General features: G+C 62.3%; 60 protein-coding genes and 1 tRNA gene (2 of these 61 cut by a window edge). 20 read left to right on the top strand and 41 right to left on the bottom strand.

Annotated elements, in window-relative coordinates:
- Positions 1–199, top strand: partial view of a SulP family inorganic anion transporter gene (locus FHS49_RS11180; RefSeq protein WP_184018405.1) — the final stretch only. It extends 1,292 nt beyond the left edge of the window; only the last 199 of its 1,491 coding nucleotides appear in the window; its start codon lies off the left edge, out of view; its stop codon occupies positions 197–199.
- 45 nt (positions 200–244) lie between these two features.
- On the opposite strand, the gene trmB is transcribed toward FHS49_RS11180, so the two are convergent.
- From trmB to lnt, 6 genes are all read right to left on the bottom strand, one after another.
- Entirely contained in the window at positions 245–934 is a 690-nt protein-coding gene (trmB, locus tag FHS49_RS11175; protein WP_184018403.1) for a tRNA (guanine(46)-N(7))-methyltransferase TrmB, read from the bottom strand.
- Between the two features lie 41 nt (positions 935–975).
- Complete coding sequence (locus FHS49_RS19655; RefSeq protein ID WP_246350582.1) at positions 976–1,866, bottom strand: hypothetical protein; 891 nt, start codon at positions 1,864–1,866, stop codon at positions 976–978.
- 66 nt (positions 1,867–1,932) lie between these two features.
- The gene (locus tag FHS49_RS11165) at positions 1,933–2,319 is read right to left on the bottom strand and encodes a DUF5615 family PIN-like protein (protein WP_184018401.1); all 387 of its coding nucleotides are present in this window, start codon (positions 2,317–2,319) and stop codon (positions 1,933–1,935) included.
- The gene (locus FHS49_RS11160) at positions 2,300–2,539 is read right to left on the bottom strand and encodes a DUF433 domain-containing protein (protein WP_184018399.1); all 240 of its coding nucleotides are present in this window, start codon (positions 2,537–2,539) and stop codon (positions 2,300–2,302) included. Before FHS49_RS11160 ends, FHS49_RS11165 begins: the two co-directional genes overlap by 20 nt.
- A 46-nt stretch (positions 2,540–2,585) precedes the next feature.
- Positions 2,586–3,782: a methionine adenosyltransferase gene (gene metK / locus FHS49_RS11155; RefSeq protein ID WP_184018397.1), complete on the bottom strand. Its 1,197-nt coding sequence runs from the start codon at positions 3,780–3,782 to the stop codon at positions 2,586–2,588.
- 54 nt (positions 3,783–3,836) lie between these two features.
- Complete coding sequence (gene lnt, locus FHS49_RS11150) at positions 3,837–5,471, bottom strand: apolipoprotein N-acyltransferase (RefSeq protein ID WP_246350580.1); 1,635 nt, start codon at positions 5,469–5,471, stop codon at positions 3,837–3,839.
- A gap of 165 nt (positions 5,472–5,636) precedes the next feature.
- On the opposite strand from lnt, the gene FHS49_RS11145 reads away from it, so the two are divergent.
- The 3 genes from FHS49_RS11145 (at position 5,637) to FHS49_RS11135 (ending at position 7,087) form a co-directional block, all read left to right on the top strand.
- The gene (locus FHS49_RS11145) at positions 5,637–5,945 is read left to right on the top strand and encodes a hypothetical protein (RefSeq protein ID WP_184018392.1); all 309 of its coding nucleotides are present in this window, start codon (positions 5,637–5,639) and stop codon (positions 5,943–5,945) included.
- On the top strand, positions 5,938–6,597 hold the full coding sequence (locus FHS49_RS11140; protein WP_184018390.1) for a hypothetical protein: 660 nt from the start codon (positions 5,938–5,940) through the stop codon (positions 6,595–6,597). Before FHS49_RS11145 ends, FHS49_RS11140 begins: the two co-directional genes overlap by 8 nt.
- A 70-nt stretch (positions 6,598–6,667) precedes the next feature.
- On the top strand, positions 6,668–7,087 hold the full coding sequence (locus FHS49_RS11135) for a VOC family protein (RefSeq protein ID WP_184018388.1): 420 nt from the start codon (positions 6,668–6,670) through the stop codon (positions 7,085–7,087).
- Positions 7,088–7,217: 130 nt separating this feature from the next.
- Here the strand turns inward: FHS49_RS11135 and FHS49_RS11130 are convergent, their stop codons facing one another.
- From FHS49_RS11130 to FHS49_RS11115, 4 genes are all read right to left on the bottom strand, one after another.
- On the bottom strand, positions 7,218–8,546 hold the full coding sequence (locus FHS49_RS11130; RefSeq protein WP_184018386.1) for a PQQ-dependent sugar dehydrogenase: 1,329 nt from the start codon (positions 8,544–8,546) through the stop codon (positions 7,218–7,220).
- Between the two features lie 95 nt (positions 8,547–8,641).
- Positions 8,642–9,451 (bottom strand): glycosyltransferase, encoded by an 810-nt coding sequence (locus FHS49_RS11125; protein ID WP_184018384.1) that lies wholly within the window; start codon positions 9,449–9,451, stop codon positions 8,642–8,644.
- A complete protein-coding gene (locus tag FHS49_RS11120) occupies positions 9,448–10,245 on the bottom strand; it encodes a glycosyltransferase family 2 protein (protein WP_184018381.1) in 798 nt (265 codons plus the stop codon). Before FHS49_RS11120 ends, FHS49_RS11125 begins: the two co-directional genes overlap by 4 nt.
- Entirely contained in the window at positions 10,242–11,039 is a 798-nt protein-coding gene (locus FHS49_RS11115) for a glycosyltransferase family 2 protein (protein WP_184018379.1), read from the bottom strand. The genes FHS49_RS11120 and FHS49_RS11115 overlap by 4 nt, the downstream gene beginning before the upstream one ends.
- 232 nt (positions 11,040–11,271) lie before the next feature.
- Between FHS49_RS11115 and FHS49_RS11110 the strand changes: the two genes are divergently transcribed.
- Complete coding sequence (locus FHS49_RS11110; RefSeq protein ID WP_184018377.1) at positions 11,272–12,162, top strand: OmpA family protein; 891 nt, start codon at positions 11,272–11,274, stop codon at positions 12,160–12,162.
- A 137-nt stretch (positions 12,163–12,299) separates the two neighbouring features.
- Here FHS49_RS11110 and FHS49_RS11105 read toward each other — a convergent pair whose 3' ends face one another.
- From FHS49_RS11105 to FHS49_RS11040, 14 genes are all read right to left on the bottom strand, one after another.
- Positions 12,300–13,196, bottom strand: coding sequence for a hemolysin family protein (locus FHS49_RS11105; protein ID WP_184018375.1), 897 nt, complete (start codon positions 13,194–13,196; stop codon positions 12,300–12,302).
- 11 nt (positions 13,197–13,207) lie between these two features.
- Entirely contained in the window at positions 13,208–13,711 is a 504-nt protein-coding gene (gene ybeY, locus FHS49_RS11100; protein ID WP_184018373.1) for an rRNA maturation RNase YbeY, read from the bottom strand.
- A gap of 140 nt (positions 13,712–13,851) precedes the next feature.
- Positions 13,852–14,850, bottom strand: a complete 999-nt coding sequence (locus FHS49_RS11095) for a PhoH family protein (RefSeq protein WP_184018364.1) — start codon at positions 14,848–14,850, stop codon at positions 13,852–13,854.
- Entirely contained in the window at positions 14,850–16,190 is a 1,341-nt protein-coding gene (gene miaB, locus FHS49_RS11090) for a tRNA (N6-isopentenyl adenosine(37)-C2)-methylthiotransferase MiaB (protein WP_184018362.1), read from the bottom strand. Before miaB ends, FHS49_RS11095 begins: the two co-directional genes overlap by 1 nt.
- A 9-nt stretch (positions 16,191–16,199) precedes the next feature.
- Positions 16,200–16,979 (bottom strand): lysophospholipid acyltransferase family protein, encoded by a 780-nt coding sequence (locus tag FHS49_RS11085; protein ID WP_184018360.1) that lies wholly within the window; start codon positions 16,977–16,979, stop codon positions 16,200–16,202.
- The gene (locus FHS49_RS11080; RefSeq protein WP_184018358.1) at positions 16,951–17,373 is read right to left on the bottom strand and encodes a Fur family transcriptional regulator; all 423 of its coding nucleotides are present in this window, start codon (positions 17,371–17,373) and stop codon (positions 16,951–16,953) included. Before FHS49_RS11080 ends, FHS49_RS11085 begins: the two co-directional genes overlap by 29 nt.
- Before the next feature lie 111 nt (positions 17,374–17,484).
- Positions 17,485–17,898, bottom strand: coding sequence for a Ros/MucR family transcriptional regulator (locus FHS49_RS11075; protein ID WP_184018356.1), 414 nt, complete (start codon positions 17,896–17,898; stop codon positions 17,485–17,487).
- Between the two features lie 123 nt (positions 17,899–18,021).
- Entirely contained in the window at positions 18,022–18,498 is a 477-nt protein-coding gene (locus FHS49_RS11070) for a GNAT family N-acetyltransferase (RefSeq protein ID WP_343052966.1), read from the bottom strand.
- On the bottom strand, positions 18,495–19,121 hold the full coding sequence (gene tsaB / locus FHS49_RS11065) for a tRNA (adenosine(37)-N6)-threonylcarbamoyltransferase complex dimerization subunit type 1 TsaB (RefSeq protein ID WP_184018354.1): 627 nt from the start codon (positions 19,119–19,121) through the stop codon (positions 18,495–18,497). Before tsaB ends, FHS49_RS11070 begins: the two co-directional genes overlap by 4 nt.
- 3 nt (positions 19,122–19,124) lie before the next feature.
- Positions 19,125–19,715: a malonic semialdehyde reductase gene (locus FHS49_RS11060; RefSeq protein ID WP_184018352.1), complete on the bottom strand. Its 591-nt coding sequence runs from the start codon at positions 19,713–19,715 to the stop codon at positions 19,125–19,127.
- Positions 19,716–19,747: 32 nt separating this feature from the next.
- Complete coding sequence (locus FHS49_RS11055) at positions 19,748–20,320, bottom strand: NifU family protein (RefSeq protein ID WP_184018350.1); 573 nt, start codon at positions 20,318–20,320, stop codon at positions 19,748–19,750.
- 180 nt (positions 20,321–20,500) lie between these two features.
- Positions 20,501–21,808 (bottom strand): M20/M25/M40 family metallo-hydrolase, encoded by a 1,308-nt coding sequence (locus tag FHS49_RS11050; protein WP_184018348.1) that lies wholly within the window; start codon positions 21,806–21,808, stop codon positions 20,501–20,503.
- Between the two features lie 47 nt (positions 21,809–21,855).
- On the bottom strand, positions 21,856–22,293 hold the full coding sequence (locus FHS49_RS11045) for a hypothetical protein (RefSeq protein WP_246350578.1): 438 nt from the start codon (positions 22,291–22,293) through the stop codon (positions 21,856–21,858).
- Between the two features lie 103 nt (positions 22,294–22,396).
- Positions 22,397–23,098 (bottom strand): glutamine amidotransferase, encoded by a 702-nt coding sequence (locus FHS49_RS11040; RefSeq protein ID WP_184018344.1) that lies wholly within the window; start codon positions 23,096–23,098, stop codon positions 22,397–22,399.
- A 309-nt stretch (positions 23,099–23,407) separates the two neighbouring features.
- Here FHS49_RS11040 and FHS49_RS11035 point away from each other — a divergent pair, with 309 nt between their 5' ends.
- Complete coding sequence (locus FHS49_RS11035; protein WP_184018343.1) at positions 23,408–24,754, top strand: DEAD/DEAH box helicase; 1,347 nt, start codon at positions 23,408–23,410, stop codon at positions 24,752–24,754.
- A 292-nt stretch (positions 24,755–25,046) separates the two neighbouring features.
- Positions 25,047–27,974: a M16 family metallopeptidase gene (locus FHS49_RS11030; RefSeq protein WP_184018341.1), complete on the top strand. Its 2,928-nt coding sequence runs from the start codon at positions 25,047–25,049 to the stop codon at positions 27,972–27,974.
- Positions 27,975–28,076: 102 nt separating this feature from the next.
- On the opposite strand, the gene FHS49_RS11025 is transcribed toward FHS49_RS11030, so the two are convergent.
- From FHS49_RS11025 to hslV, 4 genes are all read right to left on the bottom strand, one after another.
- Complete coding sequence (locus FHS49_RS11025) at positions 28,077–28,484, bottom strand: GFA family protein (protein ID WP_184018339.1); 408 nt, start codon at positions 28,482–28,484, stop codon at positions 28,077–28,079.
- A 16-nt stretch (positions 28,485–28,500) separates the two neighbouring features.
- Positions 28,501–28,896 (bottom strand): nuclear transport factor 2 family protein, encoded by a 396-nt coding sequence (locus FHS49_RS11020; protein WP_184018337.1) that lies wholly within the window; start codon positions 28,894–28,896, stop codon positions 28,501–28,503.
- A gap of 156 nt (positions 28,897–29,052) precedes the next feature.
- Positions 29,053–30,354 carry an ATP-dependent protease ATPase subunit HslU gene (gene hslU, locus FHS49_RS11015; protein ID WP_184018335.1) on the bottom strand — a complete coding sequence of 434 codons (1,302 nt, stop codon included), beginning with the start codon at positions 30,352–30,354 and terminating at the stop codon, positions 29,053–29,055.
- A gap of 109 nt (positions 30,355–30,463) precedes the next feature.
- Positions 30,464–31,015: an ATP-dependent protease subunit HslV gene (gene hslV, locus FHS49_RS11010; protein WP_184018333.1), complete on the bottom strand. Its 552-nt coding sequence runs from the start codon at positions 31,013–31,015 to the stop codon at positions 30,464–30,466.
- A gap of 189 nt (positions 31,016–31,204) precedes the next feature.
- Between hslV and FHS49_RS11005 the strand changes: the two genes are divergently transcribed.
- The gene (locus FHS49_RS11005; RefSeq protein ID WP_184018331.1) at positions 31,205–31,627 is read left to right on the top strand and encodes a response regulator; all 423 of its coding nucleotides are present in this window, start codon (positions 31,205–31,207) and stop codon (positions 31,625–31,627) included.
- A gap of 111 nt (positions 31,628–31,738) precedes the next feature.
- Here the strand turns inward: FHS49_RS11005 and FHS49_RS11000 are convergent, their stop codons facing one another.
- The 4 genes from FHS49_RS11000 to FHS49_RS10985 form a co-directional block, all read right to left on the bottom strand.
- Positions 31,739–33,613 (bottom strand): ABC-F family ATP-binding cassette domain-containing protein, encoded by a 1,875-nt coding sequence (locus FHS49_RS11000; RefSeq protein WP_184018329.1) that lies wholly within the window; start codon positions 33,611–33,613, stop codon positions 31,739–31,741.
- 99 nt (positions 33,614–33,712) lie between these two features.
- Positions 33,713–34,126, bottom strand: a complete 414-nt coding sequence (locus FHS49_RS10995; RefSeq protein WP_184018327.1) for a holin family protein — start codon at positions 34,124–34,126, stop codon at positions 33,713–33,715.
- Between the two features lie 26 nt (positions 34,127–34,152).
- Positions 34,153–34,692, bottom strand: a complete 540-nt coding sequence (locus FHS49_RS10990) for a glycoside hydrolase family 108 protein (RefSeq protein WP_184018324.1) — start codon at positions 34,690–34,692, stop codon at positions 34,153–34,155.
- Positions 34,693–34,863: 171 nt separating this feature from the next.
- Positions 34,864–34,940 (bottom strand) — tRNA-Pro (locus tag FHS49_RS10985).
- 198 nt (positions 34,941–35,138) lie between these two features.
- On the opposite strand from FHS49_RS10985, the gene yajC reads away from it, so the two are divergent.
- The 4 genes from yajC (at position 35,139) to FHS49_RS10965 (ending at position 38,592) form a co-directional block, all read left to right on the top strand.
- On the top strand, positions 35,139–35,477 hold the full coding sequence (gene yajC / locus FHS49_RS10980) for a preprotein translocase subunit YajC (RefSeq protein WP_184018322.1): 339 nt from the start codon (positions 35,139–35,141) through the stop codon (positions 35,475–35,477).
- A 10-nt stretch (positions 35,478–35,487) separates the two neighbouring features.
- Positions 35,488–37,080 carry a protein translocase subunit SecD gene (gene secD, locus FHS49_RS10975; protein WP_184018321.1) on the top strand — a complete coding sequence of 531 codons (1,593 nt, stop codon included), beginning with the start codon at positions 35,488–35,490 and terminating at the stop codon, positions 37,078–37,080.
- Between the two features lie 139 nt (positions 37,081–37,219).
- Entirely contained in the window at positions 37,220–38,212 is a 993-nt protein-coding gene (gene secF / locus FHS49_RS10970; RefSeq protein WP_184018319.1) for a protein translocase subunit SecF, read from the top strand.
- Positions 38,213–38,310: 98 nt separating this feature from the next.
- The gene (locus tag FHS49_RS10965) at positions 38,311–38,592 is read left to right on the top strand and encodes an MTH938/NDUFAF3 family protein (protein WP_343052965.1); all 282 of its coding nucleotides are present in this window, start codon (positions 38,311–38,313) and stop codon (positions 38,590–38,592) included.
- Here the strand turns inward: FHS49_RS10965 and FHS49_RS10960 are convergent.
- The gene (locus FHS49_RS10960) at positions 38,572–39,738 is read right to left on the bottom strand and encodes a glycosyltransferase (protein WP_184018317.1); all 1,167 of its coding nucleotides are present in this window, start codon (positions 39,736–39,738) and stop codon (positions 38,572–38,574) included. The genes FHS49_RS10965 and FHS49_RS10960 overlap by 21 nt on opposite strands.
- Before the next feature lie 50 nt (positions 39,739–39,788).
- On the bottom strand, positions 39,789–40,628 hold the full coding sequence (locus FHS49_RS10955) for a class I mannose-6-phosphate isomerase (protein WP_184018315.1): 840 nt from the start codon (positions 40,626–40,628) through the stop codon (positions 39,789–39,791).
- A gap of 137 nt (positions 40,629–40,765) precedes the next feature.
- Between FHS49_RS10955 and FHS49_RS10950 the strand changes: the two genes are divergently transcribed.
- From FHS49_RS10950 to FHS49_RS10930, 5 genes are all read left to right on the top strand, one after another.
- Positions 40,766–41,545: an outer membrane protein assembly factor BamD gene (locus tag FHS49_RS10950; protein ID WP_184018313.1), complete on the top strand. Its 780-nt coding sequence runs from the start codon at positions 40,766–40,768 to the stop codon at positions 41,543–41,545.
- Between the two features lie 67 nt (positions 41,546–41,612).
- Positions 41,613–43,274: a DNA repair protein RecN gene (gene recN / locus FHS49_RS10945; protein WP_184018311.1), complete on the top strand. Its 1,662-nt coding sequence runs from the start codon at positions 41,613–41,615 to the stop codon at positions 43,272–43,274.
- 231 nt (positions 43,275–43,505) lie between these two features.
- Complete coding sequence (locus tag FHS49_RS10940) at positions 43,506–44,069, top strand: PEPxxWA-CTERM sorting domain-containing protein (protein ID WP_184018309.1); 564 nt, start codon at positions 43,506–43,508, stop codon at positions 44,067–44,069.
- 31 nt (positions 44,070–44,100) lie between these two features.
- A complete protein-coding gene (ligA, locus tag FHS49_RS10935) occupies positions 44,101–46,320 on the top strand; it encodes an NAD-dependent DNA ligase LigA (protein WP_184018308.1) in 2,220 nt (739 codons plus the stop codon).
- Between the two features lie 73 nt (positions 46,321–46,393).
- The gene (locus FHS49_RS10930) at positions 46,394–47,095 is read left to right on the top strand and encodes a PilZ domain-containing protein (RefSeq protein ID WP_343052964.1); all 702 of its coding nucleotides are present in this window, start codon (positions 46,394–46,396) and stop codon (positions 47,093–47,095) included.
- A gap of 148 nt (positions 47,096–47,243) precedes the next feature.
- Here the strand turns inward: FHS49_RS10930 and FHS49_RS10925 are convergent, their stop codons facing one another.
- From FHS49_RS10925 to FHS49_RS10915, 3 genes are all read right to left on the bottom strand, one after another.
- Entirely contained in the window at positions 47,244–48,173 is a 930-nt protein-coding gene (locus FHS49_RS10925) for a 50S ribosomal protein L11 methyltransferase (protein ID WP_184018306.1), read from the bottom strand.
- Positions 48,163–48,852 carry an SDR family NAD(P)-dependent oxidoreductase gene (locus FHS49_RS10920; RefSeq protein ID WP_184018305.1) on the bottom strand — a complete coding sequence of 230 codons (690 nt, stop codon included), beginning with the start codon at positions 48,850–48,852 and terminating at the stop codon, positions 48,163–48,165. The genes FHS49_RS10925 and FHS49_RS10920 overlap by 11 nt, the downstream gene beginning before the upstream one ends.
- A 74-nt stretch (positions 48,853–48,926) precedes the next feature.
- On the bottom strand, positions 48,927–50,273 hold the full coding sequence (locus FHS49_RS10915; protein WP_184018304.1) for a methyl-accepting chemotaxis protein: 1,347 nt from the start codon (positions 50,271–50,273) through the stop codon (positions 48,927–48,929).
- A 147-nt stretch (positions 50,274–50,420) separates the two neighbouring features.
- Between FHS49_RS10915 and sdhC the strand changes: the two genes are divergently transcribed.
- The 3 genes from sdhC to sdhA are packed head-to-tail and all read left to right on the top strand — an operon-like array spanning position 50,421 to position 53,007.
- Positions 50,421–50,816: a succinate dehydrogenase, cytochrome b556 subunit gene (gene sdhC, locus FHS49_RS10910; protein WP_184018303.1), complete on the top strand. Its 396-nt coding sequence runs from the start codon at positions 50,421–50,423 to the stop codon at positions 50,814–50,816.
- Positions 50,816–51,205 carry a succinate dehydrogenase, hydrophobic membrane anchor protein gene (sdhD, locus tag FHS49_RS10905; RefSeq protein ID WP_184018302.1) on the top strand — a complete coding sequence of 130 codons (390 nt, stop codon included), beginning with the start codon at positions 50,816–50,818 and terminating at the stop codon, positions 51,203–51,205. The genes sdhC and sdhD overlap by 1 nt, the downstream gene beginning before the upstream one ends.
- On the top strand, positions 51,205–53,007 hold the full coding sequence (gene sdhA / locus FHS49_RS10900; RefSeq protein ID WP_184018301.1) for a succinate dehydrogenase flavoprotein subunit: 1,803 nt from the start codon (positions 51,205–51,207) through the stop codon (positions 53,005–53,007). The genes sdhD and sdhA overlap by 1 nt, the downstream gene beginning before the upstream one ends.
- Positions 53,008–53,054: 47 nt before the next feature.
- Here sdhA and brnA read toward each other — a convergent pair whose 3' ends face one another.
- The 4 genes from brnA to FHS49_RS10880 all read right to left on the bottom strand — a co-directional run.
- Positions 53,055–53,309: a type II toxin-antitoxin system BrnA family antitoxin gene (gene brnA / locus FHS49_RS10895; protein WP_221240468.1), complete on the bottom strand. Its 255-nt coding sequence runs from the start codon at positions 53,307–53,309 to the stop codon at positions 53,055–53,057.
- Positions 53,287–53,559 carry a BrnT family toxin gene (locus FHS49_RS10890; RefSeq protein WP_184018300.1) on the bottom strand — a complete coding sequence of 91 codons (273 nt, stop codon included), beginning with the start codon at positions 53,557–53,559 and terminating at the stop codon, positions 53,287–53,289. The genes brnA and FHS49_RS10890 overlap by 23 nt, the downstream gene beginning before the upstream one ends.
- Before the next feature lie 45 nt (positions 53,560–53,604).
- Entirely contained in the window at positions 53,605–54,168 is a 564-nt protein-coding gene (locus FHS49_RS10885; RefSeq protein WP_184018299.1) for a hypothetical protein, read from the bottom strand.
- A gap of 140 nt (positions 54,169–54,308) precedes the next feature.
- Positions 54,309–55,690 carry the 3' portion of a lipopolysaccharide biosynthesis protein gene (locus FHS49_RS10880; RefSeq protein WP_184018298.1) on the bottom strand. 163 nt of this gene lie beyond the right edge of the window, so the window shows 1,382 of its 1,545 coding nt (coding positions 164–1,545); its start codon lies off the right edge, out of view — the gene reads right to left on this strand; the stop codon is at positions 54,309–54,311.

Raw genomic sequence — 55,690 nt, 5'->3', positions numbered from 1 at the left:
TACGGCACGCACCGTCCGGATCGATCTGACCGCGGGCCATTTGTGGGATATTACCGCGGTCGGCGCGCTGGAGGGCGCCGTCACCAAGATGCGGCATCATGGCATCACCGTTGAAATCATCGGCCTGAATGAGGCCAGCGTCATATTGGTCGATCGCCATGCCCCGATGATGGGAGACGCTCGCAATGGACAGACCTGAATTCATCGCGCTCCAAACCCGTCTCGCGCGCGTGAGATTTTCAGCTCATTCTGTCTCCGCGCGGCGATAGCGGAAGTACCAGACTTCATGTCCCTTGCGCCGCGCCTTGGCTTCATAGCGCGTCTCCGGCCAGCCGCCGGGGCGGACCAGGAAATCCTTGGGGCTTTCCGCCAGCCACTCGAAATCGCCGCGCTGGTTCATGATCATCATCGCCCAGCGGCAATAAGTGGGATCGTCCGTGCCCAGACGGAATTCGCCGCCGGGCCTGAGCTTGGCGGCAATGAGATCCATCGGACCGTGATTGACCATGCGGCGCTTGGCATGGCGCGCCTTCGGCCAGGGATCGGGATGGAGCAGATAGACGAAGCTGAGCGATCCATCGGGCAGGCGTTCGAGCACGTCGAGCGCATCGCCCATGTGCAGCCGGATATTGGGCAGACGCTGGTCGCGGATATGCTGGAGCGCGCCGACCACGCCGTTCAGAAAAGGCTCGCAGCCGATGAAGCCGTGGTTGGGCAGCAGGTCCGCGCGAAAGGCCAGATGCTCGCCCGCGCCGAAGCCGATCTCGAAATGCAGCGTGCGATCATCGCCGAATAGGGATGTGGCGTTGAGGTCGCCGCTTTCGGGCACGCTGATCGCCGGCAGCAGTTCCTCGACCAGCGCTGCCTGCCCCGTGCGGAGTTTGTGGTTCTGGCTGCGGCCATAGAGGCGCCGGATCGTGGCGGGATCGTTCATGATGGCAGCGGCTAGAGCAAGATGGGGGCGGTTGGAAGACCCTAACGGCAGGGCTTGCCCTGATATTCCTTGCGATTGGGAACATATTCCCGCCCGTTCCAGCGCACGACGGGGAAGCAGAAGCCCGGGCCGCCGATCAGGATATCCGGCCATCCGCCGACGCCCCTGGTCTTCAGGAATTCAGCCAGGCCAGTATATTGGGTCATCAGCTTCCAGCTCGCGTCGGCCTGTTTGCTGAGAAGCCAGAAGCCGCTTCCGGTATTGCCATAGCAATAGGTGCCGCTTTCGATCACCACGGCTTCGGGCCGTCCATCGCCGTTCAGATCCTTGACCGTTTCGATCTGGCCGGGACCATAGCTGAGCGTGCCTGGATCATCACAATCGCTGCGCCATTGCTTGCCGCGCTTGATGAAGCCAGCAGCCTTGAATAGTGCCACCTGATCGATGGCGCTGAGCGCAGGAGCAGAGGGCGCGGGCACTGCAACCGGATCCGGGCAGGCTTTGCCGATCAGGTAAGTCGTTCCGTCGAACTTCCAGACCGGGCAGCCGATGCCGGCCACGGTATAATCCAGCCAGCCGCGTGTTTTGCTCGCCAACGCCTGGAAGGAGCCGAGACCGCCGCCGATCTGCCGCCAGATGCCCGTCTTGCCGCGCACCATCACATGGAATTGTCCATCCGGACCATAGCAGGCGGGATCGCGATCGAAGGAAATCGCCTCCGGCTTCCCATCGGCATTGAGATCGAGGTAGGTGAATTTGGGCGTCGTCACCGTGCCGCAGGAATTGAACGCCTTGCTCCCCTTCAGCGTATAGCCTGCCGCGTTGAAAAGCTGCAGTCCCTCCGCGACGGTCATCGGGGGGCGTGGGCTCGGCGTCTGTGCCGTGACGGTGGATGTGGTCAGAAAGGCGAAGGCAGCAAGGATGAGGCGCAAGGCGATCTCCACGAAAAAGGCAGGAACGCGACTCGTTACGCTCCTGCCTTAACATGATTTATCCGCTCATGGCATATTGGCCTGATGAGGCGGCAAATCAGTGATCCGGATTGCACCGTCCAAATCAATTTCGAGGAGCTTGTTGATCAGATCAACCTTGCCGGCCAGATTTCTCAGGATCATGCTGAATAGCCGCAACTGATCTTTTTTTCTGACGCTGGGCAGTATGACGATCAGTCCGGGATGAACATCAAGCGTGCGATAGATAGGCCGGAAATCCGCGCCGTTATTGGTGACCATGATATAATCATCGGCCACCGCATAGACTGCGACAATCTGATCGCGCTGGCCATCAAGGCGGACCCAATTGACGTGCATGGCATGATGCCCCGCCGCACGAGCCAATGCGGCAAGATCGGGCGACAGGCATTCGTCAATCAGGAATTTGAACATTCATGCCGCTGTCTTGCGCCCATCGCACTACGGCCTCGATCGCGCCGACTGGAAGGGACGGGTAGTCCGCGAAGATTTCGAACCGGCTCGCCCCCTCCCTTAAATAGAGCAAGATGATCTCGGCCGGAATGCGAGTGCCTGAGATGCAGGGCTGGCCACCCATAATTCCAGGCGTCGAGGTCACCTCGATCTTGCCAGCAATACGATCCTGATAGCCCATCCGCTGCTTTCCAATCCGCCCCCCTATAACAGGGGAGCGGGCAGAATTACAGCGCAGCCTTCAGCTTGTCGACCAGATCGGTCTTTTCCCAGGTGAAGAAATCGCCTTCCGCCTTGCGGCCGAAATGCCCGTAGGCGGCGCTCTTCTGGTAGATCGGCTTGTTGAGAGACAGATGCGTGCGGATGCCCTTGGGGGTGAGGCGCACGAGCGTGGGGAGGATTTCCTCGATCCGCGCTTCGTCCACCGTGCCGGTGCCGTGCGTATCGACATAAAGCGACAGCGGTTCGGCGACGCCGATGGCGTAGCTGAGCTGGATCGTGACGCGGCGGGCAAGGCCGGCGGCGACGATGTTCTTCGCCATATAGCGTGTGATATAGGCCGCCGAGCGATCGACCTTGGTGGGATCCTTGCCGCTGAACGCGCCGCCGCCGTGAGGCGCTGCACCGCCATAGGTGTCCACGATGATCTTGCGGCCAGTGAGCCCCGCATCGCCATCCGGACCGCCGATTTCGAAGCAGCCGGTGGGATTGACGTAGACATGCTTGTCTTCGGGCATCCAGCCGGCGGGCAGGATCTCTTCGATCACGCCTTTGACATAGGCGCGCAGCTTGGCGCGGCCCTCGTCATTGTCCATGCCCATGGCGTGCTGCGTGGAGACCACCACTGCAGTCGCGCGGACGGGGACTTCGTTTTCATAAGCGAGCGTCACCTGGCTCTTGGCATCGGGCTCAAGGAAATCGACGACCTTATTGTGACGATCATCGGCCAGCTTTTCGAGGATTTTGTGCGAATAATAGAGTGTGGCGGGCATGAGATCGGGGGTTTCGTCGGTCGCGTAGCCGAACATGATGCCCTGATCGCCAGCACCTTCATCCTTATTGCCGCTCTCGTCCACGCCCTGCGCGATATGCGCGGACTGGCCGTGGAGATTATTCTCGAAGCGGAAGGTCTTCCAGTGAAAGCCATCCTGCTCATAACCGATGCGCTTTACGGTCTCGCGGACGGTCTTCTCGATCTCGTCCAGCGCGCCCGGTGCCCATTCGCCATTCTCATACACGCCCTTGCAGCGGATTTCGCCGGCCAGCACGACGAGCTGTGTGGTGGTCAGCGTTTCGCACGCGACGCGGGCTTCGGGATCCTTGGACAAGAACAGATCGACGATCGAATCCGAAATCTGATCGGACACCTTATCGGGATGGCCTTCGGAAACGGACTCGGACGTGAAAAGGAAATTGCTGCGCATTTGCGGGTCACCTGCCAGATATAAGGAAAGCTTTATGTGTGAATGTCGCCCGCTTTAGCGGGCGCGGCGGCGCATGGCAACGCCGAGCCCAGCAAGAAATATTGCAAAGGCCAAAGGCAGGATATTGCCGAAGCGCGCGAACAGCGTGGGCGAATGCGGTGCGGGCAGGCGCGCGTCGATGAAACCGGCGGTTTCGAACGGCAGGCTTTCGATGATTCGACCGTCGGCATCGACCACGGCGGAGATGCCCGTGGGCGTGGAGCGGATGACGGGAATGCCTTCCTCGATTGCACGCAGGCGCGCCTGCGCCAGATGCTGTGGCGGACCCCAGCTTCCGAACCAGGCGTCATTCGATGGATTGAAGAGGAAGTCGGGCCGATTGGCGCGGTCCACCACCTGACCGGAGAAGATGATCTCGTAACAGATTTGCACACCCACTTTTCCGAAGCCGGGCAGCGCATAGCTTTGCGGCCCCGGACCAGGCCAGAAATCGATATCGCCGGGGACGAGGCGGGAAAGGCCGATCGCGGACAGGAAGGGGCGCATCGGCAGATATTCGCCATAGGGCACCAGATGCGCCTTGTCATAACGATGGAGCAGCGTGCCGCGCGCATCCATGGCGAACAGACTGTTGCGCCCACCAATCGTATATTCCTCGATATACGCACCGCGCACCTCGCGCTTGCGATAACGCTTGGTGCCGCCCGTCAGCAGGATGTCGTTGGGGCCGAGCAGATCCGCCATGCGCCAGCGCGCTGGGCGATCCTCGTCAAGATATTCCGGCACGGCGGCTTCGGGCCAGAGCAGGAGGCGCGGCTCTTTCCCCGGCAGACCGGACAGGTGCGCGAGCTTGCGGAAGTTCGCCGCGTCCTGCGCAGGATCATATTTGGTTTCCTGCCCGATATTGGGCTGGACCACGCGGAGGGCGGGCCGATGCGCATTCTGCCCGTATGAATCCGGATCGCGCGCGGTTCCGAAATCGACCAATTGAGAACTATATACAGCGATGCAGGCTGTTGCGATCAGCACGGGACCAATAGCATAAGTTAACCATGTTCCGTCCGCCCAATGCTCCCGGATTCCCCTTATCCAAGGAGCAAACCCGAACATTAAAAGGCCGCTCGCGCCAATGACCCAGGCCGAAAGGCCATAGGTGCCGACGGTCCTCGCCATAAAACCAAAGTCAACGAATACGACGCCGAGCGGATTCCACGCAAAGCCGGTGAACAGGGTGGCGCGGAGCCATTCGGTGACGATCCAGGCGGCGGCGAAGAAGAGGGTGTAAATTACTCCGTCATTCCCGCGAAAGCGGGAATCCCGCTTTTCCGCGAAATTTCCAGAGGAAGAAGAAGCGGGATCCCCGCTTTCGCGAGGATGATGGGAGAAGGAGCCCGCATCCGTCCCCCAGCGCCAGGCCAGCCCCGCCGTAACGGCCGGAAACACCGCCAGATACAGCGACAACAGCGCCACTGCGCCATAGCCGAACCCGTGCGGCATCGCATCCTGGAAGGTAAAGGCATGGGCGATCCAGTTCAGCCCGAGTGTGAAATGCCCCACGCCGAACAGCCAGCCGCTGAGCAGCGCGCGCTTCATATTGGGTGCATGTTTCACACAATACAGGAGCCATGCGAAGCAGATCAGCGTCACCGGCCAGGCACCGAGCGGGGCAAAACCCGTGGCGGAGGCCAAGCCCGCGGCAAGACAGAGAATCAAGGGAGATCGCAGCACGGATCAAGCCTATCGACGCGAATAACATTGTTTTCAACCGTGCGCGCAAATGGCATGATATAGTGCGATTTTTGCACCGATTTACCGGAGCTTAGCTTGTCCATATTGTTAACCATCGCGTTATTGATGCAAAGTGGCAGTCCACCCCCCGCGCCGCTGCCGAGCGCGGCCTATTGCGCGGCGGCGTTCGCGCTGACCTATGATATCCTCAAGCAGAAGAGCGGTGACCCGGTGATGACGCAGGGTTTCGCCGATGATGTGGCGGCGCTGCGCCTGATCGCCATCGAAAAGGAAGGGTCTGAACCGGCGGCCGATGCGGCGATCGCGGTGGAGCGCACCCGGCTCAACGCGGACATGGCCAAGCGCGCGCCCGAGGACGTGATCGATCTGAAGCCCTGCTACCGCGTGAAAGCGCTGGGACGCGGCGGTGAATAGGCCGTTTCTCGTCATCGCGGCGCTGCTGGCAGGGGGCGCGACGGCGCACGCCTATACGCCTGAACAGGCCGGGCTGATCCAGTGCGTGGCCCAGCTTTCCATCGTCGCTTCGCAGCAGCAGGCCGGGGTCTCATCCGCGCTGGTCTATCCGCCGCTTGAAACGAGTGGCGCGCGCTTTGCACAAGTGGTCGGTGAGCGGCTGATGGCGGATGCCCGGCAAAGCCGGGAGCAGGTGCGCGACGCGTTTGTCGCCGGTGTGGCGGCGGAGCAGAAGCGTGCGACCGCAGGTGGCGGCGCGCGGGACATCCCGCGGGATGAGATCATCGCCTGCGTCGCATTGATGGAGAAGACCGCGCCGGCCCCGCCGCCGCCCACTTTGCCGCAATGCGCAGGGATGGTGAAACTCGCCTATGATGAGGTGCATGGCCGCGAAGGCCTCTCCAAATCCGCCAAGGATATGGCGACGATCGCTGCAGTGCTTGAAGCGCGCGCGAGAGACGGCCTGCTGGCCGATGGCAACAGCCAGGGGGATGCAGACCGCATCCTGACCCAAACGCGCGAGACGATTGCGAAGGATGTGGCGCGGCGGGAAGCGGATGGCGTCTCCGCCGGGCTGGATATCCAGCCCTGTTTCGATATGGCGATGGAATGATATTGAACAACCGTTTGTCCCGAGCGAAGTCGCTCGGGACAAACGGGCTTAGAGTGCGGTAGACAAGGTTATGACGATCCGCCCTTTCCACCTCGCCTTTCCAGTGCACGATCTGGATGCGGCACGCGCCTTTTACGGCGGCGTGATGGGATGCGCTGAAGGCCGCAGTTCGGATCACTGGATCGATTTCGATCTCTATGGCCATCAGATCGTGGCGCATCTCGATCCGGGGGCGCGGCCCGCGGGGGTGACCAATCCGGTGGACGGTCATGACGTGCCCGTGCCGCATTTCGGTGTGGTGCTTGCAATGCCGGATTGGGAAGCGCTGGCGGCGCGGCTTCAGGAAGCGGGCGTGACATTCGGCATTGCGCCGCATGTGCGCTTCAAGGGTCAGGTGGGCGAACAGGCGACGATGTTCTTCACCGATCCCAGCGGCAATGCGCTCGAATTCAAGGCGTTTTCGGATGACGCGATGATTTTTGCGACCTAAAACCGCTGGGCGCTAGAATTCCGTTTGTGTCGAGCGCAGTCGAGACACGTGGGTGCAAGTGACCACGTCCCTCGACTGCGCTCGGGACAAACGGATCGGATCCGGCCCATGCTGGGCGGGACGGTCGACTTTACTTCGCCCCGCTCACCCGCCAGATCGCATTGCCGACATCATCGGAAACCAGCAGCGCGCCCGTGCGATCCTTGATCACGCTGACCGGGCGGCCCTTCGCTTTACCGTCCACCAGAAAGCCGGTGAGCAGATCCTGCGGCTTGGCGCTGGGTAGCGGATAGCCATTGGCACCGAACGGAACAAAGACCACCTTATAACCCGATGCCGGTTCGCGATTCCACGAACCGTGCAGCCCCACGAACGCGCCATTGGCATAGGCCGGGCCGAGATTGGTGGCGTCGGCGAAGGTCAGGCCGAGCGCCGCGACATGCGGGCCGAGCGCAAAATCCGGCCGCTTCACATATTCGAGGCGATCGGGACGACGCGGTTCGACACGGATATCCTCATAACCGCCCCAATAGCTTTGCGGCCAGCCATAGTCCGCGCCGAATTCGACGCATGTCATGTAATCAGGCACCAGATCGCCGCCCAGCATGTCGCGCTCGTTGACCGTGGTCCACAGGCAACCCGTGGCGGGTTCATAGGCCAGTCCATTGGGATTGCGCAGGCCGGTGGCGAAGATGCGCATGGCGTTCTTGGCGGGGTCCACCTCCAATATGGCGGCGCGATCGGCTTCGCGATCGAGCCCCTTTTCGCCGATATTGCTGGCCGAACCGACGCTCACGAACAGCCGCTTGCCATCCGGGCTGGCGATCACATTGCGCGCCCAATGATTGCCCCCGCCGGGATAGCCGACGATCTTGCGGCCCTTGTCCGTGATCTTCGTCGCGCCTTCCGCATAGGGGAAGGCCATCAGCGCATCGGTATTGGCCACATAGAGCGTATTGCCCACCAGCGCCATGCCGCTGGGTGAGTTCAGCCCTTCGATAAACGCCGTCTTCTGATCCGCCTTGCCGTCACCATTGGTATCGCGCAGCAACGAGATGCGATTGGCCGAGGGCGCGCCCGCACCCGCCCGGCCCATCAATTTGCCCATGATCCAGTCGACCGGGCCAGCCACTTCACGCGGCGGCGAATTGCTTTCGGCCACCAGCACATCGCCATTGGGCAACAGATACAGCCAGCGCGGATGATCCAGGCCATCGGCAAAGGCGTTAACCGCAAGCCCCTTGGCGGGCGTCGGCATCTCGCCCTTGGCCCAGCCCACCGGTTCCGCGATGTTGATCATCGGGATGCGTTCTTTGTTGGGCGCGCCTATCTGAGGCTTCACGCCGCTGACCGCCTCGACCGAAAGCGTCGCGGGATCGCCCTTGGACACGAAATAGAAGACCCCGCCCGCTGCGAGCAGGACCAGCAGGACGATGATGGCAATGGTACGTTTTTTCATGGTCGGAACATATGCCCGCGGTGTCAGGGGTCAAGGGGCGAGAGGGCGGCGGCCTTGTTCGGCGGTCTCGTCGGGCCATCTTTCGGGCTTCGTCCTCAGCCCGAGCGGGTTGGAGCGGATATATCCAATCCAGCCGCATACGCGCCGATCGGCATGAAACCTCCGATCTGCGCCATCGCCGCCTCATAGTCCAAAGCGCCTTCGATCGCCGTCGCTTCACCGAAGAGATAGGCGAAATGCGGCGCCTGATTGGTGTTGCCGCCATGCACCGCGTAGCAATAGCCTTCCGCCCAATCGAGCGCTGTGACCGGATGCAGCCGCGCGATCGCGTCCGCCACGAACAGATCCTCCTCGCGGGGGCGGGCGGGATAGACGGGCACGATGGCGCGATGCGCGATCATCGAGCCTTCCCACATGCGGGCATGGCCGGTCTTCAACAGGCGGCGGGCGGGCCACCAGAGCAGAATGCGTTCGAGGAAGCAGGCCTTGGCACCCGTCTGGGTAAGCGCAGCGATCTGGTGCGTCAGCCGCTCGGGATGGTGCAGATCATCATCATCCCAATGCGCGATCAGGCTGCCGCGTGCATGGGCGACGCTGGCGTTGCGCAATTCACCAAGCGTGGGGGCGGTCACCTCGATATAGCGGATGGAGGGATCGGCGATCTCCGTCACCAGCGCGCTCACCGCACTGTTCTTCGCGGTGGTGACGATCACCAGTTCACGGTTCGTATAGCTTTGCTGACGATAGCAGCGGATCGCATGTTCTGCCGGAAAGCGGTCCCCGCGCGACACCATCAGGCAGGAGACGAGCGGGCCTTGCGTTGACGCGCTTGGTCGTGAAGCCAGCGTGCCATAGCGCACCATGCCATCGGGATGGACGATCCGCATCGGCCATCCCGATATCATGGGATGCGGCGGGTGAGGTCTGCGGCATAAGCCGCCAGCGGCATGGTCGCGCCCAGCGCCGCGATCTCGGCGTCATAATCGGCGTCCGCCACGGTCAAGCGTGCATTGTCGAACAATTCACCGAAATGGCCCGCGTCCCAGGCGTTCGCGCCGTGATAGATATAGGCATAACTTTCCGGCGCTGCGAGCAATGTGATCCGGTGGTGCGCGCGGATCATCGCGCCCACGCCCGTATCTTCGCGCAGATCAAGGGCCGCATAGATCGGGAGCGCTTCCCGCCGCACGAGCATGGTATTTTCCCAGATGCGCGCCCCCGACGACGCCAGCCGACGCCGATCCGGCCACCACAAGGTGAGCGTGCCAAGGAAGCAGGCCATTGCCTGGCTTCCGCCCAATGCAGCCGCCATCAGCGCGATCCGGTCCGGCGCGGACAGATCATCATCATCCCATTGGCAGATCAGATCGCCCGTCGCATGGGCCACGCTGATATTGCGCAACTCGCCGAGCGTGGCGGGCGCAGCCCGGATCAGGCGGATGCTGGGATCGCCAATCTCCGCCACCAGCGCCGCCAGTTCATCGTCGAGCGCTGCGGAGACGATTACCAGTTCGCGCTCCGGATAGGTCTGGCGACGATAGCAGGCGATCGCATGTTCGGCAGGAAGGCGTCGGCCGCGCGATATCATCAGGCACGAGACCTTAGCCCCCGAAACGCTGAGGCCGGGCGTCACATTCAGTGTTGCGGCCTGGCGGCGCCCATCGGGATCGTGCAGCAGCATCTCGAGCGCACGGGTCATGCCGCACTGTCTCTGGCTGCGCGCGCATCCTCGTAATCTGCAAAGGGAAAGTCCGATGAGAGCGCCTTGAGATCGGCGTCATAACGATCCAGTGCAGCGATATTGGAGGCCCAGCCCATCATCGTCTCGAAATGCGCCTCGTCATAGCTGTTGCGGCCGTGGACGACATAGCAATAGACGTGGGGCCGGTCGATGAGCAGCACGGGGCGGATAGCGCAGAGCCGTTCGACGGTCACCTGATCTTCGGCCAGCGCCTGTGCTGGATAGGCGGGCACGGCCTCGCGGCGCGCGAGCATACTGCCCTCCCATGTCCGTCGCCCCGATGCGGCCAAGGCGCGCCGTTCCGGCCACCAGATCAGCCAGCGTTCGAGGAAGACCGCGACCACATCATGCGCCTTCAGGGCAGCGGCCTGCACGGCCAGCCGGTCTGGCGCGTAGAGATCGTCATCGTCCCACTGGCAGAGCAGCGCACCGCGCGCATGGGCAACCGAGACATTGCGGAGTTCCCCAAGAGATGCCGGCGCGGTTTCGATCAGGCGGATGGAGGGATCATCGAGCCGGGCGACGAGCATGGCAACGGCGCTATCGGGCCGATCGCAGACGATGACGAGTTCGCGGTCCCGGTAGCTCTGGCGCTGATAGCATCGGATCGCGAAGCTCGCGGGAAAGACGTGCCCGCGTGTGACCATCAGACACGAGATGAGCGGGCCATCGGTCGGGAGATCGGGCGAAAATGTGCCGGTCTGCGGCGGCTGGCCGGGGGCGAGGCGGATGGTGGCTATTGGGTCGCCCATAAGGATGTTTAGCGTGGTGATGCGAGGCGGCAAGGTCGTGTGGGATTCGCGCATCGTCGGATGGGGCAGCACGCGCCCGGATACCGGTCCGCAAACATGGTTAATTTCGGTTCGTCGCACAGGGTGCTCGATTGTTCGCTCGGCGGATGGCCATGGGACTTTCGTTCATCTGCCAGCAAGGTTCAACTGAACAGGCAGTCTCGTCGGGGGACAGAATTAGAGGAGTCGCGATATGCGTGTCATTTCCAAAAGGCCCACAATTGCCTTAATGCTTGCCGTGCTGGCCATGCCTGCAGCCAATCTGTCTGCGCAGGAGCAGCAGCAGGATCCGTCCGAAACCGGTATCACCGTCAACGCGCCCGCGATGATCGCGGGGCCAGAAATCAAAGGCGTCATTGCCGCGCGCAATGAGGACCGTCTGAAAATCAGGAGCGCCGACGGCACCAGCACGATTATCGCCATCAACGATGATACGAAGATCCGGGCCGGCGGTGGCCTGTTCAGCGGGCGCAGCAAGCTTGCCGAGGATTCGCTGCTCAACGGGATCCCGGTGACCATCAAGACCTTGCAGCCGGGCGATGCGCAACCGGGTGGTGAATTGCTGGCAAAGCAAATCGATTTCAAGAAGACCGACCTCAAGACCGCGTCCATGATCCGCAACGCGACCGACCAGCGGTTTGAGGAACAGACCGCGGCCACCGAAGCGCTGCGCGGCCGCATGGCCGATATCGACAAATATAACATCAAGAGCACGACGAACGTGCATTTCGATACGGGCAAGGCAGTGCTGTCCGCCGAGGACAAGGCCAACCTCTGCCAGACCGCGTCGTCGGCCGAGGGCCAGGAAAACGCTTTGATGCTGGTGGTCGGTTACACCGATTCTGTGGGAAGCGAGGAGCTCAATCAGGAACTGAGCGAGAAGCGTGCCAGCCGGGTGATCAATTACCTTCAACAGGCGTGCGGCTGGAAACCCTATCGTATGCTGACCCCGACCGGTATGGCCGAAGCGGACCCGCTCGCGGACAATGAGACGGCCGAAGGCAAGGCCCAGAATCGCCGCGTTGCCGTCAATATCCTGGTGAGCAAGAGCGTCGACGACGTTGAATTGAGCGCTTTGAATTGAGCCAATAGGCTTCGCACATTACTAATGCCGCCGGACCGGGAAGTGACCGGTCCGGCGGCCATGGTGCGCCAGCCTATTGGGCCAGCGCGGGGTCCGTTCACCTTTGGGGGTTGAACGGATCGCTTTACCGATTGAAATTAATCATCCGCGATCACGAGCGGCGGCGGGGGATGGAGCCTGACGCGGGTCGTGCGGCGCTCGTCACCCGCCGTGATCTCGATCTTCCAGCCGCTGGCATGAACCAGCACTTCGCCGGGCTGCGGCACATGCCCCGCCAGCACGACAGCAAGGCCGCCGATCGTGTCCACATCCTCTTCCACCTCGCCGAGGTGCGGATCGATGGTTTCGGCCACATCCTCCAGCTCGGCGCGCGCATCGGCTTCCCAGATGCCGCCTTCCAGCGGAACGAGCATGGCTTCGGGTTCGTCATCATGCTCGTCTTCGATATCGCCGACGATTTCCTCGACCAGATCCTCGATCGTCACCAGCCCCTCGGTGCCGTCATATTCATCGAACACGATGGCCAGATGGGTGCGCGTGGTGCGCATTTCGGCGAGCAGATCGAGCACGCCCATGGTTTCGGGCACGAAGCGCGGCTGGCGGATCAAGCAGGAAATGTCGTCGGGCTCTTCCTTGCCCTCGGCCAGGATCACGAACACATCCTTGATGTGGATCATGCCGACGATCGTATCGAGGCTTTCCTGATAAACGGGCAGGCGGCTGTGGCCCGCCTCGGCGAACAAGGCCACGAGTTCGCGAAAGCTGGCCGTTTCCGGAATGGCCACGATATCGGCGCGCGGCACGGAGACGTCGCCGGCGTTGCGTTCGCCGAAATGCAGCAGATTCTTCAGCATCTGCCGCTCGATCGGCGTCAGGTCTCCCTTGGCCGTCTCCGCATCGTCATCCTCATGCTCTTCGATCGCTTCTTCGATCTGGTCGCGCAGCGAGGTTTCGCCGTCATTGCCGAAAAGGAGCCCGCGGAGCCCCTTCCACAATCGGCCGCTACTGTCGCCGTTCCCGGATTCGTCTGGCATAAGGCTGTGTGTCAGTCCCTGTTGTAGGGGTCGGCGAGCCCGATCGATGCCAGCGCCTGGGTCTCCAGTGCTTCCATCGCTTCGGCTTCCGCCTCTCCCTGATGATCATAGCCTAGCAAATGGAAGGTGCCGTGCACAATCAGATGCGTGGCATGATCGGTGACGCTGATGCCTTTTTCTTCGGCCTCGCGCACGCAGACGCGATGCGCGAGCACGATATCGCCCAGCAACGCCTCGCCATCATCGGTATTCGCAAGCGAATCGAGCAGGTCCGGCTGGACCATCGGAAAGCTCAACACATTGGTGGGCGCATCCTTGCCGCGATATTGGGCGTTGAGGCTGCGCACCTCCTCATCGTCGGTCAGGCGGATCGCGACCTCGATGCAGAGCGCGCGGGTGAGCCAATCGGCATGGAGACTGTGTTCGAGCGCCAGGGTCACCGCCTTGGTGCCGATCGCCTCCCAATCCTCGTCTGCGCTCCAGTCGGGGCCGGCCTGCACAGCGATATCAAGCATGGAAAATCCAACCTAATGTTCGATGGTCAAAAGCCGTTAGGGCTGAGCTTGTCGAAGCCCTTTCCTTCTTGGCGATGAGAAAGGAGAAAGGAAGAGACTTCGACAGGCTCAGCCCGAACGGCTTGTAAGAGCGGCTGACGCTATTTCGCATCCGGCCCCTCATAGGCTTCGACGATCCGGCCGACGATCGGGTGGCGCACGACATCGGCGATGTTGAATGTGATCGTCGAAATGCCCTCGACTCCGGCCAGACGCGACACCGCGTCTGCCAGTCCCGAAGAACCCGGCTGCGGCAGATCGACCTGCTTGGGATCGCCGCAAATGACCATACGGCTGTTTTCGCCAAAGCGGGTGAGGAACATCTTCATCTGCGCGATCGTGGTATTCTGTGCTTCGTCCAGCACGATAAACGCATTCGCCAGCGTGCGGCCGCGCATGAAGGCCAGAGGCGCGATCTCGATCTCGCCACTCGCGATGCGCCGTTCGACCTGCTCCACGGGAAGCGTATCGTGCAGCGCATCGTAGATCGGGCGGAGATAGGGATCGACCTTCTCCTTCATATCCCCCGGCAAAAAGCCCAGCCGCTCGCCCGCTTCCACTGCGGGGCGGGAAAGGATGAGCTTGTCCACCGAACCGTGGATGAGCTGACTCACGGCCTGCGCCACGGCAAGATAGGTCTTGCCTGTGCCCGCGGGGCCGAGCGCGAAGATCACATCGTCCCGATCGAGCGCGCGCATGTAATTGATCTGGGTGTTGGAGCGCGGAACGATCGTCTTCTTGCGCGTGCGGATCATCACTTCGGGTGGCTGGGAGATATCCGCGCGGATGATGCCGGTCAGCGTCGGCTCGGCGGACATGGCGATGACGGCTTCGACCGCACCGGTATCGATATCCTGTCCATGGACGATCTTGTTATAGAGGCCGCTCAGAACATCGCGGGCGCGGGCGGCGGCTTCGGCCTCGCCCTCGATCTGGAGCTTGTTGCCGCGCGCGGCGATGTAGACGCCAAGCCGGTTTTCGATGGCGACCAGATTCTGGTCATATTCGCCGAACAGGCGCCCGAGCAATTGGGGCCTATCGAACACGATCTCCAGCCGGGCTTTTTGGCCGGGCTGGGCCTGTTCCGCTTTTTTCGCCATTATGCGACCGCCATTTCAAGCATTGCGCCTCCAAGACTATTTGGCCCCGCCGAGATGATCTCGACCTCTATCATGTCGCCTATTGCTGCGCCTTCGGCAATAACATGAATCGATTGCAGCCATGGCGATTTGCCGATGAGCTGGCCGGGCAATTTGCCCGCGCGTTCCAGAAGCAAGGTCGTGCGCATTCCAAGGCTGCGCATGTTGAAGGCGTGCTGCTGCTCATTGAGCAAAGCCTGAAGCGCCTGAAGCCTTTCGTCCATAACCGGGAGCGGAATCTGATCCGCCATGCCCGCCGCCGGCGTGCCGGGGCGCGGCGAATATTTGAACGAGAAGGCAAGCGCATAATCCACGTCGCGGATGATCTGGAGCGTGGCCTCGAAATCCGCATCGCTTTCGCCGGGGAAGCCGACGATGAAATCGCCCGACACCGCGATATCGGGGCGAACGGCGCGAACGCGATCGATGATCTTGAGATAGCTTTCGACCGTGTGACTGCGGTTCATCGCCTTCAGGATCGGATCGCTGCCCGATTGCACCGGCAGATGCAGGAACGGCATCAGCGTCTCGACCTCACCATGCGCCTGAATCAGCGCTTCGGTCATGTCATTGGGATGGCTGGTGGTGTAGCGGATGCGCTCCAACCCGGTCATGCGATCGAGCGCGCGGATCAGGCCGTCGAGACCCTGCTGCGTGCCCTTGGCATCCTCACCCGTCCAGGCATTGACGTTCTGGCCGAGCAGCGTGATTTCTTTCGCGCCCGCATCGACCAGCGCCTTGGCTTCATCGACGATCGCGCTCCACGGGCGGCTGATTTCCGCGCCGCGGGTATAGGGCACGACGCAATAGGTGCAGAATTTATCGCAGCCTTCCTGCACGGTGAGGAAGGCGCTTGGCCCCTGCTTGCGCGCGCGGCGGGGCAGCGCATCGAATTTCGAGAGCAGCGGCATGTTGGTATCAAGCGCATGGCCGCCGCCGGCCACCTGGGCGACCATATCGGGCAGATTGTGATAAGCCTGCGGGCCGACAACGATATCGACCTCCTTCACACGGCGCTGGATCTCGCTGCCTTCGGCCTGCGCGACGCAGCCGGCCACCGCGATCATCGGGCGGTTTTCCCCGCCACGCTTGAGCAGGCGACCGATATCAGAATAGATCCGATCGACCGCTTTTTCGCGGATATGGCAGGTGTTGAGAACGACCAGATCGGGATCGCTGCCTTCTGCGGCAGGAGTCATCCCCTCGGCACCGAGCATCTCGCTCATGCGCTCGCCATCATAGACGTTCATCTGGCAGCCAAAGGATTTGACGAGGAAAGTCTTGGGGGAAGAACGAGTCATGCAGGCTCGCTATACAATGGCCCGGCCCCCCAAGGAAGCGGAGAGCGCGGCGGCAACTCTTTTTCGCGCTTCGGCGGCGATCGCCTTGCGATCGAGATAATGCACGGGATCGAACGGCTCGAGAAAGCGGACCTTGACCGCAAAGCTGCGTCGCCGTTTGAGCATACGCACCGCATTCGCGTCGCCCGGCTCATCGCCCGTCCACGCGATCTGCTCGGCGGCCGCGCCATAATCGAGCAGCACGGGCTGGATCATCATCGGGCGCGGCGGGGGACACATGACGGCGAAGAGCGACGCCTTGAAGGGCAACAGCCCCTGGCCATTGCTCGTGGTGCCTTCGGGAAACACGGTGATCGGCTGATGCTCCTCCACCGCGGCGCGCACCGAATCGATCTGCGCGCCGACAGCCAGCCGGTCCGCGCGGGCGATGAACACGGTATTGTTGAGCTTGGCCAGCCACCCCACCAGCGGCGCATTCGCCAGACTGTCCTTGGAGACGAACGCCGTGCCGGTGGCGCCGGCCATCACCAAGATATCCAGCCAGCTCAGATGATTGGCAACGAAGAACACGTCATGCATGATCGGGTTGCCGACGTGCGTCACCCGCGCACCGCAAATACTGGCAACCGTGCCCAGAAAAAGGCGCGGCCAGGGCGAATGCCGGCGAAAGACTTTCCAGATGAAATGCGGCGGCAGGCAGAAGAGCAGAAGCGCGATCAGCGCCGCCAGCCGGCCGATCAGCAGCAGCGATCCGAGCGGATCAGCTCTTGCGATCGAGCGCGACGCCATAAAGCTCCATGCGATGATCGACCAGGCGGAAGCCCAGTTTCTCGGCGATCTGCTTCTGCAGCGCTTCGAGTTCGGGATCGACGAATTCGATCACATTGCCCGTTTCCACATCGATCAGATGATCGTGATGCGCTTCGGGCGCGGCTTCATAACGCGCACGGCCATCGCCGAAATCATGGCGTTCCAGGATGCCGGCCTCTTCGAAAAGGCGCACGGTGCGGTAAACGGTGGCGATCGAAATGCCCGGATCGATCGCGGCGGCGCGCTCGTGCAGTTTTTCGACATCGGGATGGTCTTCGGCCTCGGAAAGAACGCGCGCAATCACACGGCGCTGATCCGTAATCCGCAGGCCATTTTCATGGCAAAGGGCTTCGACGTCTATCTTGCGGCTCATGATTCTGGTGCTTTCAGCGATTGGTCCCAGGCATATGGGGAGAGCCTAACTCTATTTCGAGACCAGCGAAAGCCATGGCGGCAGGCGAGGGGCCTGCCGCCAGATTTTAGCTCAGCGCTTGCGACGCTTGGTGCCAAGACCGATCTTCTTGGCGAGCGTGCGGCGCTGCTCGGCATAGTTCGGCGCGACCATCGGATAGTCTGCGGGAAGGTTCCACTTCGCGCGATACTGTTCGGGGGTCATCTGATAATGCGTCATCAGATGCCGCTTGAGCATCTTCAGCTTTTTGCCGTCTTCAAGACAGACCACATAATCGGGCTTCACGGAAGAGCGGACGGAGACCGCTGGTTCCTGCTTCACTTCGACCACAGGCGGCGTGCCGCCAAGACCAGCAAGCGCGCCATGCACGTTCTGGATCAGCACTGGCAGGTCGGAGACTGCCACGCTGTTGTTGCTGACGTGCGCAGCGACGATATCGGCCGTGAGCGTGATCAGTGTTTCTGACAATTCATTCTGGTCGTCCATCTTAAGTCCTCTAACCCAAGGGGGTGGGGGAGCGGGGAGGAACCCCGCTTATTTGCGGAAGCAACTCCTTATGGAGCTAATTGCCGGTAACCGCAATCAATCGGACTGTCAAAAGAGGATGTTTCACAGAATCAAACTATAGCTATGGGCATCGTAAACGAGTCCATTCTTGCCCCGATAATAATCGCGCCGTTCACCGATCTTGATAAATCCTGTTTTTCTGTAAACTGTGATCGCCGGGTTGCACGAACGGACTTCCAGAAACATTCTGTCAATATTTCTGCGACGGGCTTCTTCGATAACGGCTCGCAATAACTTGTTGCCGATCCCGCGACTCTGATGCGACTTGTGTACCCCGATCAGCAGCAATTCGGCATCGCCGCCGCCCGACCGAGTTAGTGCGAAACCTAAGGGATTCCCGCGTTCTTCGGCCAGGAAGAGCCATGTGCCGGGCATACCCATGATCGCGTTGCACTGGCTGATCGTCCACGCTTCGCCATAAGCGGGATCGAAGGCGGATTGCATGATTTCGCCGACCGCGCCCAGAAATACGACATCGCCCTTCACGATCTCGATCTGGTCTTCGGTGTCGATGGTCACGGCGCGATCCTGATGCTGGGTGGCTTCGCATCGGGCGCGCGGCCATAAAGCGGTGTTGCGCGTTCAGAGCGCATATTTTCAGGAATCTTCATTGCATTTTTTGCGTCCGGATCGGAAGCGATGACCTCACCATGCCCCCGCGCGGCCACCAGGGCTTCCGCACCGGACCCCAATATAATGTGCTCGGCCACCGAATCACCTGCCGCTTCGGGCGTGAGAGACTTGAGATCTGACAAGGGGCGCATCGGGCCAGCCGCAAAGGATTGAACGAAGATCTGACCATGCCCCCCGTTGATCGCCACGGCAAGCGCGGGCGCGCCATCCGGCCAATCGCCCGCGGCGATCAACGCCAATGATGAAAATCCCTGCACCGGCGCTTTCCATCCCAGGCCCAGCCCGCGCGCCGCTGCCACCCCGACGCGCACGCCGGTGAAGCTGCCCGGCCCGCAATCGACCAGGATCAGATCGGCGCGGCCCTGATCCGGCAGCGCACCGATCATCGGAATCAAATGCTCGGCATGGCCACGGCCCACCACATCATGGTTATGCGCCAGCAATGTGCCATTTTGAAACAGCGCCACCGAGCAGGCCGCCGTGGCCGTTTCGATGACCAGAATCCGCAATGATCAAACCACGCTGTTGAAGCGATCGAAGCCCGGGCGGGGCAGGCGGCCGAAGATCGTGGACGGATCCCCATAGCCGAGCGTGCAGATGAAATTGGATTTTATCGCGGTGCCAGCAAAGAACGCTTCATCAACCGCTGCATTGTCGAAACCCGACATCGGTCCGGTATCGAGGCCGAGTGCGCGCGCCGCGATGATGAAATAGCCGCCTTGAAGCGAACTGTTGCGAAGAGCCGGAAGTTCGCGCGCGGCGGCATCGCCGAACCAATCCTTGGCTTCGGGGGCATGGGGGAAAAGATCGGGGATATGATCGTTGAAATTGATATCCGATCCGATGATGACCGTGACCGGCGCTGCCTGGATCTTGGGGCCGTTGGCACCGCTGGAGAGCGCCGCGAGCTTGTCCTTGGACTCCTGGCTGACGCACCACACAAACCGGGCCGGAAGCATGTTGGCCGATGTCGGCCCCATCTTGGTCAGTTCCCAGATCTGGTGAAGCTGGTCTTCGGAAACCGGTTTGTCGAGATAGCCGTTATACGTGCGGGCGCTGTTGAAGATCGTATCAAGCGCTTCAGTCGAAAGCGGCTGTCCCATGGTCGATTGTTCCTGTTTTGAGGCGTGACGGATCAGACGGCCTGAACGGCGGTCACTTCGGGCACATAATGTTTCAGCAGCGATTCGATGCCGTGTTTCAATGTGGCCGTTGATGACGGGCACCCTGCGCAGGCACCCTGCATCTTCAGATAGACCGTGCCCTTGTCGAACCCGCGATAGATGATGTCGCCGCCATCATTGGCCACGGCGGGGCGCACGCGGGTTTCGATCAATTCCTTGATCTGGACGATGACGTCCTCATCTTCGGGATCGTCCTGAAAATCACTTTCGGCGGCAACGCTGATGCCAGCGGCACTGCCGGCGCGGAACAGCGGCATATCGGCTGAAAAATGATCGAGCAGGATGGACAGCACATCGGGTTTCAGATCGAACCAGTTCGTGCCCGGCCCTGCGGTAACCGACACGAAATCGCTGCCGAAGAACACGCCTTCAACATCGCCCAGCGTAAAAAGGGCTTCGGCCAGGGGAGAGATTTCGGCGTCCTCGGGCGTGGCGAAATCGCGCGTGCCGCTGTCCATCACCTTGCGGCCGGGTATGAACTTGAGCGTCGCCGGATTGGGCGTGGTTTCGGTTTCGATCAGCATGGGACGCATGTGGGGCGAAACCCGCGCGGGATCAAGTGTGGGGCTGTGAAATGCAAGGTTTCAAAAAATGACACTGTCATTCCCGCGCAGGCGGGAATTGAGCTTATTCTTCTTTTGGATGCTTCAAGGAAAAGCGGGATTCCCGCGTTCGCGGGAATGACAGATATTCGTCTTCCCGAATTACTTCCGCACTTCACGGCTCAGCCGCGTCATCAGGATTGCGGCGCGCTTGGCCTGGCGGGCGAAGCTATCCAGATCGACAGTTTCGCCCGGCGCATGATCGCCCGTGCTGGAAGGCCCGAGGCCGACCAGCCCGTCCACATCGCTGGCCACGAAGGCGATATCGCCCGCGCCGCGCTTTAAGGGATCGAGCGCCGCCATTGCGGGCAGGCCGAGATCGCGGTTGACGTGGTTCAATTGGCCCAGCAGCGCGCGATTGCCATCCGTTGGCGCCATGGCGGGATAGCCATCCTGGCCAAAGGCGATCTCCGCTGTGGCACCGGGCGCGGGGCGCGCCACGATCGCGGCCATTTTCGTGCGGACGCGCGCGGTCTGCTCATCGCTCAACGTGCGCAGGTCGCCCCGCGCGATCGCGATTTCCGGCATAATGTTGGTCTTGCCCGATGCCGTCGCCTCGATCCCATTGGCGTCCAGCGTGGCGCGCGCGCCGCCGGTGATCAAGCCGACATTGTAGGTCAGATTGGGTTCAGGCAATTCCTTGCGGAAATCACTGACGAACCGGGCGAGTGCATAGATGGCACCATCGCCTGCGGCGTCGCTGAAAATCCGGCTCGAATGCCCGCCCGCGGCTTTCACGGTGATCGTCCAGGATGAACTGGATCGACGGGCGATGGAACCCATATCCTGGCCGCCCTCGATCGACAGCCCTTCGAAATCGAGCGCGACATCGGCGCGCTTGCCCGCCGCGATCAGGTCCGCGCGCGCCAAGGCCATGGGATCGCCCACATCTTCCTCGTCGCCGGTCAGCACGATCTCGATATCGGCATCCTTCAATGTGCCCGCCGCCTTCATAGCCTTCAACGCCATCAGCATCACGACCATGCCGCCCTTATCGTCCCCCGCGCCGGGGCCGACGCCCTTCGATCCCTTGCGTTCGAAGGTCTGAAACGGGGAGTTCGGCTCGAACACCGTATCGAGATGCCCGATCAGCAGCATCTTCTTGCCGCGGCCATTGCCCTTGTGCGTGGCCACGATATGCCCGGCGCGCTCGGCGGCCTCCATCGGGATCCATTGCACGGCAAATCCCAGCGGCTCCAGTTCGGCGCGCATCATTTCGCCGACCTTGGCGACGCCGGGCGCGTTCAGCGATCCGGAATTCTGGTTCACCAGCTTTTCGAGCAGGGCGATGGCGGGTTCCTGTTGCGCATCCACGGCCGCGGTCATCCTGCGCTCGACGGGCGACAATTGGGCGTAGGCGGGCAGGGTGGCGAGGGTGGCGATCAGGGCCAGTGCGATGCGGCGTTTCATGGCGGCCATAGTGCGGGACCGGGCCGACGGGGGCAAGGGGCGGGCGATCAGATGTCGCTGATCACCCGCTTCAGTCCGCGCAGACGCACGACGCGGCCGCCATCAAAGATCGGTGCTGCCATGAGGCGCACCCATCGGCGCTGTCCTGCAGGCGGACGAATGTTCACGTCCAGCGTGAAGCCGCGCCGGTGCTTGATCGCATAGGCGCGCAGCCGCTCCATCGCGGCGCGCGAATGCTCCAGATATAAGGCCACCGTTTCCGCGCGGGATATCGCCGCGCCGCGCGGCAATCCGAACACGTCATACACTTCGGCCGACCATGTGAGCGCATTATTGCTCAGGTCGCATTCCCATAGGCCGATACCGCGCGCGGCGAGCGTCGGTTCATCGATGTCATGCCCCGAAGGATCGCCATCATAGAGGCAGCCGAGATCGAAGCGCTGATCGGCAGCGAGAAGGAGCGGCCAGCTATGATTGAGTTCCAAAGGTTCGATGGGCTGCAAAGCGTAGGCTCTCCGGGGGGCTGAACAGGATTAGGACGGATATCCTAACAGCGCATAAACCAGCGATCGGGAAGAGCAAAAATAGCTAATGCAATCCTTCAAGCCACGCGCCGATCATCGCTTGCCCGGCGCTGACCACGGCCGGGCCGCGCTCATCATATTCGCGGCGCAGCGCTCTCGGGCACAGGCCCAGCGCATCCAGGCTTTCGTGCGAGGATTCGATCCAAGCGTCGATACGGGGATCGATCCCCATTTCGGCGTGGAATTGCAGCGCGAGCAAAGAGGATCCGCGGCGGAAGGCCTGGTGCGGATATCGGGCGGAGCGCGCGAGCCATTCGGTGTGCGCGGGCAGATCGAAAGTATCCCCATGCCAATGAAGCACGGGCATATCCTCCAGATGCGCCAGCGGCGTTCCGGCACCATGATCCGTCAATGCAATCGGGTGAAAACCGATTTCCTTGGCCGGGCCGGGATAGACGTCCGCGCCCAAAGCCGCCGCCACCATCTGCGCGCCGAGGCACACGCCAAGGGTGGGACGGTCCGCCTCCAGCCTTTCGGCCAGTCGTTCAATCTCATGCGCGATCCACGGATTTTTGGCGCGTTCGTAAACGCCCATTGGGCCACCCATCAGGATGACGAGATCGGGGGAAACCAGATCAGCATCGGAAAAGGCGGGATCGCATACATCGATCCGGCTGATCTCATATCCCGCTTGTTCGACGGGATCACGAAAACCCGCGATCCCCTCATAGGGCACATGCCGGACGATGAGGGCTGTCTTGCTCACGCGCCTTTTATTGCAGGGGGATGACGCAATATCAAAATGCTTATTCTATCCCGCCAGTAGAAAAAGGTTTCCGCAACCACCGGCCTTGCTTTCGCCACGTTTCTGCGTCATAGGCCGCTGCAGCGCACAAGGCCGGTGATCCGGCCACGACATAATGGCAGCGTGAACGCCCGGATTAAACCGGGACCGGCCATATCCGTTGCGCTTTTCCCCAGGCTTCCCTTTTCACGCGGGTCGTCACTGAACCCCCGCGGTTCGTGCGCTCCCGTTTACGTGTGCGTGCGCCTCGCAAATTTGTGAGTATACACATTGACTAAATTTACAGACCTTGGCCTTGCCGAGCCCCTTATCAAGGCACTCGCTTCCAAGGGTTATGAAAACCCCACGCCGATTCAGGTGCAATCGATCCCGCCGCTGCTGGAAGGCCGCGATCTTTGCGGCATCGCGCAGACCGGTACGGGCAAGACCGCCGCGTTCGCGCTGCCGTCGCTGGATTATTTCCACAAGAACCCCAAGCCCAGCCCGCTCGGTTCATGCCGTATGCTGGTGCTGTCCCCCACCCGCGAGCTGGCCAGCCAGATCGCCGCATCGTTCCGCGAATATGGTCGCTTCATGCGCCTGTCCGTTGAAACCGTGTTCGGCGGCGTGCCGATCGGCAAGCAGATCAACCGGATGAAGGCGGGCGTCGATATTCTCGTCGCAACGCCCGGGCGCCTGCTCGATCTGATCGAACAGCGCGCGCTGCATCTGCGCGATGTGGAAATCTTCGTGCTCGACGAAGCCGATCAGATGATGGATCTGGGCTTTATCGTGCCGCTGAAGCGCATAGACAAGATGCTGCCTACCAAGCGCCAGAGCCTGTTCTTCTCGGCAACGATGCCCAAGGCGATTTCCGAACTGGGTGATCGCTTCCTGCGTGATCCCGTGAAGGTTTCCGTCGCCCCGGTGTCGTCGACGGCTGAGCGCGTGCGTCAATATGTCACCATGGTCAATGGCAAGGAAAAGCAGGCCTTGCTCACCTTGACGCTGCAGAATGACAATATCGAACGCGCGCTGATCTTCACGCGTACCAAGCATGGCGCTGACCGCGTCGTGAAGAATCTCCAGGCCGCCAACATTGCCTCGGCGGCGATCCACGGCAACAAGAGCCAGCCGCAGCGCACCGCGGCACTCGGCGCATTTCGCAAGGGCGAGATCAAATATCTCGTCGCCACTGATATCGCGGCGCGCGGCATCGACGTTCCCGGCGTGAGCCATGTGTTCAACTTCGAAATGCCCAATGTGCCCGAGCAATATGTTCACCGTATTGGCCGCACCGCGCGCGCCGGTGCCGAGGGCGTGTCGATCAGCTATGTCGATGGCGAGGAAAAGAACTGGCTGCGCCAGATCGAACGCCTCACCGGCGTGAAGCTGGAGCAGATTCCTCTGCCCGAGAATTTCCTGGCCGAAGCGGCGAAGCTGCCCAAGGCTGCGCCCTCCACCCGCAGCGAAAATCCGCCGCGGCGCAATGCGCAGCCCCGTCAGGGCGAGCGTCGCCAGGATGGCGGACGCGGTGCTCCCGGCGGTGGTGCGGATGGCAAGCCCAAGCGCTCCTTCCGCCCCCGCGGGCCGGTCGGCGCGCATAAGGGTGCCGTGAAGAAGTTCGGCAGCCGGTAACACCTGACTCCCCTCCACGTCTTCGTGGAGGGGCTGGGGGTGTCTCTTCTTTCAATAGGGAAGGGGCCACCCCCGGCCCCTCCAGCAAAGGCTGGAAGGGGCGTTAAATAAATCCGTTCGGGCTGAGCCTGTCGAAGCCTTTTCCTTCTTACGATCTAGAAGAAGGACAAGGCTTCGACAGGCTCAGCCCGAATGGCGTTTGAGGCCAGGCCGCAGATCAGCCCAGACGGCATCGGACGCCCCGGCCTTTTCCTTATGGCCTCGTTCATGTTCGGCCTGTAGAACCGGCTGTATGAAGTTCCTTTATTGGCGTTTCGCGCCGCTCGCCCTCATTTCCCTGATCGCAGCGCCCGCACTGGCCACGGTCGTTTTGTCCACGACCCCCGTGGCGAAGGAAGCGCCCGCCAGCGCGGCGCCCGCCAAGCAGCAGTCGGCGGAAACCCCCTGGCTCTACCTCAACAGCGATGTGCCGCAGCAGAAGGAGTGGCTGTTCGGCACGCTTCCCAATGGCGTGCGTTATGCGATCCGCAAAAACGGCGTGCCGCCCGGTCAGGTGTCGGTGCGCGTGCGGATCGATGCGGGATCGCTGATGGAAGATGATGGCGAGCAGGGCTTCGCGCATTTTCTGGAGCATCTGTCGTTTCGCGGATCGAAGGAAGTGCCCGAGGGTGAGTCCAAACGCGCGTGGCAGCGGCTGGGCGTGACTTTCGGCAGCGACAGCAATGCCTCCACCACTGCGACCGAGACAGTCTACAAGCTCGATTTGCCCAACGCCAAGGAAGCCGGGCTGGACGAGAGCCTGAACATATTGGCGAGCATGATGGAATCGCCCAATATCATCGACAGCACCGTCAGCGCCGAGCGCGCGGTGGTGATGGCGGAGCAGCGCGAAGCCTTTGGCGCGGCGGTGAAGATCGGTGACGCATCGCGCGAGACTTTTTTCTCCGGCCAGAAACTCGCCAAGCGATCGACCATCGGCACGGTGGAAACGCTCACCGGCGCGACGGCTGCTGGATTGCAGGCCTTTCACGATCGCTGGTATCGCCCCGAACGGGCCGTGGTGGTGATTTCGGGCGATATGGATCCGGCGCTGATGGAAGGCATGGTGAAAAAGCATTTCGCCTCATGGAAAGGCACCGGCCCCAATCCCGCCGATCCCGATTTCGGCCAGCCCGATCCGAACGCGCCCGTGTCCGCCGCGATCGTCGAGCCGAGCTTTCCGGGCATCGTCCAGATCGGCATCCTGCGCCCCTGGGCACCCGTCGCCGATACCATCGTGTATAATGAAGGGCTGATGATCGAGGCGATTGCGCTGCGCATCATCAATCGCCGCCTGGAAACGCGCGCCCGCGTGGGCGGCAGCTATCTTCAGGCCGCGGTGGAACAGGAGGACAGCTCACGCTCGGCGGACACCACCACGGTATCCATTTTTCCGATCGGCGATGACTGGCAGGCCGCGGTGCGCGATGTGCGCGCCGTGATCGACGACGCCACCACCAATGCGCCGGCGCAGGCGGATATCGACCGGGAAGTGAATGAATTCGATCTGGCATTGCTCAATACGCTGGAGAATGAGGCGGCCGAGCCCGGATCGAAGCAGGCCGACGATCTGGTGCGTGCCGTCGACATCTGTGAGACCGTGACGACCTCCCAAGGCGCGCTGGATATTTTCCGCGGGGCCAAGCGGCTGTTCACGCCCGAGCAGATGCTGACCGCTACCAAGCGGCTGATGCAGGGCAGTGTGCCGCCACGCATCCTGCTGACAACGCCCAAGCCGGTGGAGAATGCCGCCGCGCTCGCCGCAACCGCGCTGACCGAGAATGTGAGCAGCCTCGCCGCGAACACCAAGGCGCGCGATGTGACCTTCGCCGATCTGCCCCGGCTCGGCACGCCCGCCAAGGTGGTCAAGCGCTCGATGCTGGATTCGATCGCGATCGAAACCGTGGAACTGTCCAACGGCGTGAAATTGATCCTGTTTCCCAATGCCGGCGAGCCGGGCAAGATCTATGTCTCGGCGCGTTTCGGCAATGGCTATCAGGCGCTGCCGCGCGACAAGCCCTCGCTCGCCTGGACCGGCGGCATGGCGATGGTGCCCAGCGGGATCGGCAAGCTGGGCATCGAAGAACTCGACGCGCTCTCCAACGGCCGCAAGATCAATCTGGGTTTCGATATCACCGAGGATGCGTTCGTATTGGGCGGGGAAACCCGCGCGGTCGATCTGGCCGACCAATTGAAGCTGATGGCGGCCAAGCTCAAGAAGCCGGGCTGGGATCCAGCGCCGGTGATCCGGGCGCGTGCGCAGATGCTGGCGGGCTACGAGATCATGAACGGCGCGCCGGGCTCCGTGCTCCAGCGCGATCTGGACGCGCTGGTGCGGGGCGGCGATCCGCGCTGGGCCACGCCGAGCAGGGACGAGATTGCTGCGCTGACGCCCAAGGCATTTCGCAAATTCTGGAAACCGATCCTGAAAACAGGGCCGATCGAGGTCCAGATTTTCGGCGATTTCAAGGCCGAGGACGCGATCGAGGCCGCGCGCCAGAGTTTTGGCGCGCTCCGGCTGCGCAAGCCCGCCAAGATCATCGGTGAGAATGCGTTGACGGGGATCCCGGTGCACAATGATGCGCCCGTGATGCGCACGCATAAAGGCCCGCCCGATCAGGCGGCGGCCGTGCTGGCCTGGCCCACGGGTGGGGGCGTGGAGAATATCGCCGAAGCGCGGCGGCTCGAAGTGCTGGCGGCGATCTTCAACGATCGCCTGTTTGATAAGCTGCGGTCCGAAGCGGGTGCGAGCTACAGCCCCAGCGTCTCCAGCCAATGGCCGACGGGCATGGCCAATGGTGGCTATCTGATGGTGCTGGGCCAGTTGAAGCCCGGCGGCACGGATCAGTTCTTCAAGCTCAGCCGGGAGATTGCCGCCGATCTCGCCACGACGCTGGTGGAGCCCGACGAGCTTGCCCGCGCTCTCGGGCCGATCAAGCAATATTACATGCGCGCGAGCACGGGCAATCAATTCTGGTTGCGCGAAACGGCGGGATCGACGCGCAATCCGCAAAAGATCGACGCGATGGAAAGTCTGGCCTCGGATTTGCTCAGGATTACTCCCCAAGACGTGCAGGCGATGGCGCAACGCTATCTGGGAGCGGACAAGAGCTGGTCGATGGTGGTGCTGCCGGAAACGAAGGCGGCTGATGTAGGGGCGGTGCTAACGCCGGCGCGTTAATCCAGATGCCAGTAACCGTTAGTCCCGAGCGAAGTCGAGGGACGTGGTGTCAGGCTCCATGTCCCTCGACTCCGCGCGGGACAAACGGATTTCGGGGGTGTCTCATTCCATCGGTGGATATCGCTCGAACGCGGGCAGCGCATGGGCATTTTCCATCCAGCCGATCCGGTCGGCCGTCTGGATATGCACTTGTGCGGCGACCGCATCGGGATTGTCGTAAGTGGCGCTCTGAATGTCCACGATGCCCGGCAGCATGACGGTATTGATATAGAAAAGGCCCGTGCCGCAATGGCCGCAGAATTGGCGGCGGCCGTTTTCGGACGAGGTGTAAGTGACGGGATCGCCTTGCGTCACCGTCAGCGCGGCTTCGGGATACATGGTCCAGCCTACCATCGGCGCGCCGGCGCAGCGCTGACAATCGCGGCAATGGCACAGCGCGTGGTTGAGGGCGTCGCCGCTCACCTCATAGCGGATCGCGCCGCAGTGACAGCCGCCAGTATTCTTTTCCATCTCCATGCCCTCCGTTTCAGGCTGAAATCTGATCGATCCAGTCCTGCAGATTATAGTGATTGGTGATGCGCGTGATCCGGTTGCCGCCGATCTCGAAAAACGCGCCGACGCGCAGCCGGTAGCGCTGGCCGCGCGCGGCGGGCAGATCGCCATCGGTTTTCAGATATTTGCCATCCAGAAAGAATTCCGCCGACGCATGATTTTCCGCCGGAGAATAGAGGATGAGCGGATCGGCGACATGTTCCTTGTAGCAGCGGTTCATGTGATCCAGAAATTCGCGGAACGGGCCGATCCCCGCGCGCGGCTTGCCCTGACAGGGCTCGTGGATCACGCGCTCGTCCAGCAAGGCAAGCATCCCCTCCACATCGCCATGATTGAACGCATGATAATAGGATTCGATGATTCCGGTCATGAGCAGCACTCCTTGACGCGATGATATCGGCAAGCGCGGGCGATGTCATAGGGAAAGGCGGCACCGCCGCATGATATCGGGACAGCCCGCTGCGGATTCGGGGTGTCGTCAGCCGTTTCCCAGCCAGCCGATGAAGGGCTGGCCGGGAGGATGGGATCACAGCACGTATTTGCTCAGATCGGTATCACGCGCGATGGCGGAGAGTTGTTTCTCGACATAAGCGGCGTCCACAACCAGCGTTTCGCCCTGACGGTCTTCGGCTTCGAAGCTGACTTCCTCCAGCAGCTTTTCCATCACCGTCTGAAGCCGGCGCGCGCCGATATTCTCGATCTGGCCATTCACTTCCGCGGCGATCCGCGCCACCGCCTTGATGCCGTCTTCAGTGAAGCTCACCGTGACGCCCTCGGTCGCGATCAGCGCCTTATATTGCTCGGGCAGCGAGGCTTTCGTGTCAGACAGTATGCGGACGAAATCGCTTTCGTCCAGCGCCTTCAATTCAACGCGGATCGGCAGGCGGCCCTGCAATTCCGGGAGAAGATCACTCGGCTTGGCCACATGGAATGCACCCGATGCGATGAAGAGGATATGATCGGTCTTCATCGGGCCGTATTTGGTGGAGACCGTGGTGCCTTCGATCAGCGGCAGCAGATCGCGCTGCACGCCTTCACGGCTGACGGAGCCGCCGCGGCCGTCCGAAATCGCGATCTTGTCGATCTCGTCAAGGAAGACGATGCCATTGGCTTCGGCGTCCGCCAGAGCCGAACGGCTGACCTCATCCTGATCGAGACGCTTGTCGGCTTCTTCCTCGACCAATTTCGCCCAAGCGGCGCGGACATTCATCTTGCGGCGTTTGAGCGGTGCGCCACCACCCAATTTTCCCATGATCTCTGACAGGTTGATCATGCCGACCTGACCGCCTTGGCCCGGAATTTCAAAGGGTGTGGCGGGCGCTGCCTCCAGTTCGATCTCGATCTCTGTCTGTTCGAGATGGCCATCGGTGAAGCGCTGGCGAAAGGCGGAACGTGTCGCTTCGCTGGCGTCCTTGCCGGTCAGCGCATCGAGCAGGCGGCCCATGGCGGCGTCTTCGGCTTTGTCCTTCACGGCCAGGCGACGGCGTTCACGTTCGAGGCGGATCGCCTCCTCCACCAGATCGCGCGCGATCTGCTCCACATCGCGGCCGACATAGCCGACCTCGGTGAATTTGGTGGCTTCCACCTTTACGAACGGCGCATCGGCGAGCTTGGCCAGACGGCGGCTGATCTCGGTCTTGCCGCAGCCGGTCGGCCCGATCATCAGAATGTTCTTGGGCGTCACCTCGTCGCGCAGATCATCGCCGAGTTGCTGGCGCCGCCAGCGGTTGCGCATGGCCACGGCGACGGCGCGCTTGGCGTCCTTCTGGCCGATGATATGCGCGTCGAGGGCGGCGACGATGGCTTTGGGGGTCAGGGTTTCGTTCATTCTGTGCATTTCTCTCTCTGTGTCATCCCCGCGAAGGCGGGGATCCAGCGACTGGGTGCGCGACTCTGGATTCCCGCCTTCGCGGGAATGACACTTTGTTTTTTGAAGATCAGTTGACGCTGTCCATCGTCTCGATCGTGAGCTGGTCATTGGTGAACACGCAGACGTCAGCGGCGATCGCCATCGCCTTGCGGCAGATCACTTCGGGATCGGCTTCGTACTCGACCAACGCGCGCGCCGCGGCCAGCGCGAAATTGCCGCCCGATCCGATGGAGGCCACGCCGCCCACGGGTTCGAGCACATCGCCATTGCCGGTCAGGATCAGCGTCACCTCCTTGTCCGCCACGATCATCATCGCTTCCAGATTGCGGAGAAATTTGTCCGTCCGCCAGTCTTTCGCCAGCTCGACCGCGGCGCGCAGCAGCACGCCATGATGCTGCTCCAGCTTGCGTTCCAGCCGTTCGAACAGGGTGAAGGCGTCGGCCGTGGCGCCGGCAAAACCGCCGATCACCGATCCGTCGCCCAGGCGGCGGACCTTGCGGGCATTCGGCTTCATCACCGTATTGCCCATCGAAACCTGGCCGTCACCGGCGATCACCACCTTGCCGCCCTTGCGGACGGACAGGATCGTCGTGCCATGCCATTTGGGTAAATCGCTCAATTCAAATCCCCGCTATGCCGTGTGGAGCGCGATATGGGATGGCGGCCGGCGGACCGCAAGCAGGGGCGAATGATGCACGCCCTGCCGAAATGTGCGGCGCTGCCACCAAAACTGATATATGATCGTTCCCGTCGGGCCTTTGGAGAGGTTTCCCCCCGCGCTGCTGAAACCCGAATTGGGAGGTTGCGAATGGCGTTTTTCCAAGATGAGACGGGCTTTCCGCCCGGTTACACGATCCTGCTGGTGGAGGATGATCCACTGGTGGCGAGGGTCGCTTCGGATCAGCTCGAGTCGATCGGCTGCACCGTGGCGCACATTGCCGCCAGTGCCGAGGCGGCGATCCGCTGGATCGATGCCGACGGCGACGTGGATATGGTGTTTTCCGATATCGTAATGCCGGGCATGAACGGCGTGGCGCTGGCCACCTATCTGGCCGAACGCCGCCCCGAAATCAGCGTGCTGCTCACCACGGGCTATGGATCGTCCTTGTTGCAGGAGCAGGCGCGGCAATTCCAGGTGATCGGCAAACCGTGGCAAAGCGCGGATGTGGCGCTGGCGATCGGCGGGATGGCGGGTAAGCCCGTGATGCAGCAGCCGGTTTTGCGGGCGTAATTCGTCAATAAAACCGTTTGTCCCGAGCGCAGTCGAGGGACGCGGGAGCTGTCACCACGTCCCTCGACTGCGCTCGGGACAAACGGGGGAGGGAACATCACGCAATTGGCGTTACGCCGCCTCCAATTGCTCCAGCTTTTCGCTCGCGTTCATCCAGGCCGCCTCGGCGGTTTCAAGCGCCTGCTCGATCCGGCCGCGTTCCTGCATCAAGGCACTCATCGAGAGCTTCGAATCCGCGGGCGTGGCGGTGGACGGATCGAACATCGCGCGCTCGATTTCCGAGCGGCGATCGGTGAGGCGCTTCACTTCGGCCTCGGCGGTCTTCACCGCGTCGCGGACGGCCTTATTCTGTTCACGCGCGGCCGCGGCGGCCTTGCGCGCGTCCTTGGAAGAGACCTTGGGGCCGGATTTGCCGCCGGACGGGCCTTTGCCCAGGATCATGTCGGTATAATCATCGAGCGAACCCGAATATTCCTGCGCGGTGCCGTTATCGACCAGCACCAGTCGGTCCGCGGTCAGTTCAAGCATGTGGCGGTCATGGCTGACCAGCACCACGGCCCCCGAATATTCGTTGAGCGCCTGCACCAGGGCTTCGCGCGAATCCACATCCAGATGGTTCGTCGGTTCATCGAGGATCAGCATGTGCGGAGCTTCGCGGGTGATCAGCGCCAGCGCCAGCCGCGCGCGCTCCCCGCCGGAGAGTTTGCCGACCAGGGTGGTGGCCTTGTCGCCGGAGAAACCGAACCGGCCGAGCTGACCGCGCACCGCGCCCGGCGTGGCGCCCTTCATCAACCGGCTCATATGCTCGATCGGCGTATCGGTGCCGTCCAGCTCTTCCACCTGATATTGGGTGAAATAGCCGACCTTCATCTTGCCGGACGCGTTCATCTCGCCCGCCATCGGGGAAAGCTGGGCCGCGATCAGGCGCGCCAGCGTGGTCTTGCCATTGCCGTTGCGGCCGAGCAGCGCAACCCGGTCGGTCGGGTCGATGCGGATGTTCACCCGCTCCAGTATCGGATTGCCCTCGGTATAGCCGACGCTGGCCATATCCATGGTCACCAGCGGCGGGCGCAGTTCGTCGGGATTGGGGAAATCGAAGCTGAGCGAAGGGTCTTCGGCCATCGCCGCGATGGGAGACATTTTGGCCAGCGCCTTCTGGCGGGATTGCGCCTGTTTCGCGGTGGAGGCGCGGGCGCTGTTCTTCGCGATATATTCTTGCAGCTTGGCGCGCTGGTTCGCTTGCGCCGCGCGGGCGGATTCGAGCTGCGCCATGCGCTCGGCGCGCTGCTTTTCGAACGCGTCATAGCCGCCGACGTAGAGCGTGCACTTGCCGCCTTCCAGATGGAGGATGTGATCGACCACATTGTTGAGCAGATCGCGCTCATGGCTGATGACGACCATCGTCGAGCGATAGGATTTGAGGAAATTCTCCAGCCACAGAGTCGCTTCGAGATCGAGATGGTTCGAAGGCTCATCGAGCAGCAAAAGGTCGGGCTCGGAAAAGAGCAGAGCGGCCAGAGCGACGCGCATCTTCCAGCCGCCCGAATAGCTGTCCAGCGGACGATGCTGCATTTCCTCGTCGAAACCGAGGCCGACCAGGATACGCGCGGCGCGGGCCGGGGCTGCATGGGCGTCGATCGCGATCAGCCGCTCGTGGATTTCCCCGATGCGGTGATGATCCTCCACCGTCTCGGATTCGGCCATCAGCGCCGCGCGCTCGACGTCGGCCGCCAGCACGGTCTCGAACGGGGTGGACGTGCCTGAGGGCGCTTCCTGCGCGATATAGCCGATGCGACTGCCGCGCGGCATCTCGATCGAGCCATTGTCCGGCTCGCCCGTGCCCGCGATGATCTTCATCAGCGTGGACTTGCCAGCCCCATTGCGACCGATCAGGCCGACACGGCTGCGCGGCGGCAGCGACGCCGTGGCACTGTCCAAGATGAGGCGCCCGCCCAGGCGCACGGTGATTCCCGAGATTGAAAGCATGGCGGGCCGATAGCAGGAGAAGCGGGGTTCGTCACGTCTATGATTGTGCAGGTGCGAAGGGCGCTTGATCCTCACCGTTTGGAGTCAGGGTGAGAACCCCTATTTCTCCAGTCCCTTCATCTTTCCCCATTGCCGCGCTGCGGTGTAGCCCAGATAGCCGGTGCCGAAGAGCGCGTAGAGCGGTTCGGGAATGCCGGCGAGATAGGCGTTCATGCCATGGGCGATGTCCTGCGCCATTTCGGGGCGGGCGGCGGCGATCAGGCCCATGGGGATCGCCCAGAGCAAAAGGACATACATGACATAGAGGAAGCTCGGTCGCGCCCGGCTGGTCCAGGGATCGGCCGATTGCGCCTCCGCGATGATCGCCGCCATCTGCGTGCGCAGCGCCTCCATCTCCTGGCTGCCTTCCAGCTTGAGCAGTTCGAGCTTGGCGCGGTCCCGCGCTTCGGGGTCCGGGATGATCTTGTCGATCAATTTGGCGATGGGGCCGATGATACCGTCGATGATGGACATATTGGGTCTCCTGGATGAGGAAAGGTTCAGCCGATCCGGTTGGCGAGCCAGCCATAGAGAAACGCTTCATTGGCCGGCCGCTGCTCCGCCAGGCGCAGATAGCGTTCGCCTTGCAACGCCTCGATCGCCTTCATCAGCACGCTTTCGCCCGAAGGCCCGCGCCGGGCCATGAAAGCGACGAGCGCCTTTTCGGTGGCGGCGTCGATCGCCGTGCCTGCCGCGACGTCGGCGAAATCGGATGCGCCGCGGTTGAGCGCGTTCAGCGCGCGCTGGAGAAAGCTGACCGCGATCGCCGGCCCCATGTTGACGCCGGTGTCGAACAGTTCGGCGGCGACCCGGGGCGCATGACTCGCCACGCGCTCGAAACCGGGGCGGAGCCAATAGATGCGGCGATAGATGGCCACGGCCTCGGCGCGTGGGAAATGACGCATGTCGCCGCCAAACCCATGCGCGCGCGCCGTGTTTTGCGTGATCCCCCAGCGGGTGGGGCCGCCTTTGTCCGCCGGATGATTGGAATAACCGCCCTCGCGGCCGATCACCTCTTCGATCAGGGAATCAACGTCCATGCGAATCTCCATTGTTCATGTTTTGTTCTTTGTCGAAGATGTAACTGATTTGGTTAGCTGTAGGACAGCGGAAATTTTCCGAGACGCAGCTCATCGCGTGGCTCAGCGGCACACTTATACAAACGGGCAGCTTCTGCTGCCCGTGTAACGATCCAAGATGCCTGGTATCTCTGGTCGGGACGACAGGATTCGAACCTGCGACCCCCACACCCCCAGTGTGGTGCGCTACCAGGCTGCGCTACGTCCCGACCGAGGCGCGCGCTTTACGGGCATGTGCGGCGCGTTGCAAGCGGCCTTCTCCGATTCTCTGCAAAGGCGCGTTCAATTGATGCCGGACCAAGCAAAAGTTGATTACGACCCCTTGAACATGATAGTCGCCCGCCTCTCATAAGGGGCTGCTCGTCGCGGCTCCTTTCATCCTCTCTTTTTGCGGGTAACGGCACATCATGTTTATCACTCCAGCCTATGCACAGACCGCGGGCGCGGCTTCGGGCGGCAGCACGGCATTCCTGGTGCAGATGGCGCCGCTTGTCCTGATCTTCATCATCTTCTGGTTCCTGCTGATCCGTCCGCAGCAAAAGCGGATGAAAGACCATGCCGCCAAGGTGGCCGCGGTGCAGAAGAACGACCAGGTGGTCACGTCCGGCGGGATCATCGGCAAGGTGACCAAGGTGGATAACGACATCGCCGAAGTGGAAATCGCCACCGGCGTGAAGGTGAAGGTGGTCAAGTCCACGCTTTCCGATGTGACCCCCGCCGGCGGCAGCCGCCCGGCCAACGATTGATTTCAAGCATATGCTGCCTCTCGATTTCCCGCGGTGGAAGATCTGGGCCACTTGGGCCACGATCGTCATCTGCTGCCTGTTCTCCGTCCCCAGCTTCATTCCCAAGGAGCAGACCGCAGGATGGCCCGCCATCTTCCAGACCCGGTTCAACCTGGGTCTCGATCTTTCGGGCGGCAGTCATATCCTGCTTGAGGCGGACACCGCCGACGTCGCGAAATCGCGGCTGGAACAGATGGACCAGATCGTGCGCACCGAAATGCGGCGTGGCGATCCCAAGATCGATATCGGCGAAGTCTCGCTGCAGAATGGCAGCCTGTCGTTCATGGTGCGCGATGTCACCAAGGTGGACGCGGCCGTTGAGCGGCTGCGCGCGCAGACCCGCGGCGTCGGCGTCACCGGCCAGCGTGACTGGGATATCCGCGTTCAGGACAGCAACCGCGTCGTCGTGACCCCCACCAAGGCGGGCATCGACCAGGCGACCGACGAAGCGCTGGATACGGCGCGCGATGTGGTGCGCAAGCGCATCGATCCCGACGGCACCAAGGAAGTGACCGTGATCCGGCAGGGCAGCAACCGCATCGTGGTGCAGGTGCCCGGATTGCAGGATCCCGAAGGCTTGAAGGCGCTGCTGGGCAAGACCGCCAAGCTGGAATTCAAGCTGGTCGATCTGAACGCGGATCCCGCGCAGGTGGCGCAGGGCCGCGCGCCCGTGGGCAGCCAGGTGCTGCCGATGGTGGAAGGCGGGTTCATCGCGGTGAAGCGCCAGGTGATGGTGAGCGGCGACGAACTGACCGACGCCTATCAGAGCCTTGACGAGAATGGCGCGCCCGATGTCGTGATCAAGTTCAACGGGCAGGGCGGGCGCAAATTTGCGCGCGTCACGCAGGAAAACGTGCAGAAGCCTTTCGCGATCATCCTCGATAATCAGGTGCTCTCGGCCCCGAACATCAATGAACCGATTCTGGGCGGCACGGCCTCCATCTCGGGCAATTACACCGTTGATTCGGCCAATCAGCTCGCCATTCAGCTTCGTTCGGGCAAATTGCCCGTGGCGCTCAAAGTGGTGCAGGAATCGACGGTCGGCCCCGATCTGGGTGCCGATTCGATTCGCAAGGGCGTGATCGCGGGCACCGTGGCGACGCTGGCCGTGGTGCTCTTCATGATGATCACCTATATGCGCTTCGGGGTTTATACCACCGCGGCTCTGGTGGTGAACGGGTTCATGATCCTGGGCATCATGGCGATCTTCAATGCCACGCTGACCTTGCCCGGCATCGCTGGCTTCGTGCTGACAATCGGCGCGGCAGTGGACGCCAACGTGCTGATCAACGAACGCATCCGCGAAGAGCAGGCCAAGGGACGCGCGCCGATGCAGGCGTCCGAATTCGGCTATAAGGAAGCCAGCCGCGCGATTTTCGATGCGAACATCACCAATGTGATCTCCGCGGTGATCATGTTCACTTTCGGATCCGGCCCGATCCGCGGCTTTGCTGTGGTGCTGGCGATCGGCATCGTGACATCGGTGTTTACCGGCGTGACCTTCACCCGTCTGCTCGTGGCAGGCTGGCTGAAGCGCAACCGGCCGAAGGAGATCGTGATCTGATGACGATCGGTCTCCCCCATCTCGTCATTCCTGCGCATGCGGGAATCCCGCTTCTTCTGTCTGATACTTCCCGGAAAAACGGGATTCCCGCTCTCGCGGGAATGACAGGGGAAGTGTCAATCGCTCAAGGCTTTGTTCCATGCGCCCGCTGAAACTCGTACCCGACAATACCAATATCCCGTTCCTGAAATATCGGAACGTGGCGATGAGCTTTTCCATCCTGCTGATCGTGGCCTCGCTCGCGCTGGTCGCGATCCGGGGCTTCAATCTGGGCATCGATTTCGTCGGTGGACAGATGGTGCGCGTCACCTTTGCGCAGCCCGTGGGGATCGAGGATCTGCGCGCCAAGATTGATACGCTGGGGCAGGGCGAGGCGACGATCCAGCAATTCAGCCCGAATGAAGTCTCGATCCGCACCCAGCTTCCCGATGGCGGCGAAGCCGCGGCAAATGAGGCGGCCAGCGGCATCCGCTCGGTGGTGCAAAAGGCCTATCCCGGCGCGAAATTCGGCGAAGTGGAGAGCGTTTCCGGGCAGGTTTCGAAGGAATTGTTCAGCTCGGGTGCTTGGGCGCTGGGTCTCGCGATGCTCGGTATCGCGCTCTATATCTGGTTTCGCTTCGAATGGCAGTTCGGCATCGGCGCGTTGTTCGCGCTGTTTCATGACGTGGCGCTGACGCTGGGTTTCTTTGCGCTGACCCAGTTGGAATTCGATCTGAACGTGGTCGCGGCGGTACTCACGATCATCGGCTATTCGCTGAACGACACCATCGTCGTCTATGACCGCATCCGTGAAAATCTGCGCAAATATCGCAAGATGGACATTTATTCGCTGCTCGATCTGTCGATCAACGAAACCCTGTCCCGCACGGTGGTCACCTCGCTGTCTCTGATCATCGCGCTGACGGTGCTGCTGGTGCTTGGACCCGATGTGATCTTCGGCTTCACCGCGGCGATGCTGCTGGGCATCGGCATCGGCACATTCTCGTCGGTCTATGTGTCTGCCGCGATCCTGCTCTGGCTGAAGCTGGGGCCGGACAGTTTCGTGCCGGCGGGGGATGACAAGGGCGGCAATAAGGGCGGCGAACGGACCGCGCCGCGCGCCGCCGATCCCAATCAGGGTGCCGTGCCCTGAGCGCACGCTTCGATCGTGAAAAGGCCGGAATCGGTCCGGCGGTCACCGGTTTCGCGGGCACCGGATTCAGGATCGACGGCCAAGTCTATCAGGCGGCCTTGCTGACGCCCGAGCGGGTCGAAGGCTGGGATGTACCCGCTCTGAGCGCTCTGGCCGAGACGGATGTCGCGGCGTTGCTGGCGCTGGACCCCGCGCCCGAATTCGTGCTGATTGGCACGGGCGCGACGATGGCACGCCCGCCACGCGCATTCGTTGCCGCTATGGAAGCGCGCGGCATCGGTGTGGAAGCGATGGACAGTCGCGCCGCCGCACGCGCCTGGGCCGTGCTGCGCGGCGAGGAACGCTGGATCGCGGCGGCGCTAATGCCGCTTGATGCCTGACAGGTGATCGAACAATAGACGCGTGTTTTCCGCCCAGGTGAAGCGTTCAGCGGCCTTGCGCACCGCGAACGGATCGGGGGGATGCGTCAGGATTTGCGCGATCGCGCCTGCCACGGCGAGCGGGGTGCGCGGCACGATGCGCCCGGCCTCCGGGCGATCCATCAATTCCTGCGCGCCGCCCACATCCGAAATCACGATCGGCGTGCCGCAGGCGAGCGCCTCCACCCAGGCATTGGCCAGTCCTTCCGATTCCGAAGGCAGCGCCATGACATCGGCGGCGGCAAACAGATCAGGCAGCGTTTCATGCGGCAGATTGCCGAGGAAATGGACGCGGCCCGCCACGCGATGTTCGCGCGCCAGCGTTTCCAGCGCGCCGCGATGCGGACCTTGCCCGGCCAGCGCCAGCGTCGCATTGGGCAGGCCGACCAGCGCCTCGATCAGCAGCCCCTGACCCTTGCGCGGGATCAGCGCGCCCACCGAGGCAATCAGATGCCCCTCAAAGCCCATGGCGGCCTTCAGCGCCGCGCGATCGCCTGGCTTGAAACGATCGAGATCGACACCGGTATAATGCACGCGGATATGGTCGCCAGGCAGGCCGATCGCGATCATGTCGCGCTTCATCGCCTGGCTCACCGCGAGCAGGCCATCGGCCGCGAGACCGGCTTCGCGCACTTCATTCGCTGTCCAGCGCTGACGGCCCCAATAATGGATATCGGCACCGCGCGCCTTGATCGAGAGCGGGAGATCGAGCGCGCGCGCGATCCGCATCGCGGCTGGGCCGTCGGGAAAGAAGAATTCGGCATCGATGACGTCGAACGGCTTTTCCGCATGGAGCCGCCGGACGAGCGGCAGCACGGCGCGGCTCATTAGCGCGGCGCTGGAGAGGCCATTGCCGCCGGGAATGATCGGAAAGCGGGGCCGATGGACCGTGAGGCCATGCCATTGCTGCTGATGCGGCAGCGTCGAAAGCGCACGGTAACGCGCGTGGCGCGCCAAGGGCCAGGGCGGAATGCCGAGCGGCGCGATCACTGTGAGATCGACATCGGCGCGCGCTGCCAGCTCGATCGTCTGCCGTTCCACGAACACGCCGAAGACTGGCCGGCTGGCATCCGGGAAGAGCGATGCAAGGGTGAGCACGCGAAGCATACTAAGCTTTATAGCGCGTTTGGCATTAATCGCGCATTATATGATCGGCTTCAGCCGCTGAGCACATTCACCCGCCGAGCGAGGGGGTAGGCAAAGAGCATATCGGCATCCGCCGACGCCTCCAGCACGACCTTGCCCTCCAGCGCCCAGCACTCCCCGGCGTGCCACGCCTGCCCGTCAAGCGCGCCATGGCCCGTAAGCGGCACGAACCAGCCCGGCGTATCTGCGGGCAGCGAGATCGTTCCCGCGCTGACGCTCCAGCGCTCCAGCACGAATTTCGGCCCTTCGGCCAATATCGTGCGGCGATCATCGACGATCTCGGGCTGGAAATTGGGGACGAACGGCACCGCATCGGAGACTTTCACGCCTTCATCCAGATGCAATTCGCGCGGCCGGCCGTAATCATAAAGCCGGTAGGTGAGGTCCACATTCTGCTGCACCTCCACCACGGTGATTCCGGCGCCGATCGCATGGACGGTGCGGGCGGGTGAATAATAGACGTCGCCCGCCTTCACCGGTTTCCAGTCGACAAGCTGCTCGATGCTGCCATCCAGCGCCGCGGCGCGCAGATGCGCCTGATCGATCGGCTGGTGCGTGCCGATGGCGATGGTCGAATCGGGTTCGGCGGCCAGGATCACCCAGGCCTCATCCTTGCCGCGGTCATAGCCGGCGGCACGCGCGGACTCGTCGTCGGGATGCACCTGGATCGAGAGCTTTTCGGAGGTGAAGAGATATTTGACGAGCAGTTCGGGCGCGGCGTCGCCCTCGTCCTGAAACCAGATTTCGCCTATCGGATCGGCCCCGGGTGCCGGATCGGCGAAGCCGGGCCACAGGCTATGGCGGCCCCATGGCTTTTCCACCCGGTGTGTTTTCAGGCGTTTGACGCTCATTCCTGTCTCCCTATGCAACAGACTATGGGGAATGCTGCGACGCGGCAAGCGTTCCGGACGAACGGCAGAAATCGTACAGCAAACAGCCATGACTTCCGCGCTTGGCGAAGGCGGATTGCTCCGCTAGAACGCCGCCCATGCGTATCCCAGCCCCCAAATCCGTTGCCCTGCTCCTCGTGGCGGCCATCGCCCTTCCTCTGGCCGGTTGCGCCGGATCGAAGAGCAAAGCCGATACGGCCTATGTCGCGCGTGACGTGAACACGCTCTATAATGCGGCGAAGAACCGGCTGGACCGCGGGCAATATAAGCTCGCCGCGGCACTGTTCGACGAGGTGGAGCGCCAGCATCCCTATTCGCCCTGGGCGCGCCGTGCGCAGCTCATGAGTGCGTTCAGCTATTATGCGGCCAAGGATTATACTGCCTCCATTCAGTCGTCGCAGCGTTTCCTGGCGATCCATCCAGGCAATAAGGACGCGCCTTATGCCTATTATCTGATCGCGCTCGATTATTACGAGCAGATGACCGATGTCACCCGCGATCAGAAGATCACGCAACAGGCGCTGGCGGCGCTGGGCGAACTCATCCGTCGTTATCCCGATACGCGCTATGCCGCCGATGCGCGGCTGAAGGTGGATCTGGTGAACGATCACCTCGCCGGCAAGGAAATGGAAGTCGGCCGTTTCTATCAGCGGCGTAGTCAGTGGCTCGCGGCCTCGATCCGCTTCCGCTCCGTGGTGGATGAATATCAGACGACCAGCCATGCGCCCGAGGCGCTGATGCGGCTGACCGAATCGTATCTCGCCATGGGCGTGCCCGAAGAAGCCAAAAAGTCCGCCGCGGTGCTGGGCAAGAATTATCCGGGCACCAAATGGTATGAGCGGGCCTATAGCCTGATGCAAAAGCACGGTGGGGCTTGATCTGTTTTTGTTCCATTTCTGCGCTGGCGGGAATGACGAAGTGAAAAAACTCGCCTAACACCGGCCGATGCTGACCGGCCTTTCCATTCGTGATGTCGTGCTGATCGAAGCGCTCGATCTGGAATTCGTGCGCGGGCTGGGCGTGCTCACGGGCGAGACCGGCGCGGGCAAATCGATCTTGCTTGATTCTCTGGGGCTGGCGCTGGGCGCGCGCGCGGAAAGCGGGCTGGTGCGTCAGGGGCAGGCGCAGGCGGTGGTCACGGCCAGCTTCGATCTGCCCGGCGATCACAATGCACAGGCGCTTCTGGCCGATAACGGGCTGGAGGCCGCACCGGGCGAGCCGCTGATCGTGCGCCGGATCGTAAAGGCCGATGGTGGCAGCCGCGCCTTTATCAACGATCAGGCGGTGTCCGCCGGCCTGCTACGCGAGATCGGTGCCACCCTGGTGGAGATCCACGGCCAGCATGATGATCGGGGATTGCTGAACGCCAAGGGCCACCGCGCGCTGCTCGACATGTTTGCGCGCGCTGATACCGGCGCGGTGGCCGCGGCTCATGCCGCGTGGCGCGGGGCGGAGGCGGCGCTGGTGCAGGCACGCGTGGATATCGAAACCGCAGCGGCGGATCAGGAATGGCTTGAGCATTCCATCGCCGAACTCACCACCTTCGGGCCGGAGGATGGCGAGGAAGACATTCTGGCCGATGAGCGCGCCGATATGCAAAAGGGCGCGCGGCTTTCCGAAGACATGATCGAGATTTTGAAGGCGTTTGAGGGATCGGACGGGGGTCTGGCCCAATTGCGCCAGGCCGCGCGCCGGCTGGACCGGATTGCGGGCGAGCATGAGATGCTGAGCGCGGCGCTGGCCGCGCTGGATCGCGCGGTGATCGAAGCCTCAGAGGCCGAGGATGCGCTGGAGCGTGCGGGGGAGGCGCTGCGCCATGATCCCGAGCGGCTGGACCAGATCGAGACGCGGCTGTTCGAATTGCGGGCGCTGGCACGCAAGCATCGGGTGCAACCCGGTGAATTGGGCGCGCTGCTGCGCGAATTGAGCGGACGGCTGGAGCGGATCGAGGCGGGTGCCGATGGACTGGCCGCGCTGGAGGCCGATCTGAAAACAAAGGCGGCCGCGTATCGCACGGCATCAGAAGCGCTGAGCGACAGGCGCAAGGCGGCGGCGACAAAGCTGGATGCAGCGGTGGCGAGCGAACTCGTACCGCTCAAGCTGGATGCCGCGCGCTTCCACACCGCGATCGAGACCTTGCCCGAGGCGCAATGGGGCGCGGCCGGCCGCGATCGCGTGGAATTCGAGATATCGACCAACCCCGGCGCGCCGTTCGCGCCGCTGGTGAAGATCGCATCGGGCGGCGAACTCAGCCGCTTCATCCTGGCGCTGAAGGTGGCGCTGGCTGAAGAGGGCGGGGCCGGCACGATGATCTTCGACGAGATCGATCGCGGCGTGGGCGGCGCGGTGGCCAGCGCGATCGGCGAGCGGTTGGCGCGGCTATCCCAAAGCGCGCAATTGCTGGTGGTGACTCACAGCCCGCAAGTCGCGGCACGGGGCACCGAGCATCTTCTCATCGCAAAGAGCCATGATGGATTCGTTACGCGCACAGATGTGATCGTTCTTGGCGAGGATGAACGACGCGAAGAGATTGCGCGTATGCTCTCCGGCGCAAGCATTACTGACGAGGCGCGGGCACAGGCGGATCGTTTGCTCGAGCCAGCGTGATCGTTAAAACTCATAATCTGCGTGATTATTATACTTAATCATGAGATTGCGAAGTTTTAACAATTCAATAAGGTGATGTGCCAACAAGAAACACCGAAAATGGTGATGTTGTTGTATCAATTTCGAGATGGTAGCTGAAAATTGCAAGTGCCGGTCAGGTACGAAGTGATTTTTCGGGGGTTTCTCATCATGAAGAATTCAAGAATATTATGTGTTGTCGCGTCCGCCGTAATGTCCTGTCTGCCCGTTCAGGCTGCGACCCTGATCGGCAAGACCGTGAAGGTGGAATTTTATTCGCCCAATCTGAATTGGATCGATAGCAGCTTTGTCCATACGGCCGGCGTCTCCGATGACATGCTTTTGTTCGATATTCTGGTGAGCCGGTTTACCGAGGGCAGCTTCGTGCTGGACGCACTGTCGGCAATCAACTTTCTCAGCGCCGAATTTAATGGCTTTAGAATCTTCGATTCCAACAATGAACTGAATGCCTTTACCAGCGTGACGCTGAGCGGGCTTTCGACACATCCCTACATCGCCACCTTCGATCCCGAGCGCATCACCTTCGATGCCGACAATATCTATATCAACCTGCAGGGCACCGGGATCCGGGGCGGCCGCAATCTGATCTTCGATATCGAGACCGCGGCCGGCGTGGTGGCGAGTGAAATTCCCGCCGCTGTGCCGGAACCAGCCACATGGGCGATGATGCTGGCGGGCTTCGGTCTGATCGGCTCGGCCATGCGCAGTCGTGTTCCTGCCGGCGGATGCGCTGCTCACAGTGCCACAATGGCTTGATCGGGGTGCCGCTCATCCTTAACGCAAAGGCATGAGCGCACTGCCCGACACCGAAGCCGCCGCTGCGGAAGAATTGGCGTATCTTGCCGCGGAGATCGCGCGGCATAATGCGCTTTACCATACCGATGATTCGCCGGAAATTTCGGACGCGGATTACGACGCGCTGATCCGGCGTAACAGCGCGCTCGAGGCTGCTTTCCCCCATCTGGTGCGCGCGGATTCCCCCAATGTGAAAGTGGGGGCCGCGCCTGCGGGGCATCTCGGCAAGGTCACCCATGCGCGTGCGATGCTCAGCCTGGAAAACGGCTTTGCGGACGAAGACATCGCCGAATTCGGCGCGCGGGTGCGGCGGTTCCTGAAGCTGGGTGACGGCGAGGCGCTGGCTCTGACCGCTGAACCCAAGATTGACGGACTCTCCTGCTCCTTGCGCTATGAAAAGGGCGTGCTGGTGCAGGCCGCGACCCGCGGCGACGGCGCGACCGGCGAGGATGTGACCGCAAATGTGAAGACCATTGGCGATATTCCAGATCAACTCCTTCTGTCCCGAGCGAAGTCGAGGGACGGGGGGATACAACCGGAACGTGCCTCGACGGCGCTGGACGCAAACGGAAATGGCGATGATCGCATTCCTGATGTTCCAGACGTCTTCGAAATTCGCGGCGAGGTCTATATGTCCAAGGCCGATTTCGCAGCGCTCAATGCGCGGCTGCTGGCCGAGGCGGATGATCCGGGCAAGGCGCGGCAATTCGCCAATCCGCGCAATGCCGCCGCTGGATCGCTCCGGCAGAAGGATGCCAGCGTGACGGCGGCGCGGCCGTTGCGGTTTTTAGCGCATGGCTGGGGCGAAGTATCTGAAATTCCCGGCGAAACGCAATTTGACGTCATGAAGGCGATCGAGCGCTGGGGCGTGCCGGTGAGCGAAATGCTGATCCCCGCCGATGGGGTGGAAGCCGCGCTGGCGCAATATCGCGATATCGAGGCGAAGCGGGCGGATCTGCCGTTCGATATCGATGGCGTGGTCTATAAGGTGGACCGGCTCGACTGGCAGCAGCGGCTGGGGTTCGTGGCCAAGGCACCGCGCTGGGCGATCGCGCATAAATTTCCGGCCGAACGCGCGCAGACGCTGATCCGTGCGATCGATATCCAGGTGGGGCGGACTGGCAAACTGACACCCGTGGCGCGGCTGGAGCCGGTCTCGGTGGGCGGGGTGGTCGTCACCAACGCGACGCTGCACAATGCGGACGAAGTGGTGCGTCTGGGTGCGCGGGCGGGAGACCGGGTGGTGATCCAGCGCGCGGGTGACGTGATCCCGCAGATCGTTGAAAATCTGACGCGCGACGCGGATCGTCCGCCCTTTCCCTTTCCCGAAACCTGCCCCGAATGTGGGTCCGCCGCCGAACGCGAGCCGGGCGAGGTGGATTACCGGTGCACCGGCGGGCTGATCTGCCCGGCACAGCGGGTGGAGCGCCTGCGCCATTTCGCCAGCCGTCATGCGCTGGACATCGAAGGCCTGGGCATCACCAATGTCGAGAGCTTCTTTCGTGACGGCCTGATCGCCGCGCCCGCCGACATCTTCAGGCTGACCAAAGAGACTTTGCTGGCGCGCGAACGCTGGGCGGAGATTTCGGCGGCCAATCTGATTGCGGCGATCGACGCGCGGCGCACGCCCTCGCTGGATCGCTTCCTGTTTGCTTTGGGGATCCGGCATGTGGGTGAGGTGACCGCGCGGGATCTGGCTCGGCGTTATCGGAGTTGGGATGTCTTTCGTGCGGTGATCGATCGGGCGCTGGCGGCGCGCGCCGTGTTCGTGCCCGCGGTGGGCGAGAGCGCGGACAAAAGCCTCGCGCGTGAGGCCAAGGAACTGGCGGCGATCATCGAGACGCCGGGCGTGGGGCCGGAGGTAGCGCTGGCGCTCGTCGATTTCTTCGCGGAGCCGCACAATGCGGATGCGGTCGCCGATCTGCTGGGGCAGCTCACGCCTGCGGATCTGGTCCACGAAACCCGCGCTTCGGCGGTGAGCGGCAAAACCGTGGTGTTTACCGGCAGCCTGGAGACGATGAGCCGCGACGAGGCCAAGGCACAGGCGGAGGCGCTGGGCGCGAAGACCGCCGGATCGGTATCGGCTAAAACCGATCTGGTCGTGGCCGGTCCGGGTGCTGGATCAAAGCTGAAAAAGGCGACCGATCTGGGGATCGACGTGATTGATGAGGCCGCATGGGCTAGAATCGTGCAGGCCGCGGCCGGCAAGTAATTCAGATGCTTTCATTCCGAAAGGGAAAGAAATATCTTTCACGTCATCTTAACCGAAATCTCCTATAACGAACATGTGGGGCGATACGGAACCGAGTTGGGACCGCGATCGTAATTGTGCAGACCAAAGATCGCCAAGGAACCCCATGTCACAGGCAAATCCAAAGCTCATTATAGAAGATGCTCTTAGCCTGCAGGCCGCGGAGGACCGTCGTCAAGGCGAGCGTTATCTTTCCATTATGCGTGTCGGCAAGCTGGTAAAGCAGGATGCGCAGGAACTGTGTGTCATCCGCAACATATCTTCCGGTGGACTGATGGCGCATGTCACCGCGCATCATGCCATTGGCGATCGGATCGAGATCGAGCTGAAATCCGATGTGAGGCTTTCGGGCGAAGTCGTCTGGGTGAAGGACGGCAATATCGGCGTCCGATTCGATGGCGAGGTCGAGGTGAGCGATATCCTCACGCACCGTCCGGGTGCCGATGGTCGCAAATCCCGCGCGCCGCGGCTCGAAGTGCACGGCAAGGCCGTTTTGAAGTGCGATGATCTGCAGTGCAACGCTGAAATACGGGATATATCGCAGGGCGGCATGAAGGTGGACGTCGCCCAGGCTCTGATCGCCGGACGCGATATCGTGATCAAGGTGAAGGGGCTGGAGACCATGAAGGGCGTGGTCCGCTGGTGTCGCGAGGGACAGGCCGGTCTGGCTTTCCTCCGCCCGATACCGTTCGATGCGCTGACCCGCTGGCTCGAAGATCGGTCCGCCGCGCTCTGAACCCGCGCACGGATGTTTTTCCGACCAACCGCCTTGTTTCGCATCCATTCCGGAAGGTTCCGAGCAGCCTTGATGGAAACGATCCATCGTCTGTCAGCCCATCAGCGTCTGGATCAGGCCGCAGAGCGGATCACATGGTCCGCTTTTTTCAACGCCGTCGCTTCACCATTCGAAGCGCGGGCCAGTCGCCACGATCGATCCTTCCGGCCAGCCGCAAGCCCTGGCGGCGATAGGCCTGGGCAACCTTGGCGGCCTGACTGTCCAGCAAGCCCGCCAGCACGAGCGTGCCGCCCTCGGCCAGACGATCCGAAATCTGCTCCGCCATTTCGATCAGCGGCCCTGCCAGGATATTGGCGATGATCAGATCATAAGGCGCCCGACGGTGAAGCAGCGGATGCGCCATGCCGGGGGCGACGGCGAGCGCAAGCTGCCCCGCGCGATTGCCCAGCGGCACATGGTTGATGGCGGCATTTTCACGGGTCACGTCGATCGAGATCGGATCGATGTCCGATGCCGTTGCGTGGGCGCGGGGCCACAGGTGCATGGCGGCGAAGGCCAGCAGGCCGGTGCCCGTGCCCAGATCGATGATGTCGCGATAGACATGGCCGCTGCGCTTGAGCGCATCGAGCGTCAGCAGGCAGCCGGTGGTGGTCTCATGCTGGCCGGTGCCAAAAGCGAGGCCCGCCTCGATCAGGAAGGGCTTGGTGCCTTGGGGCACGTCATCCTTATGCGTCGAAGTGTGCACGAAGAAGCGGCCGGCATGGACGGGTTCGAGGCCCGCCTGGCTCATGGTGAGCCAATCCTGATTTTCGAGCTGTTCGATGACCGGCACTGCCCCGGTCGCGCTGGGGATGAGCGACTGGATCAGCGCGATCGTCTCGGCATCGGGCTCGCTTTCGAAATAGGCGTCGAGCCGCCAGGCTTCGGGGTCGTCCAGCACGGCTTCGCTGGTCATCAGCACGGGCGGGAAATCGAGCACGGCAAGCGGCATGATCTCCCCTTCCAGGGACTGAGCCTCGGCCAGCGTGCAGGGCAGGGTGAGTTTCCAGGATTCGCCTGGTGGTTGATCAGCGGACATAGGAGGCTCCATTCACGTCGATGACGGAACCGGTCATCGACGGCGGCGCGTTGAGCGCCAGGAAGGCGGCGGCTTCGGCCACCTCGTCAGGGGCGGCGACCCGGCCTAGCGGAATATCGGCCAGCAATTTGTCGCCGCCGCGGCTCTCCAGATAATCCTCGGCCATGCCCGTCATCGTGAAACCGGGGCAGATGGCGAACGCAAGAATGCCTTCCCTGGCGTAGCCCCGCGCGATCGTCTTGGTCATCGCTACCATCCCCGCCTTGGAGGCAGCATAATGCCAGTGCGCCGGGCTGTCCCCGCGATAGGCGGCGCGGCTGGCCACGTTGACGATGCGGCCCGCGCCATTGGCTTGGAAATGCAGCACCGCACGGCGGCAGAGTTCGGCCGAGGCGGTGAGATTGATCTGCAGCGTGCGCGCCCAAGATGCGCTCCACGCCGCGTCGTCTGCATCCAGCGGCGCGGCTTCGAACACGCCGGCATTGTTGATGAGCACATCGATCCGGCCATCCAGCCGGTCGAGCGCATCGGCCCACAGCTTTGCGGGTGTGGCGGGATCAGCGAGATCGCCGTCCGCGCTGCCGGTGCCGATCAGGCGGACGTCTTCGCTGGCGAACCGCGTGGCGATCGCCGCGCCGATCCCGCGGGTCGCGCCGGTGAGGAGGATGTGTGTGGTCATGGCGGGTCCATAGACCCGATGATCACGGGAGCCTAGGGGGCGAAGGGGTTTGTCACCGAAACGGGTGTCCGCCGTTATCCGATCCGCGCCACATAGCCCCCGGCTGCCTGCTTCAGCGTACCGATCTTGTCCTGCATCGTGCCGAAACCGTTTTCGAGCTGGTCGATTTCGGCAGCGACGCTTTCGGTGTCTGAGCGGATGGAGGCGATGGTGGATGACATGGAATCCGCGGCAAGCGCGGTTTCATCGACCGCGGCAGTGATCATGGTCACGGTCTGCGCCTGGGTTTCCATGGCTTCGCGGATGCGCTCGGCCGATGCCTGAACCTCGGCCACGGTATCGCGGATCGAGGCGTTGGTCTGGACGGTGGTGCGCGTGGCGGACTGGATCGATTCGATCTTGGCGGCGATATCGTCGGTCGCGCGCGCGGTCTGGTTGGCGAGGCTTTTCACCTCCTGCGCCACCACAGCAAAGCCGCGGCCCGCATCGCCTGCGCGCGCGGCCTCGATCGTGGCGTTCAAGGCCAGCAGATTAGTCTGCCCTGCAATGTCGCGGATCAGGCCGAGAATCGATTCGATCGATTTGGCGTGTTCGGAGAGCATCTTGGAGACGCCCACGGCCTCGCCCGCCTGGCTCGACGCGCGGGTGGCGATATCGGCGGCGATCTCCACTTCGGAGCGCGCTTCCTCGATCGCGCGGATCAGGCCGGCGGCGGTCTGGGCGGCTTCGCGCATGGCCACGGCGGATTGTTCGGCGGCGGCGGCCACTTCGGAAGTCTTGCTCAGCATCCCGCGCGCGGAATCCGATGCACCATGCGCCTGATGACGCAGCGCGTCGCCCAGATCGGAAGCACCCTCCACGCCGCTGGCGATCTGTTCGTTGAACATGCCGGCGCGTTCGGCGCGCTCCTGCTGGGCCTGTTGCGCATCCTTGGCGCTGATGAAGGCGGACATGATTTCGGCCTCGACCACCGCGAGCCGCTGGACCGCGTCCACGCAGCGCTTGAACCGCGCGCCATCCTCGCCGCATTGCTCGAACAGAATGTCGATCGTGCGGGTGTGTGCAAACGACAAGGCACCAAGAACGCTGTGCAGCGGAACGCCGCCCGCGCGCGAGGATGCGGCGTGATTCAGAGCATAATTGGCCCAATCCTGCCCTGCCGGATCGGAATATTTGGCGATGACATACAGCGTGCTGGCCATGATCGAATCATGCAGCCGCCGCTCGTCATAATTCTTGCGGATATGCGCGGTGCCGGCGGATTTCAGGAATTGCTCCCAGAAATGCGTGGAGATTTCCTGCGCCCGGCCATCCAGCATCGAGAAAATATCGCGGCACGTTTCTCTGAGCGTGCCATCCCAATCGAAATCGGGCAGGCGCACATTGATCGGTATGACGATGCGCTCTTCGTTGATGCTCATTTTCAGCCCTGTCCCCGGAATATCATTGCCGCGTGACACTAGAGGCTTCTGGTTAACGACCTGTTATCGATAAGCCATGGGAAGGGCTGTTGCATGGATGATCCCATCGTCCTAACAGCGCAAAAAAGCCATAAACTAGGGAACAACATGACTGGTAATCCCAAACGGCCTTTGTCGCCGCACCTGAGCGTATGGAAATGGGGTCCGGCGATGACCGCCTCGATCGTCCACCGCGTCACCGGCAACGGTCTGGCGACGGTCGGCGCGATGCTGCTGGTCGGCTGGCTGGTGGCTGCGGCTTCGGGCCAGGAAAGCTATGACTGGTATATGGGATGGGCGACATGGTGGCCCGGCAAGGTGGTCGCGGTCGGGATCACATGGTTCTTTTTCCAGCATCTTTTCGGCGGCATCCGCCATTTCGTGCTGGATACCGGCGCTGGCTATGAGCTGAAAACCAATAATTTCTGGGCGAAGATGGTATGGGCGGCTTCGATCGGCTGCACCATATTGGTCTGGCTCATCATTTTCTGGAAGGCACTCTGATGGGCAGTGGCACCCGTATCGGCCGCGTTCGCGGTCTTGGATCGGCCAAGCATGGCGCGCAGCACTGGTTGCAGCAGCGCCTGACCGCGGTCGGCAATATCGTCTTGATCCTGTGGCTGATCTTCTCCTTTCTCTCGCTGCCCGCGCTCAGTCATGGCGCAGTGACCACTTGGCTCTCCGCCCCGCTGGTCGCGGTGCCGATGATGCTGATGATCGTCAGTATCTTCTGGCATCTGAAGCTGGGGATGCAGGTGATGCTCGAAGATTATGTGCATGATGAGGGGCTGAAACTGCTCTCCCTCGTCGCCCTCAATTTCTATGCCATTGGCGGCGCGGCGCTTGGCCTGTTCGCCATCGCCAAGATCGCTTTCGCTGGAGCGCCCGCATAATGTCTCAAGCTTACAAGATCATCGACCACACGTATGACGCCGTTGTCGTCGGCGCGGGCGGCTCGGGTCTCCGTGCCACCATGGGCATCGCGGAGAGCGGCCTGAAGACGGCGTGCATCACCAAGGTGTTTCCCACGCGCAGCCACACGGTTGCGGCGCAGGGCGGCATTGCGGCGAGCCTGGGCAATAACAGCCCGGATCACTGGACCTGGCACATGTTCGATACCGTAAAGGGTTCGGATTGGCTGGGCGATCAGGATGCGATCGAATATATGGTGCGTGAGGCGCCGGCGGCGGTTTACGAGCTGGAACATGCCGGCGTGCCGTTCAGCCGCAATCCCGAAGGCACGATCTATCAGCGTCCATTCGGCGGCCATATGCAGAATATGGGCGAAGGTCCGCCGGTGCAGCGCACCTGCGCGGCGGCCGATCGCACCGGTCACGCCATGCTTCATGCGCTCTATCAGCAGAGCCTGAAATATGATGCGGATTTCTACGTCGAATATTTTGCGCTCGATCTCATCATGGAAAATGGCGCGTGCCGCGGCGTCATCGCTTTGTGCATGGAAGATGGCACGATCCATCGTTTCCGCAGCCATTCGGTCGTGCTGGCCACGGGCGGCGGCGGTCGCGTCTATCAGTCCGCCACCTCGGCGCACACCTGCACCGGGGACGGCAATGGCATGGTGCTGCGCGCCGGGCTTCCGCTGCAGGATATGGAATTCGTGCAATTCCACCCGACCGGCATTTACGGTGCCGGCGTGCTGATCACCGAAGGCGCGCGCGGCGAAGGCGGGTATCTCACCAATTCCGAGGGCGAGCGCTTCATGGAGCGCTATGCGCCCAGCGCCAAGGATCTGGCGAGCCGCGATGTGGTCGCGCGCTCGATGGCGATGGAAATCCGCGAAGGCCGCGGCGTCGGCAAGGAAAAGGATCATATCTTCCTGCATCTCGATCATATCGATGCAGGCGTACTGGCCGAGCGTCTGCCGGGCATTACCGAGACGGGCAAGGTCTTCGCGAACGTCGATCTGACGCGCCAGCCGCTGCCCGTGGTGCCGACCGTGCATTACAATATGGGCGGCATCCCCTGCAATTATCACGGCGAAGTCGTGACGCTGAAGGATGGCAATCCCGATACCGTCGTCCCCGGCCTGTTCGCAGTCGGCGAAGCGGCCTGCGTTTCGGTGCATGGCGCCAATCGTCTGGGTTCGAACTCGCTGATCGATCTGGTCGTGTTCGGCCGCGCCACCGGCCTGCGCCTGAAGGAAACGCTGAAGCCCGGCACCTCCCATGCGTCGCTGCCCAAGGGTTCGGAAGAATTCGCGCTCAGCCGCCTCGATCACTTCCGCAACGCGCAGGGCAGCACGCCCACGGCGAAAATCCGTCAGGATATGCAGAAGACGATGCAGCGCCATTGCGCGGTGTTCCGCGATAGCGCGCTGCTCGCCGAAGGCGTCAAGCATATGGATCAGGTTTATGCCAGCATGGCGGATGTCCGCGTGAGCGATCGTTCGCTGATCTGGAACACCGATCTGGTCGAGACGATGGAGTTGGACAACCTCATCAGCCAAGCGGTGGTCACCATCCGCGGCGCAGAAAACCGCCACGAAAGCCGCGGCGCGCATATGCACGAGGATTACCCGAACCGCGACGATGCGAATTGGATGAAGCACACGATCAGTTGGTTCGAAGGCTGGGGCGGCAAGGGCGGCAAGGTCACCCTCGATTACCGTCCCGTGCACGAATACACGCTGACGGACGATATCGACTACATCAAGCCGAAGGCACGGGTTTATTGATTTGGTGCTGCTTAATCCCTCACCGGTTCGGGGAGGGATTAAGCAGGTCACCTTGCCTCATCGCTTCCGGCCTCTAGCCGATCCACCAGCCACATCTTGATCAAGGCCTGCCGGGTGACGCCACGCCTTTTGGCCTGCTGATCGAGCCGTCGCACCATCCAATCGGGAAAATCGACATTCACGCGACGAGGCTTGAGGCTGGGGCGTGTGGCATTCGACCAGTCGAAAAATTCGCTGACATCCTCTTCGTTGTCGAAGCGGTCGTCGAGCGCGGCGGCGCTAATTTTGCTGGCTTCGCTCATATGCCTTTTCCTCATAATCCCTTGCACGCCGGACGGAGATGATCCGGATTGTGTCGTCCCGGCGGGTGATGATCGCCGTCCAGAGACGCGCCGACATCGCGCCGATGACCAGCCATCGGGGTTCCATCACACTTTGCACAGATGGTACCTCAATGGCGTATGGATCATCCCACAACGCCTGCGCTTCTTCAAAGTCCACGCCATGCTTCACCTTGTTCGTTGCACTCTTGGCCGGATCATAAACGAACATGACCTCTTATCGCATGAATAAGGTATAATTTCTATACCGAAACTGCTATTTTTTCGCCTTCTCATCCTTCGGCTCTTCCGCCGGCTTCATGACGATCGCCTTGGGAGCGGCGGGTGGTTTGCAGCCCTTGGCCTTGCCCATGCCCTTCATGAAGCTGCGACGGCTGATGCCGCTGTAAAGCGCGCGCTGGTAGCGTTTGGTGGCGGCATTGGCCCCGGTCACTTCGCGGACGATACCCCGAAAGGGGATGAGGCCGGTCAGCAGCCCGCCACCCACGTCGATCGCGGTATCGATGGTCTTGCGCTTTTCCTCGTCGGTTGAATCGACATCGGCACCCAGCACGGCATTGAGCGCCTCCACCTCATCGCTGATCTGGCGGCAGGTCTTGATGCCCTTGGTGGCGTAGGGATCGTCCTGGATCGCGATGAGCTTGGGTGGAATCTCGTCCTTCGCGATATTGAAATCTTCGAGCGGCTGGCGGGCGGCCTGGCCTGCGCGCTGGCCGGTGGTCGCAGAGGGTGCGCCGGTTTGGGCGTGGACCTGCGCTATTGGCATGAGCATCAACGCCAGCGCGAGCCATGTGCGTGGTGTTTTCGTGTAACTGGTCATGAAATGTGCCCCTGTGTGCGCCGACAATGCGGCTGCGATCGTTCGGCGTGGTAACGTGCCGGCGCGGCTTTCCGTTTCACCCGCATCCGGATTTTTCCCAGCGCACGCCTGCGCTGCGCGCAAAGCGCTGGCGACAATGGTCAGATCAGTCGCAATTTCCGTCCGGTCTTGCCCAGTGCGGCGCGATCATCCTGTGACAGGGCGAAACGGCAGGTGAGCCAGAGTGCGGCCATGCCGAGGATCAGGATGATCGGAAGCTGGAGCCATGTGGGCGTGAGATAGGAGGCGGCCAGCGAGAGCATCAGCGCGGGTATCGTGATGCCGATCGTGCGGATGACCACCGTGCCGAAGGGGGTTTCGAACGGATGGAGCTTTTCATGGATATGAAGCTGGATCAGCGGGATGGCCGCGGTGATGATGAAGCCCGCGCCTACCGCGAGCGCCATCACGGTGAGGCCCATGCGCGGGATCAGCGGGATGACGATGGCGGCGGCTGCGGCCAGGCCGATCAGGCTGGCGGTGATCTGCCGATGATAGGCACCGATCACCTGCTGCACGGCGACCGAGGCGCTGAACACCGCTTCCGCCATGCGCGCCAGGATGAGGATGATGAGCGCGGCATGGGCCTGGTCCGCGCCCGGCCCGAACAGATCGAGGATCGCGTCGCCGCCCGCCGCCATTACGCAGCCCAGCGGCACGGCGAGCGCGAAGATGAACCGCGTGGTAAAGGCATAAAGCCGGCGGACCTCCTCATTGCCGCCACGCGACGCCGCGGAGGCCAGCGGGGCGAGCACATAGCCGAAGGCCAGCCGGATCAATTGCACGATGCTCGAGACCTTGCGCGCGATCGTGTAGAGCGCGGCAGAGGTGGCACCGGCTGCGCCGGGCAGCAGCGCATTGAGCACGATCGGCGGCGCATCGCCAAAGACGCGCCCGATCGCGTTGGAGGGCAGGATCGAAAGGCCCGCGCGCAGGGTTTCGAAGAAGATCGGGCTGGCGAGGGGGCGCTCGAACAGCAATGTCAGATCATAATGCCGCGCCAGCAGACGGATGCTGAGCAGGCAGGTGATCGCCAAGGAGATCAGATGCGCCGCGAGCAGCGCGAGGATCGACGGGCTGATCAGCCAGAAGAGGATCGCCAAGACGAGGCGGATTACCTGCTCCCAGAGCAGCCGCAGGCGGATCTCCGCGCCGAACAGGCGACGCGCGCGCAGCGCCGAGGTGGAGATTTCGACAAATGCCCAGAGCGGCAAGGCCCAGATGAAGAACTGGACCGACTGGATGAGGACCGCGCGATCCTTGGCGGCGACGTTGATCAGCGGCGCGACGTCAGCGGCGAACAGCGAAATCCCTAGCGCAATCAGCAGGCAGGGGATCACGCCGAGCAATAGCGATGCGCGCAGCGCCGCCACGGCATCGCGCTCATCCTTGGCCTGCGGCACCACGCGCTGCAGCGCGGACGTCATGCCCAAGTCCGCGATATTCTCAATCAGGCTGATCGCGGCCCAGAGAACGGCATAAA

Origin of the sequence: Sphingobium boeckii, from assembly GCF_014199215.1 — a bacterium.
GTDB lineage: Bacteria > Pseudomonadota > Alphaproteobacteria > Sphingomonadales > Sphingomonadaceae > Sphingobium_A > Sphingobium_A boeckii.
This window is presented reverse-complemented; position numbering and strand designations above follow the sequence as displayed.

Bases quoted from the DNA above. Each gene is read 5' to 3' on its own strand.
- hslU (WP_184018335.1), bottom strand. From the start codon at position 30,354: ATGAACGAAACCCTGACCCCCAAAGCCATCGTCGCCGCCCTCGACGCG.
- FHS49_RS10960 (WP_184018317.1), bottom strand. From the start codon at position 39,738: ATGCTTCGCGTGCTCACCCTTGCATCGCTCTTCCCGGATGCCAGCCGG.
- FHS49_RS10925 (WP_184018306.1), bottom strand. From the start codon at position 48,173: ATGTCCGCTGATCAACCACCAGGCGAATCCTGGAAACTCACCCTGCCC.
- FHS49_RS11030 (WP_184018341.1), top strand. From the start codon at position 25,047: ATGAAGTTCCTTTATTGGCGTTTCGCGCCGCTCGCCCTCATTTCCCTG.
- FHS49_RS10990 (WP_184018324.1), bottom strand. From the start codon at position 34,692: ATGGACGTTGATTCCCTGATCGAAGAGGTGATCGGCCGCGAGGGCGGT.
- miaB (WP_184018362.1), bottom strand. From the start codon at position 16,190: ATGACTCGTTCTTCCCCCAAGACTTTCCTCGTCAAATCCTTTGGCTGC.
- ligA (WP_184018308.1), top strand. From the start codon at position 44,101: ATGAGCGCACTGCCCGACACCGAAGCCGCCGCTGCGGAAGAATTGGCG.
- FHS49_RS11080 (WP_184018358.1), bottom strand. From the start codon at position 17,373: ATGAGCCGCAAGATAGACGTCGAAGCCCTTTGCCATGAAAATGGCCTG.
- FHS49_RS11005 (WP_184018331.1), top strand. From the start codon at position 31,205: ATGGCGTTTTTCCAAGATGAGACGGGCTTTCCGCCCGGTTACACGATC.
- sdhA (WP_184018301.1), top strand. From the start codon at position 51,205: ATGTCTCAAGCTTACAAGATCATCGACCACACGTATGACGCCGTTGTC.
- FHS49_RS11145 (WP_184018392.1), top strand. From the start codon at position 5,637: ATGCAAAGTGGCAGTCCACCCCCCGCGCCGCTGCCGAGCGCGGCCTAT.
- FHS49_RS11060 (WP_184018352.1), bottom strand. From the start codon at position 19,715: ATGGGACAGCCGCTTTCGACTGAAGCGCTTGATACGATCTTCAACAGC.
- FHS49_RS11115 (WP_184018379.1), bottom strand. From the start codon at position 11,039: ATGGGCGACCCAATAGCCACCATCCGCCTCGCCCCCGGCCAGCCGCCG.
- FHS49_RS11085 (WP_184018360.1), bottom strand. From the start codon at position 16,979: ATGGCGTCGCGCTCGATCGCAAGAGCTGATCCGCTCGGATCGCTGCTG.
- FHS49_RS11165 (WP_184018401.1), bottom strand. From the start codon at position 2,319: ATGTTCAAATTCCTGATTGACGAATGCCTGTCGCCCGATCTTGCCGCA.
- FHS49_RS11055 (WP_184018350.1), bottom strand. From the start codon at position 20,320: ATGCTGATCGAAACCGAAACCACGCCCAATCCGGCGACGCTCAAGTTC.
- FHS49_RS11050 (WP_184018348.1), bottom strand. From the start codon at position 21,808: ATGAAACGCCGCATCGCACTGGCCCTGATCGCCACCCTCGCCACCCTG.
- FHS49_RS11125 (WP_184018384.1), bottom strand. From the start codon at position 9,451: ATGATATCGGGATGGCCGATGCGGATCGTCCATCCCGATGGCATGGTG.
- FHS49_RS10955 (WP_184018315.1), bottom strand. From the start codon at position 40,628: ATGAGCGTCAAACGCCTGAAAACACACCGGGTGGAAAAGCCATGGGGC.
- ybeY (WP_184018373.1), bottom strand. From the start codon at position 13,711: ATGCTTGATATCGCTGTGCAGGCCGGCCCCGACTGGAGCGCAGACGAG.
- FHS49_RS11075 (WP_184018356.1), bottom strand. From the start codon at position 17,898: ATGGACGACCAGAATGAATTGTCAGAAACACTGATCACGCTCACGGCC.
- yajC (WP_184018322.1), top strand. From the start codon at position 35,139: ATGTTTATCACTCCAGCCTATGCACAGACCGCGGGCGCGGCTTCGGGC.
- FHS49_RS10885 (WP_184018299.1), bottom strand. From the start codon at position 54,168: ATGACCAGTTACACGAAAACACCACGCACATGGCTCGCGCTGGCGTTG.
- trmB (WP_184018403.1), bottom strand. From the start codon at position 934: ATGAACGATCCCGCCACGATCCGGCGCCTCTATGGCCGCAGCCAGAAC.
- FHS49_RS11020 (WP_184018337.1), bottom strand. From the start codon at position 28,896: ATGACCGGAATCATCGAATCCTATTATCATGCGTTCAATCATGGCGAT.
- FHS49_RS11110 (WP_184018377.1), top strand. From the start codon at position 11,272: ATGCGTGTCATTTCCAAAAGGCCCACAATTGCCTTAATGCTTGCCGTG.
- recN (WP_184018311.1), top strand. From the start codon at position 41,613: ATGCTGACCGGCCTTTCCATTCGTGATGTCGTGCTGATCGAAGCGCTC.
- FHS49_RS10940 (WP_184018309.1), top strand. From the start codon at position 43,506: ATGTCCTGTCTGCCCGTTCAGGCTGCGACCCTGATCGGCAAGACCGTG.
- FHS49_RS10995 (WP_184018327.1), bottom strand. From the start codon at position 34,126: ATGTCCATCATCGACGGTATCATCGGCCCCATCGCCAAATTGATCGAC.
- metK (WP_184018397.1), bottom strand. From the start codon at position 3,782: ATGCGCAGCAATTTCCTTTTCACGTCCGAGTCCGTTTCCGAAGGCCAT.
- sdhD (WP_184018302.1), top strand. From the start codon at position 50,816: ATGGGCAGTGGCACCCGTATCGGCCGCGTTCGCGGTCTTGGATCGGCC.
- FHS49_RS11130 (WP_184018386.1), bottom strand. From the start codon at position 8,546: ATGAAAAAACGTACCATTGCCATCATCGTCCTGCTGGTCCTGCTCGCA.
- sdhC (WP_184018303.1), top strand. From the start codon at position 50,421: ATGACTGGTAATCCCAAACGGCCTTTGTCGCCGCACCTGAGCGTATGG.
- FHS49_RS11025 (WP_184018339.1), bottom strand. From the start codon at position 28,484: ATGGAAAAGAATACTGGCGGCTGTCACTGCGGCGCGATCCGCTATGAG.
- secF (WP_184018319.1), top strand. From the start codon at position 37,220: ATGCGCCCGCTGAAACTCGTACCCGACAATACCAATATCCCGTTCCTG.
- FHS49_RS10950 (WP_184018313.1), top strand. From the start codon at position 40,766: ATGCGTATCCCAGCCCCCAAATCCGTTGCCCTGCTCCTCGTGGCGGCC.
- FHS49_RS11160 (WP_184018399.1), bottom strand. From the start codon at position 2,539: ATGGGCTATCAGGATCGTATTGCTGGCAAGATCGAGGTGACCTCGACG.
- FHS49_RS11105 (WP_184018375.1), bottom strand. From the start codon at position 13,196: ATGCCAGACGAATCCGGGAACGGCGACAGTAGCGGCCGATTGTGGAAG.
- FHS49_RS10915 (WP_184018304.1), bottom strand. From the start codon at position 50,273: ATGAGCATCAACGAAGAGCGCATCGTCATACCGATCAATGTGCGCCTG.
- FHS49_RS11120 (WP_184018381.1), bottom strand. From the start codon at position 10,245: ATGACCCGTGCGCTCGAGATGCTGCTGCACGATCCCGATGGGCGCCGC.
- FHS49_RS10930 (WP_343052964.1), top strand. From the start codon at position 46,394: ATGTGGGGCGATACGGAACCGAGTTGGGACCGCGATCGTAATTGTGCA.
- FHS49_RS10920 (WP_184018305.1), bottom strand. From the start codon at position 48,852: ATGACCACACACATCCTCCTCACCGGCGCGACCCGCGGGATCGGCGCG.
- FHS49_RS11000 (WP_184018329.1), bottom strand. From the start codon at position 33,613: ATGCTTTCAATCTCGGGAATCACCGTGCGCCTGGGCGGGCGCCTCATC.
- secD (WP_184018321.1), top strand. From the start codon at position 35,488: ATGCTGCCTCTCGATTTCCCGCGGTGGAAGATCTGGGCCACTTGGGCC.
- FHS49_RS11135 (WP_184018388.1), top strand. From the start codon at position 6,668: ATGACGATCCGCCCTTTCCACCTCGCCTTTCCAGTGCACGATCTGGAT.
- brnA (WP_221240468.1), bottom strand. From the start codon at position 53,309: ATGAGCGAAGCCAGCAAAATTAGCGCCGCCGCGCTCGACGACCGCTTC.
- FHS49_RS11095 (WP_184018364.1), bottom strand. From the start codon at position 14,850: ATGGCGAAAAAAGCGGAACAGGCCCAGCCCGGCCAAAAAGCCCGGCTG.
- FHS49_RS10890 (WP_184018300.1), bottom strand. From the start codon at position 53,559: ATGTTCGTTTATGATCCGGCCAAGAGTGCAACGAACAAGGTGAAGCAT.